Below are 55597 nucleotides of genomic sequence, written 5' to 3' on the forward strand. Positions count from 1 at the left end.
AAGAGAAAGCGCTGATCCTCAAGCTGAACACGTCGACACGAGCATCGGCGACGCCGGAATAGTACCTACTTGGATAAGGCGCATCCACCGGTAGAACGTCCCCGCGGGGACGTCTACAGGGCCGCCGCCGTGTACAACCGCGAACGACTGCCGTGCGCAACGCCGAACGATCAGTGTCGACGGTCGATGCCGCCTACCGGCTTTCGCGCATCGTCGTCGACCGGAAGTGGTCTTCGCACAGTCGCCCGGCCGCCTCGGCGTCACCGGCGGCGATCGCCTCGACGATCGCGGCATGGTCGACGACCGCGCGGTCGAAGAGCTCGTGCGAGAACGGGTCGTGCCGGAAGCCGGCATTGATGCGCGTGTCGATGTCGATGGCGATGCGCACGAGCTCCGGGTTGTGACCGGCGCGGGCGATCGCGAAATGGAACCGGGCGTCAGCGGTGCGAGCGGCGCTGGCCTCAGGCTGTTTGGAGTAGGCCGCCGCCAAGTCGTAGAGTTCGTCGAGTTCGTCGTCGGTGCGCCGCAGCGCCGCGGTGGCTGCGAGGCTGTTCTGGAAGACGGCACGGGCGTCGAGGAGGTTGCGCCTCTCAGCATGGAACTCCTCGATCCGACCGGCCATCGGGGCCAGTGTGGCCGGGGCTGCGCTCGCAACGAAGGTGCCGCCGCCGCGACCGCGTCGCCGTTCGACGACGCCGAGGCGCTCGAGGCGCTCGAGAGCGGCCCGGACACTGGAGCGGGAGACCTGCAGGTCAGCGGCCAGTGCCCGCTCCCCCGGAAGCAGCGTGCCCTCAGGCAGGGCGCCGACGGCGATGCCGGAGAGGATGTGGTCGGCGATCTGCTGCGGGGCGCTCGTGAGGCTGACGACCTCACTGAGTCCGGAGAACTCCTGGCCGGGCAGATCCGAATGCTCGCTCATCGCACCTCCAGTCGCGGTCCCATAGTCTCGTCATCGGTTATGTCCATTCCGAGTCTATGCTTTCCGGTCGCCGGGCTCGGACCCCGGCCGTGCGCGCCGGTGGAATATCGGTGCGCCGGGGCTCTAGAATCGTGACCATCATGACAGCCCATCCTCGTCTCATCACGCCCGGAACGCTCTCCCCCGAACGTCACGTCCCCGCCTCGATCACCCGTCCCGAGTACGTCGGGCGCGCCGACGCCGACGAAGGGCGCGGCGGCAACCACTACACGCCCGAGGAGATCGAACGGGTGCGCACCGCAGGAGGCATCGCGGCCAACGCGCTCGCCGCCGTCGGTGAGATCATCGCCCCCGGGGTCACGACCGATGAGATCGACCGGGTCGCGCACGAGTACATGGCCGATCACGGTGCCTACCCGTCGACGCTGGGTTACCGCGGATTCCCGAAGTCCGTGTGCACCTCGGTCAACGAGGTCATCTGCCACGGCATCCCCGATTCGACGGTGCTCGAGGACGGCGACATCGTCAACGTCGACATCACCGCCTACATCGGCGGCATGCACGGGGACACGAACTACACGTTCGCCGTCGGCGAGATCGATGAGGACTCGCGCCTGCTCATCGAACGCACATGGGAGGCGACGATGCGCGGCATCAAGGCGGTGCGTCCGGGGCGGGAGATCAACGTCATCGGCCGCGTCATCGAGAAGTACGCGAAGCGCTTCGGCTACGGAGTCGTCCGCGACTACAGCGGCCACGGCGTGGGGCGGGAGTTCCATTCCGGGCTCATCGTCCCTCACTACGATGCCGCGCCCGCCCACGCCGAGGTGATGGAGCCGGGCATGATCTTCACGATCGAACCGATGCTCAACCTCGGCACCGAGGCGTGGGATGTCTGGGACGATTCGTGGACGGTCGTGACGAAGGACCGGAAGCGCTCCGCCCAGTTCGAGCACACCCTCGTCGTCACCGACACCGGTGCCGACATCCTCACCCTGCCCGACCCCGCCTCGGCGATCGCCGGCGGCCCGCTGCCCAAGGATTCAGATGACTGACGACACGCCGGCCCGCTTCGCCATCGGCATCGACATCGGAGGCACCGGGATCAAGGCCGCCCTCGTCGACACCGAGACCGGTCAGCTCGCGTTCAAACGCGTCCGGGTCCTCACCCCGAAGCCGAGCACTCCGGATGCGGTTGCCGATGCCATCGCCGAGGTGGTCGAGCTCCTCGTCGCCCGTGCCCTCGAACTCGAGGTCGTCGCCGACCGCGCGGTCCTCGACGCTCTGCCCCTGGGCTGCGGTTTCCCTGGGGTCGTGCTCGATGACGAGGTCCACTTCGCGGCGAACCTCGACAAGTCATGGATCGGATCGAACATCCAGGCGATCCTCCGTGACCGCATGGGGCGGCAGTTCTTCATCATGAACGACGCCGACGCCGCGGGCTTGGCGGAGATGGTCTTCGGAGCAGGACGGAAGTATCGGAAGAAGACCGTGCTGCTGACGACTCTGGGCACGGGCATCGGGACGGCGCTGTTCACGCAGGGGCGTCTGGTGCCCTACACCGAGCTCGGCCACATCGAGATGAACGGCCGCGATGCGGAGACCCAGGCGGCGGAGTCGGTCAAGGTCCGTGAGGAGCTCGAGTTCGACGAGTGGGCTGGTCGCCTGCAGCAGTATTATTCGCAGGTCGAGCTGCTCGTCGCCCCGGACCTCATCATCGTCGGCGGCGGCATCTCGAAGCGCCACGACGAATTCCTGCCGCTCATCTCCACTCGGGCCGTGATGTGCCCGGCGAAGATGTTCAACAACGCCGGCATCGTCGGTGCCGCGATCCTCGCCGTCAACGACGGCAAGCCGCGCGTGCGGAAGGGAATCGGCTGAGGCCTGCGGCCCGAATGTGAGTGAGGACAGGCCACCGATACGCCGGGTTCTGTCATCGAGTCGGTTGCCCTTCTCGACTGACGGCCATCTATCTGGGACCGATGTCACCACCGGCCTCGAGCGATCCACCCGACGGCTCGGCGAGCAGCCTCGAACGCCGTCTGTCTGATCTTGCTCCGGATGGGGTTTACCCAGCAGCACCGGTCACCCGGCACTCTGGTGGTCTCTTACACCACCGTTTCACCCTTACCCCGCGACCGAGGTCGCGTGGCGGTCTGCTTTCTGTTGCACTTGCCCGCGGGTTGCCCCGGGTGGGCGTTACCCACCATCCTGCTCTGCGGAGCCCGGACGTTCCTCAGCCTTGCGGCCGCGACCGTCTGGTGACCTGTCCTCACAGGTCAGTCTACCCGTGCGCGTCGTCGCGCACTGAGCCTGCCCGGCGCTCGTGACGAATCCAACAGGCGACCGCCACGACGCGGGTCAGGCCCGCCGAATACGATGGAGTGGTGAAGATCCTCCTCCCGCCGTCCGAAGGCAAGACTCCCCCGGTGACCGGTGACCCGCTCGACCTCACGGCGCTCTCCTCCCCGGATCTCACGGCCAAACGCAAGCAGGTCCTTGGCGCCCTGAAGAAGGTCTCCAAACGCAAGGACGCGCTCACCGCCCTCGGCGTCGGGGCATCTCTCGCCGAGGATGTCGCTCGCAACGTCACGATCGACTCCCAACCGTGCGCTCCCGCCCTGCTCACCTACACCGGCGTCCTCTACGAGGCGATGGGTGCCGCCGACCTCGTGGCCGCGGCCGAGACCGATGCGGGAACCGCCGCTCGACTGCGCGATGTCCATGTCTTCTCCGCCGTCTTCGGTCAGGTCGGGGGCCTCGACCCCATTCCCGCCTACCGCCTGGCGATGAAGACCGACCTCGGTCAGCTCGGGCGCCTCTCGACGTGGTGGAAGCCGATCCTCGCGAAGTCCTTCGCCGTCGACCCGGCCGAGGTCATCCTCGACTGCCGGTCAAGTGACTACCGTGCGGCCTGGCCGGGCCCGAACACCCAGGTCGTCACCCTCGGCGCGGTCAAGGACACCGGCACCAAACGCAGCGTCGTCTCGCATTGGGCGAAGTTCTACCGCGGTGAGTTCGTCGGCAGACTCCTGCGCGATGACCGCGGACTCCCGGACACCATCGATGACCTCGTCTCCCGGGCCGGCGAGCACTACGAGGTCGAATTCGCAACCGGAACCGCCTCACGGCCGGCAGCGCTGACGATCGTCCTCCGCGACTGAGCCCTGCTCAGCCCGCTGAGCCCGCCGCTCCCACCGACCGCAGCCACAGCCGGCGACTATGACCGGCGCAGCAGCACCGCTTCGCACTCTTCGCACGCGTGGACTTCGTTGACGTCCTCGGCCAACCACGCGTGCCACGTCATCCCGCTGATCTCCTGACCGCAGGCCTGACAGTTCGGGCCCGTGAGGACCGCCGCGCCGGGACCGCCTTGGGCGACATTGCCTTCGAAACGGCGGACGAGGTCGGGCGGCAGATCGGCTTTGAGCTGCGACTCCTGGCTGCCGAGCTCATCGAGTTCGCCGGCGAGGGCGGCCTTCCGGTCCTTGATCCCGGTCTGGACGGTCTTGCCCTCGGCGGTCACCTCGGCGATGCTCGCCTCGACCCCGGCGAGCTCCGTCTGCGCGGTCTCGAGCCTCTCCATCGACTCGAGCTCGGTCTCTTCGAGTTCGGCGACCTTGCCCTCGTGGGCCGCGATCTCCTCCTGCAGGTGGACGAGGTCGCGGCTGGTCAGCCCCGTGCCGTCGTTGAGCTCGGCGGTCTTCTTCGCGATCTGCGCGTTCTGCTTCTCGATCGCGGCAGTCAGCTCAGCGTTCTCGGTCTCCAACCCGGCGATCACCTCGGCGACGGAGGACTTCTCCTCACCGAGGGCCTTATGGCGGCCGATGAGCTCCTGGAGCTTCGGGGCGTCTGCCGGGTGGTCGTGTTCGTGCCGCAGCGCCCGCGAGTGGGCGGTGAGGTCGATGAGCTCGAGAAGTGTGGAGCGCTGAGCGTCGGTGAGGATCATGGTCGGATCCCTTTCAGTAGCGTTCGACCCAGGGATCGGTGTTGACGGCGGAGGACTGGAGGGCGACTGAGAGTCCGCGGGCGGCGAACGCGGCGTCGAGCGCATCCCGGGCCGCTGCCAGCCACACGGATTCCGACGCCCAGTGCGAGACGTCGATGAGCTGCGGTCGGGCCTGTCCGCGGTTGGCGGTGTCGAGGGCCTCCGTGGCCGGATGGTGGCGCAGGTCGGCGGTGATGTAGACGTCGGCTCCGCTCGCGCGCACCGCGTCGAAGAGGGAATCGCCGGCTCCCCCGCACACGGCGACGCGCGTGACCTCGGCTGCCGGGTCACCGCCAATGCGCACACCCGTCGTCGTCGGCGGGAGCCGTTCGGCCAGCGTCCGGGCGATGTCGCGCACAGTTCTCGCCTCGCCGAGGTCGCCGACTCGACCGATGCCCCGCCCGGAGCCGTCGGGGTCGGGCACCAGCGGCTGGGACTCGGTGACACCGGTGAGGGCGATGAGGACGTCGGAGACCCCGCCGAGGGCGGCATCGGCGTTCGTGTGGGCGTTGAACTGGGCGATGCCGTTCGTGATGAGGGTGTGGACCGCCCCGCCTTTGAGGCTGCCGGCACTGACCGATGTCACGCCCCGTAGGAGCAGCGGGTGGTGGGTGAAGAGGAGGTCGGCACCGAGGACGACGGCTTCGGCGATGACGGCGTCGGTGGGGTCGAGGGCGAGGAGGATCGAGCGCACCTCGGCGTCGGGATCGCCGACGGCCAGTCCCACGGTGTCCCAGTCCTCGGCCAGGTCAGGCGGCCACAGGGAGTCGAAGACGTCCACGCATTCTCTCACCGTCGGATACCTCATAGGCCCACCCTAGTCGATGGGCGCCGACGCGTCGGCGGGGAATCTTCTCACCGAGGTCGTCGACCGCTAGATTGTCACCATGACCACTGATGCGTCACCGACGACGCCCATCCGCCCTGTCTCCTCGACCGTCGCCGACATCGTCCGCCGCAGTGCGGGACGCTTCGGGGACCGCACCGCCGTCGAGTTCGCCGACCGTGTCTGGTCGTATGCCGACCTCGATGCCGCAGTCACCGGAGTGGCCCGCCACCTGCGGGAACTCGGCGCGGTCAAGGGCGATCGGATCGCCGCGTACGGGAAGAACTCCGACCTCTTCGCCCTCCTCTACCTCGCCTGTGCCCGGGCCGGTCTCATCCATGTGCCGGTGAACTTCCAGCTCAAGGGCGATGAGCTCGACTACATCCTCGGCAACTCCGGGGCGGAGGTCGTCTTCGCCGACGACGATCTCATCGATGCAGTGACAGCCACGGACAACGGGGCGGCCGCCCAGGTCCGCGCGTTCACCGATCTCCTCACCCCCGCCTCGGCGCCGGACATCGCACCGGTCGGAGATGGCGAATTCGACGTGCACGACGACGATGTCGTCCAGCTGCTGTACACCTCGGGGACGACCTCGGCGCCGAAGGGCGCGGTGATGACGCATCGTGCGCTCGTCCACGAATACCTCTCGTGCCTGACCAGCCTCGACTTCGCCGCCACCGACCGGGTCGCGCATGCCCTTCCGCTCTACCATTCCGCGCAGATGCACGTCTTCCTCATCCCCAATCTCGCCGTCGGGGCGCACAACATCATCGTCCCCGCCCCGGTCCCCGATCAGCTGCTCGCCCTCTTCGAGGAGCGCCAGATCACCTCGTTCTTCGCCGCCCCCACGGTGTGGGTGGCGCTCGCGAACAGTCCGCAGCTGCACACCCGGAACCTGGACAGCCTGCGCAAGGCCTACTACGGCGCCTCGATCATGCCCGGGCCCGTGCTCACAGCATTGCGGGAGCGGCTTCCGGACCTCGGCTTCTACAACTGCTTCGGCCAGTCCGAACTCGGCCCGCTGTGCACGGTGCTGCGTCCCGAGGAGCACGACGACCATCCCGGTTCGGCCGGACGTCCCGTCCTCTTCGTCGAGGCCCGGGTCGTCGATGCCGCCGGTGACGATGTCGCCGACGGTGAGCTCGGTGAGATCCTCTACCGGTCCCCGCAGCTGTGCTCGGGGTACTGGGAGCGTCCGGAGGCGACCGCCGAGGCGTTCGACGGCGACTGGTTCCACTCCGGGGATCTCGTGCGCCGGGATGCCGAGGGCTTCGTCGAGGTCGTCGACCGGGTCAAGGACGTCATCAACACCGGCGGGGTGCTCGTGGCCAGCCGGCAGGTCGAGGATGCGATCTTCGCGATGGACGGCGTCGCCGAGGTCGCCGTCGTCGGCATGGCCGATGAGAAGTGGATCGAAGCGGTCTCCGCGTTCGTCGTGCTCAGGGACGATGCCGGTGACATCGCCGAGGCGGACGTCATCGCCCATGTCAAGGATCGGCTGGCGGGGTTCAAGGTGCCCAAACGGGTGTCCTTCGTGGCCGAGCTGCCGAAGAACTCGGCGGGCAAGATCCTCAAACGCAGCCTCCGTGAGGCGTGAGCGTCCTCGCATACACTGCACTAGGGCCAGAACGCTGGCCGAACGAGCGCAGGAAGGGTGCGGATGAGGACTGAGGACAGCACCAGGGGGTGGCCGTGGCGCATCCACGGTGACGGGAAGACGATCCGGCCCGGGGAGATCGTCCTCCCCGAGGAGCGGATGACGTGGCCGCGGACGATCGGCATCGGCGCCCAGCATGTCGTCGCGATGTTCGGCGCGACGTTCCTCGTCCCGCTGCTCACCGGCTTCCCACCGTCGACGACTCTGTTCTTCACCGCGATCGGCACTCTCCTCTTCCTCCTCATCACGAAGGGGATGATGCCGTCCTATCTCGGTTCGTCGTTCGGTCTGCTCGCGCCCATCGGGGCGGTCACCGGGTTCGCGGCGACCTCGGGCGAAAAGCTCGAGTCGAACGCGATGGCGCTGGCCCAGGGAGGGATCATCTCCGTGGGCGTCACCCTCGCCCTCGTCGGTCTCGTCGTCCACTTCGCGGGGGTGCGGTGGATCGAGGTGACGATGCCGCCGGTGGTCACCGGGTCGATCGTCGCTCTCATCGGACTCAACCTCGCCCCGGCCGCCTGGGGGTGGGTGCAGGAGGCGCCGCTGACGGCGGTGATCACGATCGCTGCGATCATCGTCTCCTCCGTGCTCTTCAGAGGCATGCTTGGGCGGCTGTCGATCCTCATCGGCGTGCTCGTCGGCTACGGGGCTGCGCTCATCCAAGGGGAGGTCGACTTCTCGACGGTGGCCACAGCGTCCTGGGTCGGTCTGCCGACCTTCCACGCCCCCGCCTTCGACCTCGGCTACCTGGGTCTGTTCCTGCCCGTCGTCCTCGTCCTCGTCGCCGAGAACATCGGTCACGTGAAGTCGGTGGCGGCGATGACGGGTCGCGACCTCGACGGTCTCACGGGGCGTGCGCTCTTCGCCGACGGACTCGCCACGACCATCGCGGGCGCCGGCGGCGGTTCGGGCACGACGACGTATGCCGAGAACATCGGCGTCATGGCGGCGACGAAGATCTACTCCACAGCGGCATACTTCTGCGCGGCGATCATCGCTCTCATCCTCAGCCTGCTGCCGAAGTTCGGGGAGATCATCGCGACGATCCCGCCGGGAGTCCTCGGTGGGGCTGCGACCGTGCTCTACGGGATGATCGGCCTCCTCGGCGTGCGCATCTGGGTGGAGAACCGGGTCGACTTCTCCAACCCGATCAACCTCAACACCGCCGCCGTCTCCCTCATCGTCGCGATCGCGAACTACACGTGGTCACCGGCGGGTCTCGAGTTCGCCGGCATCGCCCTGGGCACCGCCTCGGCGATCGTCATCTGCCAGGTGATGACGCTCATCGCCCGATGGCGGGGCACTGCCCCTGTCCCCCGCTCCGGCGCCGAGGCGGAGGAACCCGAGGTCACCGACCGGCGTTAGATCGCCTGCCGATTGGGCCCCGGCGTCGCGCTGATCGCGTCACCGGTCACGGTCACTTCGGCGCTGCAGCGGCCACCGCTTCGATCTCGAGTTTCCACCTGGGAGCGAAGATGCCGGTGACGATCACGGTCAGTGCCGGTCGGTGGGCGCCCAGGAATTCTCGCCTCACCTGCGTGTTCGCAGCCGCGACGTCTCTGCTGCTGAGGAACGTCGTCACCTTCACGAGATCGGTGACGGCCATATCCGCCGAGCGAAGGCAGGAGACGATGTGCTGCCAGATCAGCCGGCACTGGTCCTCGACGCCGTCGGGAACTTCGCCGTCCGGCGTCTCAGGGATCTGGCCGCTGATGAACAGGAGGCGATGGCCGGGGGGCACCTCGAGGGCGTTCGTGTAGCCGCCGACGGCCGCCGGAACTTCGGTCGGATCGTGTTGCCGGTCCATGGTCGGGGGGACTCCGTGTCACCGACCGGCGTTGAAGACGGTCTGGATCTCCGCGATCTTCCCGCCTTCGAATCGCAGCCAGGTGGCGGCAGGAGTCGACTGTGCGGCGGAGGTCGTGACCACCGACCAGGTGAGAGCGTTGTTATCGTCGGCGAGCTGCACGGCGATGTCGTCGGAGGTCGTCATCGCGCCCATCTCGGTCAGGCCCCTGACGACGTCGTCGGCCCCCGATGCCTGGGCGACGGGGCCGGAGAACGTGACATCTGGGGTCACGAGGGAAGCGAGCGTGACGGCGTCGCCCTTGGAGAGCGCCGTGTGGAACTGTGCTGCGAGATCTGAGGTGGCCATGAGCGTTGTCCTCCTGAGCGGGTGGTGCACGGAGGTGCGGGGAATCCCCTCGCACCTGGTGCGATCATGGCAACTTCTCCTGCCGATGACAACAGCTCGGCCGCACTCTCTGCGTTTTGCCAGAACGGTCGACGAGGCCGATGTGCGCAGGGTAGCCTCGGCCCATGGTCACTCTGTCTGCGCGACTGGCGGCGATCGTCGATGCACTGCCGTTGCGGGAGGGCATGCGCGTCCTCGAAATCGGGGGTACTCCTGGGGCGGCGGCCCGGGCGGTCTCCCAGCGGATCGGGAACGGTCATATCCTCGTCATCGATCGCTCGGCGAAGGGCACGGCTCTCGTCGAGGCTCATGCCGCCGAGGAGATCGCCGCCGGGCGTCTGCGGGTGCGGTGCGTTGCGGCCGAGGACTTCGCTCTCGTCCCCGGTGAGGAGCCCTTCGACCTGGCTTTCGCGGTTCGAGTCGGCGCTCTCGACGGGCGTCATCCGAAGGCCGGCGTCCGAGCCAGGCAGCGCATCGCTGCGGCACTGACACCGGAGGGCAGGCTCTTCGTCGATGGCGGGACCCCATTGCGGGAGGTCGACCTCACGGACGCCCGCCGAGCATGAGCGCAGTGGTCGGCTAGGACTGGCGATGCTCCTCGATGTCGTTCGGGGGCAGGTAGTGCAGAAGACGGTCCTGGTTGACTTCGAGGTTCTTCCGGTCCCAGTCGGCGAGGTCGGCGGCACGCGCGTACGTCTCGTCGAGAAAGGTGAGCAGAGTCCCTTCGGGATCGTCCGAGGTGCGCACCTCGGAGTACGGCAGGATGTACTCGCCGAAGGACTCGTCGAAACCGCCGGCGCTGAGTGTGCCCTCGTAGTAGCCGTCGGGTGCCGGATAGGCGTAGGCGTAGAAGGAGCCTTCATCGCTGCCGCCGGACCAGAAGCCCACAGCGACGTTCTCACGATCTTCGGCTTCGGCCATCACCCAGGGCGGGCAGTTCGGAGGCGCCGAGGTGCTCGCCGGCGCCGGCCGTCCCGAGTACCGGGTGCAGGAGAGGTCCATCGAACCCCAGAACAGTTGAACGGGACTGGCCTTTCCGGCGAAACCGGCCCGCCAGTAGGCGAACACCTTCTCGATCCGCTGCAGCTGGCGCCACCAGGCACGTACTGCATCCGGGTCGTATTCGCGTGGGGTGGTGTCCTCGGCGAAGGGGGTGGCCTGGGGCAGTTCGTTCGGCCATGCCCACACCGTGCATCCGACGCCGAGCTTGAGCAGGGCGCCCATGACGGCGTGGTAGAAGTCGGCGATCGACTGCGGTTTGAGGTCGACGGTTTCGATGTCGCCGGTGTCGGCGCGCAGGACGAAGCGGCTGTCGATGAAGTCGAATTCAGCGTCGAAGGTGCGATTGCTCTGATGCATGAGGATCTGCGTGCGCAGGCCACGGGCACTGATGTCGTAGGTGACGTTCCACCAGTGGTTGATCAGGGTCGTCGAGACGAGTTCGATCTTGCCGACGATCTGCAGCCATTGGTGCAGGCTCTCCCGCGTGCCGGTCCAATCGTCGACGCGCAGCTGCGGCCATCCGGTGTCTGTAGCCATCGCTCACCTGTTCTCTTCGTGTGCAGTACGAGTGACGGCACGGGGATTTTCGATCAACTTAGAAGCTGCGCGCTCACCCGTCAAGCATGGGGGCTTCGGCGACCGCCCGTGCCACCTCTTCAAATGCTGTGCCGGCGCTCAGCTGAAACGGGTGCCGCAGTGGCCCTGGCCCGGCGGCACCCTTTCAGCTGGGATCTCACGCGTCCTGGGCGACGTTCTCGCGGTTGCTCTCGGCGAGATCGGCGTCCGCTGAGACGCCCCGGAGCATGATGCCGGCGAAGATCGCCACCGCCACGAGGATGGCCGACGCAATGCCGCCGGTCAACGACAGTGCCGTCGTGAAGGACTCCATCGCGGCTGACGCCAAGGCGGCCCCCACGTTGCCTGAGAGCTGCTCTGCATAGAGCAGCGCGGCGGCAAGCGTCTCCTGGGCGGCCTCGAGCACGTCACCGGGAAGCCCCGCGGGCACACTGTCCTCGAGGTTCGTGCGGTAGAAGCCGAGCAGCACGGATCCGAGGACGGCGATGCCGAAGGAGGTGCCGACCTCATAGCCGCTGTTGCTGATCGCCGCGGCCCGACCGGATTCCTCCGGACGCACCGAGCTCATGATGATGTCATTGGTCAGTGTCAGTCCCACACCGGCACCGAGGCCGACCAGGCAGAGTGCCACAGCGATCACCCAGGGCTCGGTTTCGGGGGTGAGGGTGAGGAGGATCGCGAATCCACCAGCGGTGACGAGCAGTCCAGCCATCACGATGATCGACGTCGGAATGCGCTTGGCCAGCGCCGCAGCGACGAAGCCGGCTCCCGCGGACACGAGGGCCTGCGGCAGCATCCACAGAGCGGATTCGATGATGGAGAGTCCGGCGACGAGCTGGAGGAACTGGGTGAGGGCGAACATGGCCCCGACGAGGGCGAACATCGACAGGAAGTTCGTGACCACGGCGCCCGTGAAGACGCGCCCTGTGAAGAGGCGGACATCGATCATCGGCACCGGCATCCGCAGCTGTCGGACGACGAAGAGCACGAGGAGGAGCAGGCCGGCGAGGAACGTGACGATCGCAATACTAGGGTCATCCCCCTCGGCGAAGGTCTTCACCCCGTAGATGACGGCGATCATGCCAGCCAGAGAGAGCACGATGCTGGAGTAGTCGATGCGGCCGGGGTGAGGGTTCCTGCTCTCGGGGACGAGGAAGGGCGCGAGAATGAGCAGCAGCACCATGACGGGAATGTTCATGAGGAACGCGGCATGCCAGCTGAACGCCTCGATGAGCGCTCCGCCGACGATCGGACCGGCAGCGGCACCGAGGGCGCCGACCGCCGCCCACATGGCCATTGCGGTGCGACGCTCATTGCGGTCGAGGAACATGTTGCGGATGAGCGAGAGGGTGCCGGGCATGATCGCGGCACCGGACATTCCGAGAAGTGCACGGGCGGCGATGAGCATCCATGCCTCGGTCGACAAGGCACCGATGACCGAGGCGATAGCGAAGAAGACTGCGCCGATGAGGAGCACCTTCCGTCGCCCGAAGCGGTCTCCAAGGGACGCCATGGTGACGAGCAGGCCGGCGAGCATGAGCGAGTAGATGTCGAGGATCCACAGCTGCTGTGCGCCGGAGGGTTCGAGTTCGGCTGTGATCTCGCCGAGGGCGAATACGAGCACCATGCTGTCGATCGCGACGAGCAGCATCGGCAGCACCAGCACGGCCAGGCCGACCCAGGTGCGGCCTGTGGCGCGTGGGGGTGTGTTGGTCATGAGTTCCGTCTCCCTTCTAATTACTTCACCAAATAGTGTACTACACCAAATGGTATACTTAAGCAAGCGGAAGGAGAAGCATGGCACGACCGAGCGCACGGAACACACTCATCGATGCGGCCCTGCCAGTAGTGGAGGAACGGGGGATCACCGCGCTCACGCTCGACGCTGTTGCCGAGGAGGCAGGGGTGACCAAGCGCGGACTCCTCTATCACTTCCCGAGCAAGCACGCGCTGCTGGCCGGGATCCACGAGCACCTGGCCGCGCGCGTCGAGCAGAATCTCCTAAAGTACGCGGGCAAAGATCCCGAGGAGGCGAGCCTCGTGGAGCGCACGCGAGCCTATGTCCGGGCAGCCACCAGCACGCCGAGCACCGTGGAGATGCGCCTCATCATGGAGGCAGCGAATGAACCCGAATGGATGGCGCCGTGGGAGCGCGTCTACCGGCGCTGGTTCCCCGAAGCCGACGCGCCCGTCGACGAGCTCGACGAACTCTCGATGCGCTGCCTCGTCGCGCGAATGGCCGCCGACGGCTCGTGGGGCTATGAGAGCATCGCGGCCGCACCGATGAATGATCGAGCTCGCAGACGTCTGGCCGACAGCATCCTCAGCGCCCTCGACGGCGAGTGACCGACGGCGATCACAGAACCCTCGTCACCGAGGTGGGCGGACGTCGTCGATTGCTCACGGACGAGACTCGATGGCCGATCGCGGAGGTCTATCTGTCGGAGGTGTTCCGCGCCGACCCCGGCGCGAGCGAGAGTGCCAGGTGCCCAGCTTCTGCTGCTTTGGCTTTCTCCGCCTCCGCGGCGCTGATGAGCTCCCGCCGGGCGAGGATCTCGATCCCTGCGTGGATCTCGGCGAGCACGCGGGCGCGCACTCTCGGCGGGGTCTCCGCCACAGCCCAGTCGAGACGCTGGATCGGGGTCTGCTGTGCTCTCCGGCCTGCGCGCACGGATGCGAACCAGCAGGCGAGACCCATGGCCAGTCCGCAGGCGACGCCGACACCACCGATCCAGCCGTAGATCGGCATCCCCGTCGCCGCTGCTGCCGCAATCGCGATGAGGGCAAGTAGCGCTGGGACGAGGTAGAGGACGGCGACGATGCGCGACCCGCCGCCATCGTCCGAATGACCGGAGTCGAGCAGAAGATCGATCGCGATGAGAACCGCGGCTGCACCGAAGCAGAGTCCGCCCCAGCCGAGTTCCACGACGTCGCCGTCACCGCGCAGCAGGGGTCCGGCGATGAGCGCCAGACCGAACAAGTGCAGCACTATTCCGCCGACGAAGGTGATGAGGATCCAGACAGCGGTGAGTATCCGCAGAAACGGCGGGGTCCCCGGTGGTCTCATCGCATGCAGCGTGCTCGGGGGCGCGATCTGCGCGTACGCGAGCGCAACGCCTTTGGTTCCGGCCCAGGCATTGCCTTCGAGCCTCCACCAATCGAGCGGATCCCAGGTGCTCGCCGACTCGGCGATGACGACCGTCGCAGACTTCCTCGTCATTCGCTGCTTGGCCATGGATGACATTCAATCACGCGGACACTCGAGAGTGGTCCGGTTGGTGGGCCCAGAGGGACTCGAACCCCCGACCCTCTCGGTGTAAACGAGATGCTCTAGCCAACTGAGCTATAGGCCCCAACGTGCGAGTTCAGTATGCCATAGGCGCAGGTGCCCACCGAAACCGCCTCAGCCGTCCGGCCGGCATCACCTCAGCGCGCCGCTCGGGAACCATCGGCATCGTCCGAGTCCGGTGAACCCGGTTCTGTCTCCTCTGAGTCGGAGCCGCCGGACGTCCCTTCACCTCGGGAGACGAGCAGGTTGACGAGGAACGCGACACCCACGCCGATGAGCAGCGGGAACGCCATGGGAACGTCGACGAGGAGGATGAGGATGAGCAGCACAGCGAGCGGTCGCTTCCATCCGACGGCCGTGGTCGCGGCCATGCCGGTGGCCATGGCCGCACCGATCTCGAGACCGGGCACAAGGACGGCGACGGCACCCCCGATGGCAGCGCCGATGAAGACGAGCGGGAAGAACTCACCGCCGCGCCAACCGCTGACCAGACACAGGGTGAGGGCGGCGATCTTCGCGACGGCGACGACGAGCAGGGCCGACCAGTCCCCCGCCTCGGTGAGCACCTGGAGATCGTGGAGCTCGTGGTGGCCGGAGAACCGCACGAGCGGAACGAGTGCCGCGAGGGCGGCGAAGAGGACCGTGCCGAGGCCGATGACGATCCACGGGCGACGGATCCGTGAAACGGCACCGTCGATGACGTGGTGGAGTCCGCGGAAGAGAAGGCCGGCCAGCGCCGCCGCGACAGCGATCCCGATCAGCCACGGATCGAAATACGGCAGGTCGACCGCGGGCAGCGTGATGGTCGCTCCCCCGGTGTCGGGAGTGAGCCTCATGAACGCGAGGAAGGCGAAGAAACCGGCGAAACCGGCACCGAGCTGGAGAATCTTGCGCGGGCCGAGCTCATCGCCGTCGATGGCGGCAGCCCCCGGGGGTGAGCCGTAGAAGCCGCCGAGCGCACCGGCGCTGCCGGCCTCGCCGATGGTGCGACGCATCGCCACATCCTCACCGATGAGGTGGGCGACGATCGTGGAGAGCTGGGCGACGACGGCGACGATGCCGGCCTCGGGACCGACGGCACCGCCGAACGCGACGGCAACGATTGCGGCGAGAGCAGTGGTGAGAACGGCGCGACGTGGGAGGCCGGCAGGGTCACCGGACTGCCTGAGCAGCGTCTGGAGGTCTTCGCTCGGTGCCGCCCGGTCGAGGACGATGAGCAGGGCCCCGCCGAGGAGGATCGTCGTGACGATCTGCAGCGTCGTATTCGTCCCGAACAGCTGTGCACCGGTGTCCCAGACGACCGACTGCAGCGCAGTCATTCCCGTGAAGGTCAGTGCCGCGACGAGTCCGGCGATGCCGCCGTAGACGATCGCGAGCACTGCGAGGCGTGGAGTCACTCCCGGCAGCACACTCACTCACCGTCCGCAGTCGACGCCTCATGCCGGTGCCGGCCGACGAGGCGGGAGAGTTCGGTGGCGAAGAGCCCGAGGAAGACGAGGTCGAAGACGAACACTGCCGAGACCAGCAGTCGACCGACCTGTCCGATGGCGACGATGTCGCCGTAGCCGGTCGTCGTCATCGTCGTCAGCGTGAAGTAGAGGGCGTCGATGCGGGTCACGATGCCGTCGAACTCGTTTGGATTGTTCGCCGAGACGACGAAGAAGATCGCGGAGAACGTGGCCGCCACGAGCACGAACGTCAAGACGAGCAGGGGCAGGTTGGTATCGGTGCGACGCACGCGCAGAAGAGCGAAGGCCAGCGCTAGCAATGCGATGACGGTGGCGATCAGCCGTCCGATCGCGCCCATCTCAGCTTCGGCCAGCGGCACGGTGAAGTAGAGCGCGAGAACGGCGACCGGGCCGAGGACGATGCTAAGCCTGCGGACGGCGCCCGACCTCAACAGTCTCGTCCATGGGCTGCGGTTGTCCGACCGCTCACCGGGGGATGCGGGGCTCACAGCATGATTGTACGGCTCCGGCTGTCTCGGTCCCCGGCTCGAAACCCGAGGTGACGGGAACTGTCAGGTCGGTTCGCGCAGGATCCCGGCGGCCACCTCGGCGAAGCGCTCACCGGCGTTGTCATCGTCGATCGCGAAGAGCACACGGTTCTGCTCGATCGCGACCGCCCCCAAGGCGTATGCCATCGCCCCCGCCGAGGTGGTCGCTCCGAGCCGTTCCGGGCGCAGTGCCGCCGGGGTGACGTCGGAGGGGGCGATCGAATAGCCGAGCATGACGATCTCGGCCCCGTCGCGGAACCGCAGGAGGACGTCACGCAACGCGAGCACCGTGACGAGCGGGTCGGCGGTGACGGGGCAACGGGCATCGACCTCGGCGCAGATCCGGGTCGCGATGAGGACCAGGAGATCCTGTTTGTTCTTCACGTGCCAGTAGAGCGCGGAGGGCTGGACATCGAGCTCACGGGCGAGTCTGCGCATCGAGAGATCGCCCAATCCGTAGCGCGAGAGCACGTCGAGTGCGGTCGTCGTGATGCTCTCAGCACTGAGCGGCAATGAGACGTTCCTTTCATTTTTCGTTCTGGGGCGCACTCGATTTCTCAGAATGCGTTCCCCTCGCTATAGTAGTTGCTGGTCACGGGATATGGCGCAGGTTGGTAGCGCGCCTCGTTCGGGACGAGGAGGTCGTGGGTTCAAATCCCGCTATCCCGACCAAGTGAGATCTCGGGTCATCGCAGTGCGATGGCCCGAGATTTTTTCATCTCCGCCCCGCCGGGTTGACGCAGCAGCCCTCAGCTCAATGGATTCGCCGCCCACGCAGAGTACTCGGCCGCATGTGTCGCTGAGTTGAGACTTCTCACCCAGTCGTTGACTTCCATATCCGAGATACTCGCATCGATAGGCTGAAAGACGACGACCGCCTGAGGCCAGCGCGTGAAGAATCCCTGCGCTTTGAGCGCGAGCATTGCCGTCATCGTCGCGTCCCACACGGCTCTCGACAACCGCCCAGTCTCTGCATTCTGGTTTCGAACCGCCGTCCATTCCGCAGCCAATCGGGCGTTGGCCTCCTCCAGTGGATCGGGCGCGAGATCGCTGGAGAAAAGCGCCCAATCGCCGATGTAGAACCGATAGTACGCATCGTAGCCGGGATCCTCGGCAATGAGATTCTCGTAGAACCGTCGCTCGTTGGCGCCGGCAACGAGCGACGAGCCCATGTCATCGGTGTACACACCCACCCCGGTCACTTCACTGGTGGCAGACGACGTCAATGCGCGAAGGGACTCGACGATAGCGGGCTGGAGCAATCGAGCGAAATTCCGGACCCACTCGTCCACCTCGCCTGCAGCGGCCCCGTGCGCCCAGTCCCCCGGGTCGGCTCCCCTGTGCGTCACGGTTCGGGATCGTCCTCTCGTGCGAAGGCGATGGCGATGAGCCTGCGCAGAACGCCCTCGTCGATGTCCTCGAGCTTCCTCACGTACACGCATCCCGCGCCCTCGGTGTACGTCCCCAACTGGGGCAACAGCGCGGCACCCTCAGGCACGTCCTTGAGCCCGTAAAGGGAGAGCTGCGCCTTCCGCGGTGAGAACGCCGTCTTCGGCCACACTCCGTGATTACGTGGATTGACCGGAGATCGGTAATGATATTCGCCGTAGCCGACCATCGACGGCCCCCACATCACCGGCTCGACCCCGGTCACCTCGGTGAAGATCTCCGCAAGCCGGAGACCATCGATCCGTCGCTTCTCCGGGATCGCCGATGCGATGAACTCACGGACGTCCGCCTCGGTCGGTTTCGTCTTCTGCTCAGCCATGAACCGATTATCGCCGAGGCGCCCGCCCCTGTCAGCAGGTCCGCGCGGTCACTTCGTCGGCCGGCACGGCGCATCGGCCCTGAGCACGAGAACGCTCACGCGCCCGGGAGCCAGTCCGTGCCGTCCTCGACCCGGTAGATGAGGTTCGTGCGGGTGTGCGCGACTGCGGGATAGCGGGTGAGGTAGTCGAGGACGAACGCTTGGACCGCCTCGGTGTCGGGGGCGACGATGTGGAGGAGATAGTCGTCGGCGCCGGCCATGTGGTACATCCGCACCACCCCGGGGAACTGCGGGGCCGCCTTCGTGAACGCGTCGATCTGCGCCCGGTCATGCTGAGCGAGACGGATCGAGATGAGGGCCTGGAGGGGAATGCCGAGCGCCGAGGTGTCGATGTCGACGCTGTAGCCGCGGATGACTCCGTTCGAACGCAGCCGTTTGAGCCGCAGCGACACCGTCGACTCCGAGATCCCGACGGCTGCGGCCAGAGCGGCTCCCGAAGCCCGGGCGTTCTCACTCAGCGCCGCGAGCAGCCTGCGGTCGACATCGTCGAGTTCGATCTTCTGCGACATCGTCTCAGTCGTCTCCTCATCATGGTAGGGCGGGCAGAAGTGCTGACGGATCGTAGGTCCTGGCCGAAGTCTACGTCGACCATGCTCGGCCGCCGCATCCAGCGTTTCGCCATTTCAAGGGGTCACAACGGCCGACTTCCCGGTCCCCGCCGCAGGCGTTGCGTCGACGTCGAGTCCGATCCGGTCGGCCAGGCGCTCGAGCAGTGCACCGAGCTCTGCGGAACTGTGTGCGGTGCCGAAGACGTAGAAGTCGGGTCGGACGATGACGATCGGCGCCCCGAGGCGACGGAACCACCGCACATACTCGGCATCGATGTCATTGGCGCTCACCTCGGTGTCGAGGACCGCTTGGCTCAGATGCACACGCTGCATGCCGAGGGCACGCGCGATCGACTGCTGTCGCTCGTCGAGATCGTCCAGGAAGTCCTTGCGCCCGGACAGCACAGTCCATCCCGTGCCGAGCAGATCGTCGGCGAGACCGTCGACACCGCCGCGCACGACGCGGGCCTGCAGACCGAGCCGACCGAGGACCTCGGTGCTCACCCCGCCGTCGAGGATCCCCTCCTCGAGCCACGGGAAGACCACCGGCGGCACTTCGCCGGCGAGCAACGCCGCATCCCGGGCAGCGGCTTCGTCCGGGTCGGCTGTGCAGATGACGCGCCCGAGATGCATGGATGCCTCGATCAGCTTGCGGGCGTGGGGGCGTCGTTCGACGGTGTAGGAGTCGAGCAGCGCATCGGGCGCGCGCCCGGAGAGCACGAGATCGAGCTTCCAGGCGAGGTTCGCGGCGTCGCGCATCCCCGAGCACAGTCCCTGACCCATGAACGGCGGCATGAGGTGAGCGGCATCGCCGAGCAGGAGCATCCGGCCCTTGCGGAAGGTCGAGGCGATGAGCGACCGGAAGGTGTACACCGTCTTGCGCATGAGCGTGGAGTTCTCCGGGGTGACCTTCCACTTCGAGAGCAGCGACCAGACGTTCTCGTCCTCACGCATCTGTTCGGGGTCCTCGCCCTTGTGGAGCATGAACTCCCACCGCGCGGTGTGCCGACCCAACCAGCGGAACGCCGAGGTGGGACGCTTCGGATCGCAGATCTGCGCGGTGTCCTGCATGTCGATCTCCATGTCGGGATCGTGCGGCTCGATGTCGGTGACCAACCACTGCTCCTGGAACCCGAGATCCTCCCATGCGATGCCGGCCTGGGTCCGCACCAGGGAGTTCGCGCCATCGGCACCGACGACATAGCGCGCTGTGATCGTCTTCTCCTCACCCGTGGGCACGAGCTTGCCGTCGATCCGCTCCAGTCTGCGCACGTGCACTTCGACATGCTCGCCGCGATCGACCACGGTCGAGACCTCCCAGCCCAGGTCGATGTTCACGCTGGGATGACGGCGCACCGCCTCGTCGACGGCCTCCTCGAGTTCGGGTTGGAACATGAAGTAGTCCGACTTCCACCCCGAGGGGTTCGGCGAGTCCCAATCGAAGTGGATGAGCACCTCGCCGTCGGCGTTGACCAGGTTGTAGTCAGGCAGGGGAATCGCCTGCAGCCGGAACGTCTCCATGGCCCCGATGGACTGCAGGATCCGCATAGCCTCGTGGTCGAGGTGACCGGCACGGGGCAGACGGTAGGTCTCAGGCCAGCGTTCGAGCACCGCCACGGAATGCCCTCGCTGCCCGAGATACGCCGCGAGCACCTGTCCGGCCGGTCCGTACCCGACCTGGATCACATCGACATCGACGTCAGTCATGGATCAGCTGTCCTGTGAGTTCATTCGCCTGGTCGGTCCCGGTCAGTTCCGCCGCGGCGGCCAGACGTTCGAGCAGCCCGCCGAGGTCGGCCGAATCCTTCGCGAGGCCGAAGACATAGTAGTCGGGGCGGATGATGACGATCGGCGCACCGACCTGGGCGAACCATCGCGAGTAGTCGGCGTCGACGTCGACGATGCTGTTCTCCGTCTCGAGCTCGGCCTGACTGACATGGGCATGGCGCATGCCGAGTGCGTCGATGATCGCCCGCTGCTCCGCGCTGAGCTCATCGAGGTAGTCCGCCCGAGAGGACAGCAGCGTCCACCCGGTGCCGAGGAGATCATCGGCCAATCCGTCCCTGCCGTCGATCGCCACCCTGGCCTGCAGGCCGAGCCGGCCGACGACCTCGGTGCTCTCACCGCCGTCGAGCACCCCCTCATAGAGCCACGGGAACACCGCAGGCGGGACCTCCCCGGCGAGGAACGCGGCATCGCGAGCGGCCACCTCGTCGGGATCGGACATGCACACGACCTTGCCGAGGTCCATCGATGTCTGGATGAGGGCTCGGGCGTGGGGACGACGTTCGGTGGTGTACGCATCGAGCAGCGCATCCTCGGCGCGCCCTGTCAGGACGAGGTCGAGCTTCCATGCGAGGTTGACCGCGTCCCGGATTCCCGAGGACAGACCCTGCCCCATGAACGGGGGCATGAGATGGGCGGAGTCGCCGATGAGCAGGGTGCGCTCGCGGCGGAAGGTCGAGGCGATGAGGGACCGGAAGCCGTAGACCTTCTTCCGCACGATCGTCGCATTCGACGAGTCGACTCCCCACCGTGAGAGCAGGGACCAGATCGTCTCATCGTGGGCCATCACCTCGGGGTCCTCCCCGTCGAGCAGCATGAACTCCCAGCGCGCGGTGTGCCGGCCGAGCCAGCGGAAGAGGGAGACGGGCCGGGCCGGATCGCAGATCTGACCGGCGTCGGGCATGTCGATGACCATGTCCCGGTCGTGCGGTTCGATGTCCGTGACGAGCCAGTCCTCCTCGAAGCCGAGGTCCTCCCATTCGATGCCCACCTGCCGGCGGACGAACGAGTTCGCCCCGTCGGCGCCGATGAGATACCGGGCGGTCACGGTCTTCTCCGCCCCTGTCGGCGTCAGCCCCTCCGCGGTCTTCTCGAGTTCCCGCAGGCGCACCTCGACGTGGTCGGGATGATTCGTCACGTCGATCGCCTCCCAGCCGAGCTCGACGCTGACGCTGGGATGCCTGCTCACCGCCTCGAGCACCGCCTCCTCGAGTTCCGGTTGATAAAAGAGGTAGTCCGACTTCCACCCCGAGGGCGTCGGGGCGTTCCAGTCGATGTGGAGCAGCAGCTCGCCGGCGGCATTGACCCAGTCGTAGTCGGGGATGGGAATCGCCTGCAGGCGGAAGGTGTCCGTCGCCCCGATCCCCTGGAGGATCCGCATGATCTCATGGTCGAGGTGGCCGGCCCGCGGCAGCGGATAGGTTCCCGGCCATTTGTCGAACGCGGCGACCGAGTGCCCCTGCGCCCCGAGCAGTGCGGCGTGCACCTGTCCGACGGGACCGAATCCGACCTGAATGACATCGACATCGACCATGGGTCAACTCCTCCTCGAGCTGGATCATCATGCCCATTCTATTAAGCATAATGATTATGCTTGTTGACGATAGCAGACCCGATTGCACCGTCAAGTGATTCGCCGATGGGAATTCCCCGAGACCGGATCGGCAGATCCTGCGACGCAGATCACTTCCCTCGGAGTCCGATTCACGATTCTTTCGCCGACCATGACAATTCAGAAGAACCTTGATCCAACCTTGCCCCTCATGGGAGGAACCGGATTGAATTCGGGCATGACCTCACTCCACCCCGAAACCCTCATGGTCCACGGCGGCATGGACGGCCTCACCGAGGCGGGCGTCCACGTCCCCGCGATCGACCTTTCGACGACGAACCCGGTCGGCGACATCGACACCGGCGGCGAATCCTACGAATGGCTCGCCACGGGCCATCCCCTGCGCGAGGGCGACTCCGCCGTCTACCAGCGACTGTGGCAGCCCGGCGTGGCCCGGTTCGAGACGGCCCTGGCTCAACTCGAACACGCCGAGGAGGCCGTGGCCTTCGCCACCGGCATGGCCGCCCTCACCGCAGCGCTGCTCGCCGCCGTCAACGCGGGCACCCCGCACATCGTCGCCGTCCGCCCCCTCTACGGCGGCAGCGACCACCTCCTCGACTCCGGTCTGCTCGGAACCACCGTGACGTGGACGACGCCGGAGGCCATCGCCGAGGCGATCCAGGACGACACCGGACTCGTCATCGTCGAGACCCCGGCCAACCCCAGCCTCGACCTCGTCGACCTCGACGCCGTCGTCGCGCAGGCCGGAGACGTCCCCGTCCTCGTCGACAACACGTTCTCCACCCCCGTCCTCCAGCGTCCGCTGCGCCACGGCGCCGTCCTCGTCCTCCACAGCGCGACGAAGTACATCGGCGGCCACGGCGATGCCATGGGCGGCATCATCGCCACGAACTCCGAGTGGGCGATGCGGCTGCGCCAGGTCCGCGCGATCACCGGCGCACTCCTCCACCCGATGGGCGCCTACCTCCTCCACCGCGGACTGCGGACCCTCGGCGTGCGCATGCGCGCCGCCCAGTCGACCGCCGCGCAGCTGGCCGAGCGGCTCAGCGCCCATCCGGCGATCGCGAAGGTCCACTACCCCGGGCTCGAAGGCCAGGACCCCCAGGGGCTGCTCGGACGTCAGATGTCGGGTCCCGGCGCGATGATCGCCCTCGAGGTCGCCGGCGGCTACGAAGCCGCCCGCGACTTCGTCGAGCACTGCCGCCTCGTCGTCCATGCCGTCTCCCTCGGCGGCGCCGACACCCTCATCCAACACCCGGCTTCGCTCACGCACCGTCCGGTGACCGCCGAGGCGAAACCGGGTGACGGACTCGTCCGCCTCTCCGTCGGCCTCGAACACGTCGACGACCTGGCCGAAGACCTCTTCTCCGCCCTCGACTCCGTCCGCGCCGCCGCCTGAGCACAGATCCCGCGCGGCCGCCGGTCGCACTCCCGCGTCGCCGCTGTGCCGTTCTCGGCTCGGCGGCGACGCTGTTTCATCAGCGGCTGTTGACATTGACGCAACGTCAACTTCTAGGCTGGTGGTCATGGACTGGTCCATACAGGAAACAGCGCGGCTGACGGGGACGACGAGTCGAACCCTGCGTCACTACGACGCGATCGGCCTTCTGCCTCCGTCCTCACGGACGGCGAACGGCAACCGGCACTACGACGAGGCGAGCCTCGTGCGTCTGCAGAGGATCCTGCTGCTGCGGGATCTCGGACTGCCGCTCACCCGGATCGCCGAGGTGCTCGAGAGCACCACGGATCCGGTCGCCGCCCTGACGGACCATGTGCGTGCGCTCGGACGCGAGCGAGCGCGCCTGACGAGGCAGATCCGAGCCGTCACCGCGACGATCGAGAGAGTGAAAGCAGGTGAGCCTCTCATGGCAGAGGAGATGTTCGATGGCTTCGACCATCGGGAGTACGAAGACGAGGTCCGGCAGACGTGGGGAGACCGCGCCTATGAGACCTCCCAGACATGGTGGACGGGATTGAGCGCGCCCGAACGCAGCGACTGGCAGTCCCGTGCGGCAGCTCTGGCCGATGGCTGGTCCCAGGCCGCCGAGGCGGGGGTGACCCCGGACTCGCCCGAGGCGCGGGATCTGTCCCGCCGGCACATCGAGTGGCTGTCCTCGGTGCCCGGGACTCCGGCCTCGGATCCCGCCGGCGACACGGACGGCTATGTTCGGGGGCTCGCGGAGATGTACGTCGCCGACCCCCGGTTCGCCGCCACCTACGGAGGCGACCAGGGAGCGCAGTTCGTCCGCGACGCGCTCGTGTCCTACCTCGACGCGAACTGAGTTCGGAGGCGGTGAGTCCGGCCCCGCTGAGTCAGTTCAGGACTGCTGGGTCAGGACTGCTGCGCCAGGGCCTGCCGGATCTTCTCGGCGGGCCCTGCCAGCGTCGCCGCGTTCTGCATGGGGACCCGATCGGAGATGTCGAAGTCGGCCATCGAGGTCGTCGGCCACACATGGATGTGGACGTGGGGCACTTCGTAGCCGACGATCATCAACCCGATCCGCTCGCAGTCGAACGCCTCCTTCTGCGCCCGACCGATCCGGTGGGCGACGTTCATGAGGTGGTCGAGGAGCTCCTCGTCGAGGTCGGTCCATTCCGAGATCTCCGCCCGGGGCACGACCATCGTGTGGCCGGCGGTGAGCGGGGAGACGTCGAGGAACGCCACGCACTGCTCGTCCTCGTAGACGAAGGTGCCCGGGATCTCCCCGTCGATGATCTTGGTGAAGATGGTGGCCATAGTGCGGTCCTCCTCAGTCGGTGGCGGCGGCGATGCGGGCCTCGATCGCGAAGTCACGGGTCTGCGTGCGTGCGACCTGACGGCCACTGACGATCGTACCGCCGGAGGTGATGACGAACACACCGCGTTCGGCCACGCCGTGCACCTCGTCGAAGACACCGTAGGCGCGCGCGACCTTGCCGTGGGGCCAGAAGTCCGAGCCGAGCGCCAGGGTGACCCCGCGTTCGGCACCCCAGGCCGCGAGCGTGTACTTCGAATCCGCGCTCACCGCGATGACGGTGAGCTCGTCGCCTGCGGCATCGGCGTCGTCCTGGACCTCCTGCAGGGCACGGATCTCATCCCCGCACACCGGCGAGAACGCATACGGCAGGAACGCGAGGATGACCGGCCCCCGCTCGGCCGCCTCGGCGAGGTGGAGGAACCGTCCGAACTGATCGGACAGGGAGAAGTCAGGAGCCCGATCACCGGGCCCGAGGATCATGAATAGTTCTTCTTGCCGACGAGGCGGAAGCCCGCCCAGTCCTCGGCCGCACTCACGGTCGAGGTCACATGCATGCCGGCGGTCGGGGCGGCCTCGGAGATCTCGGCCGGGGTGATGTGGCCGGGGCGGTTGGCCTTCGGGGTGAGCAGCCACACGACGCCGCCGTCCTTGAGGGTCACCTGCGCATCGACGAGACCGTCGATGAGGTCGTCGTCATCGGCCCTCCACCACATGAGGATGACGTCGAACACGTCGTCGACGTCCCCGTCCGCGATCTTCTCTCCGATGATGGTCTCGATCGCCTGGCACAGCTGGAGGTCGACATCGTCGTCGTAGCCGATCTCCTGCACGTAGTCCCCTGACTCGAGACCGAGGTTCTGTCCCAGTTCGGCCGCCAGGGTGGGGGTGGACGATGTCCTTTCAGAAGCGGAGTTGCTCATGCTCTCATTGTTCCGCCCCAGGCCCCGGGGCGCAAATGTCGGCGCGCCCCGATCCCACCAGCACGGATGGGAATGCAGTGCCCGAGCATCGCCTGCCGACCTCAGTCAGAGAGATCACAAGCAGACGGGTGAGCGAAGAAGGCGCGCGCGTACTACGCTGATGAGTGAATCCGGTGGACTCCGGGACCGATCTGATCCGATCCGATCCCCCTACCCCCGGGCAGAACGCGGCCTGACCACCAGTGCAGGTCGTGGAGCGAAGAGAGGACCACACCGTGGACAATCGGAATCAGGGCGGACCGATACTCAACGGGCTGCCGAGCCAGGTGCCCGACATCGATCCGGAGGAGACAGAGGAGTGGTTGGCCTCTCTCGACTCCCTCATCGACGAAGGCGGCCGCACCCGCGCCCGCTACGTCATGCTGCGGATGCTGGAGCGCTCCCGGCAGAAGCAGATCGGTGTGCCCAGCCTCACGGCCACCGACTACGTCAACACGATCGGCCCGGAGAACGAGCCGTGGTTCCCCGGTGACGAAGAGGTCGAACGCCGCTACCGCCGCTGGAACCGCTGGAACGCCGCGATGGTCGTCCACCGCGCCCAGCGGCCGGGCATCGAGGTCGGCGGCCACATCTCCACCTACGCGTCCTCGGCGACGCTCTACGAAGTCGGCCTCAACCACTTCTTCCGCGGCAAGGACCATCCCGGCGGCGGCGACCACATCTTCTACCAGGGCCACGCCTCCCCCGGCATGTACGCCCGCGCCTTCCTCGAAGGGCGGATGAGCGCCGAGGAGCTCGACGGCTTCCGCCAGCAGCAGTCCCACCTCATCGACGGCAAGCCCGCCGGACTGCCCTCCTACCCGCACCCGCGTCAGCTCGAGCACTTCTGGGAGCACCCGACGGTGTCGATGGGTCTGGGCCCGATGAACGCGATCGCGCAGGCGCAGTTCGACAAGTACCTCCACAACCGGGGCATCAAGGACACCTCCCAGCAGCAGACCTGGGCCTTCCTCGGCGATGGTGAGCTCGACGAACCGGAGAGCCGCGGCATGCTCCACGTCGCCGCCTACGAGGAGCTCGACAACCTCAACTTCGTCATCAACTGCAACCTGCAGCGCCTCGACGGACCGGTGCGCGGCAACGGCAAGATCATCCAGGAGCTCGAAGCGTACTTCCGCGGAGCCGGCTGGAACGTCATCAAGGTCGTGTGGGGACGCGAATGGGACGCCCTGCTGGCCAAGGACCGCGACGGTGCGCTCGTCAACCTCATGAACGCCACCCCCGACGGCGACTACCAGACGTACAAGGGCGAGTCGGGCGGCTTCGTCCGCGACAACTTCTTCGGCCGCGACCCGCGGACGAAGGCGATGGTGGAGAACTACACCGACGAGCAGATCTGGCAGCTCAAGCGCGGCGGCCACGACTACCGGAAGGTCTACGCCGCCTACAAGGCCGCGTTCGAGCACACCGGTCAGCCGACCGTCATCCTCGTCAAGACCGTCAAGGGCTACTCGCTGGGACCGCACTTCGAGGCGCGCAATGCGACGCACCAGATGAAGAAGATGACGATCGACGACCTCAAGCTCGCCCGCGATCACTTCCAGATCCCGATCTCGGACAAGGAGCTCGAGGAGAACCCGAAGCTGCCGCCGTACTACCACCCGGGCCCCGACGCCCCGGAGATCAAGTACCTCCAGCAGCGGCGCGCGGAGCTCGGCGGCTACTCGCCGGAGCGCCGCAGCACCTACGTCGACCTCGCCCTGCCCGGCGACAAGGCCTACGAGGCCGGCCGCCGCGGATCGGGCAAGCAGACGATCGCGACGACCATGGGCTTCGTCCGCGTCCTCAAGGACCTCATGCGCGACAAGGAGTTCGGCAAGCGCATCGTGCCGATCATCCCCGACGAGGCCCGCACCTTCGGCATGGACTCGTTCTTCCCGACGGCGAAGATCTACAACCCGCACGGACAGAACTACATCTCCGTCGACCGCGACCTGTTCCTCGCCTACAAGGAGGCGATGGACGGTCAGCTCCTCCACGTCGGCATCAACGAAGCCGGCGCGACGGCGGCGCTGACGGCGGTCGGCACCTCGTACGCCACGCACGGGCAGCCGATGATCCCGTTCTACATCTTCTACTCCATGTTCGGCTTCCAGCGCACCGGCGACTTCTTCTGGGCCGCCGGCGACCAGATGGCGCGCGGCTTCGTCCTCGGCGCCACCGCCGGGCGCACGACGCTCGTGGCCGAGGGACTCCAGCACGGCGACGGACATTCGCACCTGCTCTCCTCGACGTACCCGTCGGTGATCTCCTACGATCCGGCCTACGTCTATGAGATCTCCCACATCGTCAAGGACGGTCTGCACCGCATGTACGGTCCCGACGACGGCCGGGATCCCAACGTGCTGTACTACCTGACGATGTACAACGAGCCGATGGTCCAGCCGGCCGAACCCGAGGACCTCGACGTCGACGGGCTGCTCCGCGGCATGTACCTGCTGAAGAAGGGTCCCGACAACGGCGGACCGAAGGTCCAGCTGCTGGCCTCGGGCGTCGGCGTGCCGTGGGCGCTCGAAGCCCAGGAGCTCCTCGACAGCGACTGGGGCGTCTCGGCCGATGTGTGGTCGGTGACCTCGTGGACCGAGCTGCGCCGCGACGGCCTCGCCGCCGACGATGCGCGCCTGCTCAACCCCAAAGCCGAACCGCGCATCCCGTACGTCACGGAGAAGCTGCTCGAGGGCGAAGGCCCCGTGGTCGCGACCTCGGACTTCATGCGCGCCGTGCCCGACCAGATCCGCCAGTACGTGCCCAACCACTTCACGTCGCTGGGCACCGACGGCTACGCGATCTCGGACACCCGGCCCGCGGCCCGTCGCTACTACCTTGTCGACGGTCCCTCGATGGCCACGCAGGCGCTCATCTCGCTGGCCGACACCGGGGTGATCTCGATCGACAAGGCCGCCGAGGCGGCGAAGAAGTACCAGCTCGACGATCCGCGGGCGGGCGCCTCCGGGTCGACGGAGGGCGCCGGCGCCTGAGCCGGATGCGCTGCCTGCAGCGCGCTGAGTGAAGCGGATGCGGCCGGAGTCGTTGTGACTCCGGCCGCATTTGTTCTCTCTGCCCGAAACTTGTGCGTTTCTGACAACGGAATTGTCGCCGAGGCCTTAAGCTGGAGTCCATGAGTTCCGACACCGAGACGCTGCGCCGCCGCGCCGAGACGGGACGACGCCTGCGCGCAGGGGTCGGAGTCCTCTCCACCGTCACACTCCAACGCCTCGACGCCCGCCTGCCCTGGTATCGCTCGATGGCGCCGTCGGACCGGTCCTGGGTCGGCCACCTCGCCCAGTCGGGCATCAGCTCGTTCATCGACTGGTATCGGCAGCCCGACACGGATCTGCGGGTGGTCAGCGAGATCTTCAAGTCCGCGCCCCGCGACCTCATCCGCGCCATCAGCCTCCAGCAGACCCTGCAGCTGCTCAAGGTCGTCGTCGAGGTCGTCGAGGAGCGGGTGCCCGACATCGCCCGCACCGCCGAGCAGTCGGCCCTCCGCGAAGCCGTCCTCATCTATTCCCGCGAGATCGCCTTCGCCGCCGCCGACGTCTACGCCCGGGCCGCCGAGGCCCGCGGCAGCTGGGACGCCCGGCTCGAAGCGATGGTCGTCGACGCCCTCGTCCGCGGGGACTCCGTCGACGAGCTCGCCAGCCGCACCGCCGCCTTCGGCTGGCAGTCTGAGGAGCCGGTCACCGTCCTCGTCGGACGCGCCCCGCAGCGCTCGGCGAAGAAGGGCGTCGACGTCATCCGCCGCAAGGCCCGCAAATGGGCCGAGGACGCCCTCGTCGGCGTCCACGACAACCGTCTCCTCATCGTCCTCGGCGGGGTCAGCGACCTCGACACCGCCGTCGAGGACCTCTCCGACTGCTTCGGTCCCTCCGAGGTCATCGTCGGACCCAGCGTACCGAGCCTCGCCGAGGCGGCCACCTCGGCGAAGGCGGCGATCAGGGCGCTCAAGGCGGCCACCGCCCGCCCCGACTCCCCCCGCCCGGTCAAGGCCGACGAACTCCTGCCCGAACGCGCACTCGCCGGCGACGCCGTGGCCCTGAGCGAACTCATCTCCCGCTACTACGAACCGCTGACAACGGGCACCGGGCAGCTGCTCAAGACCGTGAGCGCCTACGTCGAATTCGGGTCCTCGCTCGAGGCCACGGCCAAGGCGCTGTCCGTCCACCCCAACACCGTGCGGTACCGGCTGCGGAAGATCACCGAGGCGATCGGCCTCGACCCGACCGTGTCCCGCGACGCCTTCGTCATCCACATCGCCTTGGTGTACGGGCGACTGTCAGATGCCGGGCTATTGTCGCCTCGCGACAAAACGCCGTGACCGACTTGGTCCATCCGTTAGATTGAACAGCGACATCGAACGAAAAGAGAACTGAGTGCTAGTCATCACCTGCCCGGGCCAGGGCGCCCAGAAGTCAGGCTTCCTCTCCTCCTTCCTCCAGCTGCCCACGTTCGCAGCACAGATCGATGAACTCGCCGATGCCTCCGGCATCGACCTGCGTGTGCACGGCACCGAATCGGACGACGAGACGATCAAGGACACCGCACTCGCACAGCCGCTGCTCGTCGCCGCGGCCATCGCCTGCGCGGCCGAACTCGGGGTGACCCCCGACATCGTCGCCGGGCACTCCGTCGGGGAGATCGCGGCCGCGCAGGTCGCCGGCATCCTCTCCCCCGCCGATGCGATGCGCTTCGTCGCCGTCCGCGCCACCGGTATGGCCGAAGCCGCGGCGGCCACGCCCACCGGCATGTCCGCCGTCGTCGGCGGTGAGCCCGCAGACGTCCTCGCGGCGATCGCGGAGGCCGGCCTCACCCCAGCCAACGTCAACGGCGGCGGCCAGACCGTGGCCGCAGGCTCCCTGCCCGACCTCGAGAAGCTCGCAGAGAATCCGCCCGAGCGCGCTCGCGTCATCCCACTGCCCGTCGCCGGAGCCTTCCACACCGAGTACATGGCTCCGGCTGTTCCCGCGCTCACCGAGACCGCCGCGGCACTGAGCGTGAGCGACCCGACGACCCCGATCCTCACGAACGCCGACGGTTCGTACGTCACCGGCGGCAGCGCCTACGTCGATCTCCTCGTCTCCCAGGTCACGAACCCGGTGCGCTGGGACCTGTGCCAGGAGACCCTGCTCGCCCAGGGTGTGACCGGGCTCATCGAACTCGTCCCCGGCGGCACGCTCACCGGCATCGCCCGCCGCGCGATGAAGGGCGTCGAGACGTTCCCCATCAAGTCCGCCGCCGATCTCGACGGTGCGCGTGAGTTCGCAGCCGCTCACGCCGGAGCAGAAGGATGACCACCATGCCCACACTCAAGACGGCCGAGCTCGGCCGGTTCTCGAAGATCGCCGGCATCGGCGCCTACCGCGCCGAGAACCTCGTCACCAACGACGACATCGCCGGTCCCATCAACTCCTCCGACGAGTGGATCCGCCAGCGCACCGGCATCGTCACCCGCCGCCGCGCGAGCAAGGACGTCGGCGTCCTCGAGATGTGCGAAGAGGCAGCCCTCGAGGCGATCGCCTCGGCGGGGCTCAAGCCCGAGGATATCGGCGGCGTCATCATCTCCACCGTGACCTTCCCCTACTTCACCCCCTCGGCCGCCGCGGCCCTGACCGACCGCATCGGCACCGGCCCGGTTCCCGCTTGGGACATCAGCGCCGCCTGCGCCGGGTACTGCTACGGCATCGCCCAGGCCGACGCCCTCGTGCGGGCCGGCACGATGGACAATGTGCTCGTCATCGGTGCGGAGAAGCTCTCCGACGTCATCGACCCCACGGACCGGTCGATCTCCTTCATCCTCGGCGACGGCGCCGGAGCTGTCGTCGTCACCTCGGCCGATGAGCCGGGGATCTCGAAGACCGTGTGGGGATCGAAGGGCGAGAACTGGTCGACGATCCGCATGACCGATTCGCTCATGGACGTCCGCGACGACCGCGACCTGCCCTTTCCGACCCTGCGCCAGGACGGTCCCACCGTCTTCCGCTGGGCCGTGTGGGACGGCGCCGAGGTGGCGAAGAAGGCACTCGAGGAATCGGGTGTCGAGGCCGCCGACCTCGCCGCGTTCATCCCCCACCAGGCGAACATGCGCATCATCGACGAACTCGCCAAGCAGCTCGGTCTGCCCGAGTCCGTCGTCATCGCCCGTGACATCGCCGACAACGGCAACACCTCGGCGGCATCGATCCCGTTGGCCACCGAACGCCTCCTGCGCGAGCAGCCCGAACTCTCCGGCGGGCTCGCCCTGCAGATGGGATTCGGCGCCGGCCTCGTCTACGGCGCACAGGTCGTCCGGCTCCCCTGAGACCGCGCATGCGCGGAAAACCCTCCGCGGATGTCCTAAGATATTCGGCGGGACACTCGTCGATATGGTTCCGATCCGACCGGGGAACTCCCGGTTGTCTTAAGAAAGTAGGAAAGAAATGGCATTCACCGAAGCTGAAGTCCTCGCCGGACTCGCAGAGATCGTCAACGAAGAGACCGGCCTGGCCGTCGAGGCCGTCGAGCCGAGCAAGTCGTTCACCGACGACCTCGACATCGACTCCATCTCGATGATGACCATCGTCGTCAACGCCGAGAAGAAGTTCGGCGTGAAGATCCCGGACGACGACGTCAAGGACCTCGTCACCGTTCAGGATGCCGTCGACTACATCAACAAGGCCCAAGAAGCCTGAACCGCTTGGACGCACACGGCCCGTCCACCGACGGGCCGTGTCCCACACTATCGACGAGGTTTTGACCATGACACCAAAAGTTGTCGTCACCGGTATCGGTGCGGTGACACCCTTGGGCGCCACGGCCGAGGAGACCTGGCAGGCGCTGCTGGCCGGTCAGTCCGGTGTGCGCACCCTGGACAACGACTGGGCCGAGAAGTACGGCCTGACAGTCGACTTCGCCGCCACAGTCGACCCTGAGGTCGTTCCCGAGAAGCTCAAGCGCGTCCAGGCCAAGCGCCTCGACCCCTCGAGCCAGTTCGCCCTCATCTCCGCCCGTGAGGCGATGGAGGACGCCGGGCTGACCGAGACCGACCCCGACCGCACCGCCGTGTCCTGGGCGACCGGCATCGGCGGCGTGTGGACGCTGCTCGATGCGTGGGACACGCTCAAGGAGGAGGGTCCGCGCCGCGTCATGCCGCTGACCGTCCCCATGCTCATGCCCAACGGCCCTGCCGCCGCGATCGGCATGGAGTTCAAGGCCCGCGCCGGTGTGCAGACGATGGTCTCGGCCTGCGCGTCGTCGACGGAGAGCCTCGGCCACGCCTACGACCTCATCGCAGGCGGCGACGCCGACATCGTCATCGCCGGCGGTTCGGAAGCTGCGATCCACCCGATCACGCTGGCCGCGTTCAACTCGATGCAGGCGCTCTCGCGCCGCACCGACTCCCCGGAGACCGCGTCGCGTCCCTACGACGTCGACCGTGACGGCTTCGTCATGGGCGAAGGCGCCGGAGCGCTCATCCTCGAGACCGAGGAGCACGCCAAGGCCCGTGGTGCGAAGATCTACGCCGAGGTGGCCAGCTGGGGCATCTCGAACGACGCCTACCACATCACCGGCAACGAGCCCGAGGGCAAGTACGCGCTGCGGGCGATGGAGGAGGCACTCGAAGCCGGCGGACTCACCCCCGCCGACATCAAGCACGTCAACGCCCACGCCACGTCGACCCCGGTCGGCGACATCCCCGAGTCCGTGGCGATCGCCGAACTCCTCGGCGATCATGTCGAGGACACGCTGGTCAGCGGCACGAAGTCGATGACCGGTCACCTCCTCGGCGGTGCCGGTGCGGTGGAGGCGATCTCCACCGTCAAGGCGCTGCAGACGCGCACGGCTCCCCCGACGATGAACATCACCGAGGTCGATCCCAAGGTGGCCATCAACATCGTCCGCGACACTCCCGCGGAGCTGCCTGAGGGCGACATCGCGGCCCTGTCGAACTCCTTCGGGTTCGGCGGTCACAACGCGGTCGTCGCGTTCAAGTCGGTCTGATCCGGCAGCCGATCACCGAGGGCCCCAGCGCATGCGCTGGGGCCCTCGCTGTGTCTGCGGTCAGCGCTGCGTGGGCGACTGCGTGTCGAGCGTCGTCCGGTACTCCACCCACGCCTTCGCGGCGTCGCTGAGTCCCTCGGTCGAGAGTTCGCCCGACCGGAGGAACGCCGTGGTCCGATGGCTGCTCATCTCCGCACGCACCGCCTCTGGATCGCCTGTGTGCACGAGTTCGGCGAGCCGGCGGTGCCTGGCCGCCCGATCGGCCAGGCTCTCTGCGGAGGCCCTGGCACGACGGTTGAGCTGCATGAGCAGACCCAGCGGGTAGAGGATCGTCTCGAAGGCCGCGGTGAGGCGCGCATTGCCGGCGAGGCCGATGAACGCCCGGTGGAAGGCGAGGCTGTCGGGCACGCAGGCCGCTTCGTCGCCGTTCGCTGCCCCGCGTTCGAGGTCGGCGACGGCGGTCATGAGTCGCTCGATCCGGGCCGGCGGGGCGGGCACGCCGAGGTCGACGGCGAGGTCCTCGAGGTGTTCGCGCAGGGTGATGATCTCGTAGGCGTCTTCGAGGCTGAGGGTGACGACCCGGGTGCCGACGCCGGGCACATGCGTGACGAGTCCGTCGTGTTCGAGGTCGCGCAGCGCCTCCCGCAGGGTGGCACGGCCGACGCCGAGCTCATCGGCCAGGGTCTGTTCGGAGATGTGGTCGCCGAGGGCGAGCTCGCCGCAGAGGATGCGGGTGCGCAGGGCCTCGAGCGCCAGGGCCACGGCGCTGGCCGGTCCGCCGATCGTCGTGCCGACGCGTCGTCCGCGTCCTGTTGTCGTCCTCATGGGGCCTCCGTCGTCTCCATCGCCCGGTGCGGGACGATGACGGGGCGACCCGTGACCGGGTCGGTCAGTATCGTGCTGTCGATCCCGAAGACGTCCCTGATCACTTCGGGCGTCAGGGTCGAGTCCGCAGGTCCTTGCGCGGCGATCCGGCCGTCCTGCACGGCGATGATGTGGTCAGCGTAGCGCACCGCCATCCCGAGATCGTGGAGGACCATGATCACCGTCATGCCGCGTGAGCGCTGGAGGTCGGTGACGGTTTCGAGGACGTCGATCTGGTGGGCGACGTCGAGGTAGGTCGTCGGTTCGTCGAGGAGGAGGACGGATGGGGCCTGCGCGAGGGTGAGGGCGATCCAGGCTCGCTGCCGTTGGCCGCCGGAGAGCGTCCCGAGCCCCCGCTGTCCCAGCTCGGCCAGGCCCGCCGCTGCCAGCGCTTCCCCGACGATGCGTTCGTCCGCAGCCGACCACTGGTCGTACCAGCGCCGGTGCGGGTCCCGTCCCCGGGAGACGAGGTCGGAGACGGTGAGGTTCGCCGGGGCCTCGGGGGTCTGAGGCAGCAGTGCGACGTCCTGGGCGAAGGCGCGCGGTCGGGTGCCGGCGATGTCGGTGCCGTGGCGCCGGATCGTGCCGGTGCGCTCCTGCAGGCGGGCGAGCGTGCGCAGCAGCGTCGATTTCCCCGAACCGTTGGGCCCGATGATCGCGGTGGTCCGATCCGCGGGAATGGACAGTGAGAGGTCGTGGAGGATGTCCCGACCGCCGAGGCGGACCCCGACGTGGTGCAGTTCGAACGCCGGATTCATCGCAGCGTGTCCTTTCCCTGGCGGACGAGGAGCCAGATGAGGAAGGGCGCGCCGACGACCGCGGTGATCGCGCCGGTGGGCAGGAGGATGGGTGAGGCCAGGGTGCGGGCGAGCAGGTCGCTGCCGAGGACGATGGCGGCCCCGATGAGCGCCGAGGCGGCCAGCGGCGGGCGCGGTGCGCGGGCTGCCCGGTGGGCGATGTGCGGGGCGACGAGGGCGACGAACCCGATCGGTCCGGCCACCGCTGAGGCCACGGAGGCGAGGACGACGGCGATGAGGAGGAGTCCCCCACGGCTGCGCCGAACATCCTGGCCGAGGGCCGAGGCGAGGTCCGCACCGAGGTGGAGGCCGGGGATCCTCGTCGAGAGCGGCACGAGGACTGCGGCGACGATGAGGAGGGTGAGAGCCGCGAGCACGACCTCGACGGGGCCGCGCCCGTTGAGGGAGCCCGCAAGCCACATGTTCGCCCGGGCCGCCTCGTCGATGCTCGCGGTGATGAGCATCCAGCTCGTGAGCCCGGAGAACAGCGCCGAGGTGCCCACCCCGATGAGCAGCATCTGCAGCCCGCCTCCGGTGGCGATGCGGAGGATCGCTGTGACCGTGAGTGCGGCGAGGAGCCCGCCGACCACGGCGGCGACCGATGTTCCGAGGCCGGTCAGCAGTGTCGGCATCGCCGAGGCTGCGGCCCCGGTACCGCCGAGGACGATGACGGCGACCGCTCCGGTGCCGGCGCCGGCGGTGACGCCGAGGAGGTCGGGACTGGCGAGGCCGTTGCGGGTCGTCGTCTGCACGATCGCGCCGGAGAGGGCGAGCATCGCCCCGACGAGCAGGCCGAGGAGTGTGCGGTTGAGCCGGAGGGTGAGGACGACGAGGTCCTCCTCGGCGGTGCCGGTGCCGAGCAGGGTCGCCAGCACCCGGCCCGGGCTGACCGTGATCTCCCCGATGCCGAGCGAGAGGATCGCAGCGCCGAGAGCGGCGAGCCCGGCGATGAGCGTGACCACCGCGGTCCGGGGTGACCAACGCAGCGATACGGGTCCGGCGCGCAGCGTCTGCGGGGCCGTCAGCCTCGGCGGGGCGCTCATGACCGGCTCCGGAAGAGGCGGACGACGAGGAGGAGGAAGACAGGGCCGCCGATGACACCCAAGACGATGCCCACGGGCAGTTCGGCGGGGGCGACGAGGACCCGACCGAGGATGTCTGCGCTGAGGACGAGGGCGGCGCCGAGCACGGCGGAGATCGGCAGGAGTCGGGCGTGGGCCGGACCGACGAGGCCGCGGGCGATGTGCGGGGCGACGAGACCGACGAAGCCGAGCGAACCGACGAGTGCTGTGGCGCCCCCGACGAGGAGGGTGACGCTGAGCAGGCCAGCGAACTGCCCGGGCAGCAGTCGCCGGCCGAGGGAGCGGGCGGTGTCGGCACCGAGGGCGAAGGCGTCGAGGGATCTGGCTTGGGCGGCCGCGAGCACCGCCCCGGCGAGCATGAGCGGGGCGACGACGGCGAGGGAGTCGAGGCCGCGGCCTCCCGCGAGCGAACCGACGGTCCAGAAGCGGTAGACGTCGAGAGTGGCCGCGTCGAGGAGCAGGACGATTCCGGTGACGGCGGAGAGGAGGGCCGAGACCGCGGCTCCGGCGAGGACGAGGGAGGCCGGTGAGGCGTCCCGGCGCCGCCCGGCGAGCACTCCGATGATCAGGACAGCTGCTGCACCGAGAGCTGCACCCAGGTACGACAGCCACAGGTACTCCGCGGGTGTGGCGAAGCCGAGGACGCTGATGCCCACGACGACGGCCAGTGAGGCTCCGGCGGTGACGCCGAGGAGTCCGGGGTCGGCGAGCGGATTGCGCGTGTGCCCCTGGATGACGACGCCGGCGACGGCCAGGGCCGCTCCCCCGAGGAGGCCGTTGAGGGTGCGGGGAATGCGCTGTTCCCAGACGATCGCCGCGGCCTCCGCGGTGCCCTGCCCGGTCAGGGCGGCAGCGACCGTCGGCAGGTCGAGGGACCGGGCGCCGATGAGCACGCTGAGGCCGAGGATGGCGGCGAGGCCGAGCGTGCAGAGCACCAATGAGCGGTCGGGCGGGCCCGGGCGCAGCGCCGCCGAGGTGGGCGCGAGGACGCCTGTGGTCACAGTGTCTTGAGCAGCTGTTCGATGATAGTGAGGTTGTGCTGGGCGGTCAGGGCCGCGCCTTCGTGTGTCTGCTTGTCTCCGCGGGTGACGTTTCCGTCCTGGAAGGCAGGCAGCTGCTTGACGAGGCTGTTGTCCTGGAAGTCGTCCCACACCTGCTTGTCGTTGATGAGGGCGACGACGGCGCTCGCATCGGCGAACCCTTCGACGGTCTGCTCGGGGCTGAAGGCGACCTCCCTGCCGTCGATCGCGTCCTGGAACGCCTTCGATGGGGTGGCGCCGAGGTCGCGCAGATTGAGCGAGAGCAGACGGTTGGGCCGGACTTCGAGGCTTTCGCCGTTGTAGCTGAGAGGGACGAAGGTGTTCTCACGTAGGACCGGCCCGTACTGGTCCTTGAGCGCCGAGACTCGCGTGGAGTACTCCTCGATGAGCGTCTGTGCCCGGTCTTCGGTGCCGGTGGCTGCCGCGACGAGTTCGAGGTCGTCCTGCCAGGTGCTCGTGCTCTGGTCGCCGATCGCGATGACCGGGGCGATGGCCTCGAGCTCGGCCCGGATCGGTTCGACATCCTCGGCGCGGGAGACGATGAGGTCGGGGTCGGCTCCGATGATCGCCTCGAGGTTGATCTCGTCGGCAAGGAAGAGTTCCTTCGCACCCTTCTGCTGGGCAGTCTCCAGGGCGTCGGCCGTCGGGGAGGTGAGGTCGAGGGATCCCTTCTCCTCGTAGGGGTAGCCGGTGAGCGGAAGTCCGAGGGAGAGGACGATGTCGAGGTCGCGTCGTCCTTCGAGGACGACGACGGAATCGATGTCGGTGGGCACCGACACCTTGCCGAGAGAGGTCTCCACGGTCCTCACCGATCCTGTGGTCGACTCGGCCGCGGCAGTACCGCAGCCGGTGAGAAGGGCAGGAACAAGGGCGAGGGCGGCGATCATCCGCGGCGTCATAGTCATGGAAGTTATCCTAACCTTACCCAGTCGACTGTAAAGATGACGCTCGTCACACGACGACAGCGGACACGTCGGAGGCGATGACGTGCCCGCTGTCGGTACGGCGGATAAGGGTGCCCGGACGGGCGGAGGTTCAGCCGACCTTCGTCAGCCAGCGCACGGGTGCGCCTTCACCGGCGTGGCGGAAGGCGTCGAGTTCTTCGTCCCATGCTTCGCCGAGGGCCAGGGCCATCTCGTGGGCGAGCTTCGCGGGGTCGCCGCCGGCGCGTTCCATGACGGACCGGATCCGGTCCTCGGGGACGAGGATGTTGCCGACGGAGTCGGTGACGGCATGGTAGATGCCGAGTTCAGGGGTGTGGCTCCAGCGTCCGCCGTCGACGCCGGCGGAAGGTTCCTCGGTGACTTCGTAGCGCAACGAGTCCCATCCGCGCAGGGCCGACGCGATGCGGGAGCCCGAGCCTGCGGGCGCGCGCCAGCAGACTTCGGCGCGCACCAGGCCGGGCGCTGCCGGCTGGGGTGTCCAGTCGAAGCGTGCCTGTGCGCCGATTGCCCCGCCCGCTGCCCATTCGATGTGCGGGCAGAGCGCGCGAGGTGCTGAGTGGACGAAGAGTACGCCCTGTGTCATATCCATTGTGTGCCTCCTACCTCGGATACGTCTTCCCCAACGACCCGAAAGGAGGTACACCGCTCATGATAGTGCACGATGAGGTGTGAGCCAAGTAGCGAAATGCCTGTTCACGTGGGGTTGCGGGCAACCCAGCGTATCGACACCGTTTCGGTCGGGCTGCTTGCTCTCACCGTCCCGACGAATGGCTCCTGACCGCCAGCACGATCCCGGTTCCGGCCGCGACGAGTGCGGCGATTCCCGCGATGGGGAAGATCACCTCGGCGGGACCGCCGTACACGTTCGCGTCGCGCTCCATGCCTGCGATGGTGCCGGTCGCAACGGCAATGCCGAACAGCGGGACGAAGACTGCCAGAGCAATATAGGATCCCAGTCGTGTTCTGGTCAATGGAGATCTGCTTTCAATCAGGAATGAGGGCAACTACAGGGGTCTATTCGAGACGGACAGTTGGACCCAAAGCGTCGACTGTCCTCACTCATCGCTTCGAGTTGCCTCGCTGGCCGGTATCGTTTGACAATCTTCACATCTGAAGAGCTGAGCCCAAGGTGGGGTGCAGAGCATCTAGCTTCACGCACCCCACGGCCTGGGTGTATCGCTCGGCGGGTCAGTGGATGAGGATCTGCGTCGCCGTCGTCGACTGCCACTTCATCGTCGTCACGAGCTGGGATTCGTACATCGAGACGCACCCGGCAGTCTTCATCGAGGCGGTATTGGCGTGGAGGAAGATCGCTGAGCCCTTCCCCGGCGTGCGTGCCTCGTTGTAGCCGATGACCTGTGCATACTTGTAGGGCTTCGGCTGGTAGAGCGCCTCGCCCCGGTAGCCCTTCGACTTCCGCTGCATCGTGTTGTAGCCGCCCTTCTTCGTCGCCTTGCCGTCGACCCACACATGATCGCGGGTGACCTTCGTCCACGACTTCCGCAACCCCGGGTTCGACGCGGTTCCGAAGCCGTTGCGCATCCAGAAGACGCCTTTCGGCGTCTTGCCGTCGCCTTCGCGCTTGTTCGCCGTGGTCCCGGCGTAGCCGAGTCTCGCGCCGTAAGGTCCCTTGTCCCGGATGTAGCGCTTGCCGGACTTGCGGCACAGGTAGACGTCGGCTTTGAGCGTCGAGCGCTGCTTGACCTCGATGACCTTGGCAGCGGTGACCGCACGGTTCTTCTCGACACCGGTGCAGTAGGCGGTCTTCGCCGAGGCGGGAGCCTCACCGGGCAACGGTGCGAGGCCCAGTCCCGCTCCGAGGGCGAGGGCCGAGGCGGTGCCGGCGAGGCGTTTCAGGGCAGTGGGGATCGGCACAGAGGTCTCCTGGGAGCGGGGATGGGGATGGCGCACGAGCAGCTGCAGGCAACGGCGGGGACCGCGACCAGAGCAGACAGTGCCCCCGGTCGGACTTGAACCGACGACCAAAGAATTATGAGTTCCCTGCTCTGACCAGCTGAGCTACGGGGGCGAGCCGAAACCAGAGTAGCACCGGAGGTCGTCTGCCTCCGATTCCGGTCGGATCGCGTCCCGGTGGCGGGGGCTCAGCCCGCCGAGGTGGTCGGGGAGATCCGGGTGAGCACGCTCCGGGCCGCATCGACGCACGTGTAGCGCTCGGTGGTGATGTAGACGTCGTACTCTGTCTGGCCGTCGCTGCCCGGATCGTTGCGCTTCGAGGCCGCGACGAGTCCCGACCAGTCGGGTCCGACGACAACTACGCCGTGTTCCTTGCGCATCGGGTCGGAGGCGTCGACGACTCCCCCGCGCACTCCGGGCACGGGCGGGACCGTGAAGCCACCGGAGATCATCGCGGTGAGTCCGACGGTGTCGCGGATGCGCTCGTAGCGGTCGTAGGTGGCCTGGGAGAACGTCGTCTCCTCACCGAAGACGCCGAGCGTGATCGTCGCAGCCCCCGAGGCCAGTGCCCGCTCTTCCAGGGCGGCGATCTGGGCGATGAGCAGTTCGCGGTTCATCACCAGGGGTTCGCGGCGCAGGCCCTGCGCGATCGAGTACGGGGTGCCGAGCGCCGGCAGATTCCGCGAATGATGATCGGCGAGCCCGTCCTCGACGGGCGGCGCCACAGGTGCGGGTTCCCGGGTGGCCCGCCCGAAGTACGGACCCGACATGAACCGGGCGCCGAGCGCCTGCACCCGGTCGAGGTCGTCCTCGGTCGTCACCCCCTCGGCGAGGATGACGGCACCCGTGCGTTCGAGGTGAGCGTGGAGGAGACGGTTGAGTTCGGCGAGCTGAGCGTTGCACTCGACGGTGAGGACATCGGGATGGAGGCCGACGACGGAGGGGTTGACGAGCGGCACGAAGGACGTGCTGCGCAGGTCGGGACCGACCGAGGACATGCCGACCCCCCAGCCCATCGACCTCGCCTGCCGGACAGAGCGGAGCACCGAGGCCGGCGACGAGGACACCCGGGAGGCGTCGAGTTGGAGGATGACAGATCGGTCGGGTTCAGCCGTGCGGTCCTCGAGGGTCGCGAACGACTCCTCCTCCGCGTGGAGGAAGAGGCGGTTGGCGTTGGGCAGTCCGGCCGCCTCGGCGGTGCGCAGTGCGGTGGCCCGCAGTGAGGCGTCGATGTCGCCGATCATGTCCGAGGCGTGCATGGCCTCGCGCAGATTCTCCGATTCCGCATGCCCGAGAGCGGGGTCGCCGACAGGGGCCTGGAGCACCTGGTAGCCGATGGTGTCGAAGGTGAACGAGTCGACCACGGGTGCGAAGTAGGTTTCGATCCCTCCGGACCGCACCAGCTCCTCGAGATCAAGGTCCTGGTCGTTCGCCGTCTGGGCCACCGTCTGTCCTTCCCTGTGGGTTCGTGCGTTCACAGTCTTCCACAACGGCACACCGACGTTTGTCTGAATTCGGTAACATTATTCCGCTCAGAGCTGAGGCCCGCGACCTCTCCTGACCTCGGCGATCCCGACGATCCCCGCTACGGAGACGACAACGGCGATTGCTCCGAAAGCGGTGACGAGACCGAGGTCCCACCCGCTGACGGCGACGACGGCGAAGGCGAGGGCGGTGATGATCGCCAGGCCCATCGAGGTGCCGATGCGCTGCCCCGTCTGCAGCACTCCGCCGGCGGATCCCGCGTACTTCAGCGGGACCTCCTGGAGGGTGAGCGTCTGGTTGGGGCTGATGACCATGCCCTGGGCGAGGCCGACGAAGCTGAGGGTGAGCAGCAGCCACCATTCGCTGCCGATGCCCCGGGAGAGCAGTCCGACCACGAGGGCGGAGGAGACCAGGCCGAACAGGCAGGTGACGATGCCCCAGACGACGAGTTTGCGCCCGAACTGGAAGACGAAGCGTCCCGAGACGTCGGCGGAGACGGCTGAGAGCAGGGCGGCGGGCAGACCGATGAGGCCGGCAGCCAGGGCGGTGTGTCCGAGCCCGCGCTGCATGTACATGGCCACGAGCACCCACACGCTCGTCACACCCATGAAGTAGAGGGCGATGATGATCGAACCGCTGCTGAAGCTCCGGATCGAGAAGAGATCGAGATCGACCATGGGGAACCGGCCGCGTGCGGCGTACGCGCGCTCCCACCGGGTCCACCACCAGATGACGCCGAGGCCGATCGGCAGCGCCGCCCAGACGAACCAGCCAACGGACGATTCGACGAAGGGCAGGAGGACGAGGAGGACGCCGAGTCCGAGGAGGATCACTCCGACCGGGTCGAGGTCGTGACGGTGGCGTCTGGCCGGGTCAGCGTCTCCCGCCGAGGCGGCGGCCGCCTCGGCGTCGGGACCGGGATCCGTCCCCCGCTCCCCCGCGGCCGCTGCCGCATCCTCGTCGGCGGGATCGGGGTCGGCTCCGGCGACGGGATGCCAGGCGGTCTGCGGCAGCCAGGTCTTGGCGAAGATCGCGGCGAGGATCGCGAAGGGGACGTTGACGAGGAACGAGGCGCGCCAGCCGAGGTCGTCGCCGAAGACGGCGATGAAGACGCCGCCGAGCACGGGTCCGATGGCCACGGACAGCCCGACGATCGTGCCCATGAGTCCGAAGGCGCGGCCGCGCTGGGGACCTTGGAAGTACTGCTGGAGGAGGCCGACGACCTGCGGGTTGAGCAGGCCGGAGCCGAAGCCCATGAACACGCGGGCGATGTTGAGGGTGAGCGGTTCGGGGGCGAGTCCGGCGACGAGGGAGGAGACACCGAAGAGGCTGACGCCGAGGATGAAGAGCTGCGCGCGGCCGAAGACGTCGCCGGCGCGACCGGCGGCGACGAGGACGACGCCGAAGGACAGGGCATAGCCGGTGAGCACCCACTGCAGCGCCGAGGTCGACGCGCCGAGGTCGGCGGCGATCGCGGAGAGGACGACGTTGATGATCGACACCGACAGCAGGGACATGAAGAGCGGGACGAGGGCGACGAGGAGGATCCGCTTCTGCACCTGAGTCATTCCGCCGCCTGCCGCCATTCCCTCACCTCTCGTCGTCATCGCAGGCGCGACATCGTCGTCGGCCCTGCTCTGGCGATGATAGTCCCTGATAGGAAGTACGGCGGGACGTGACCGATGGTTGACCGTCAACCCGCCCTGTGGCATCGTGATGCCACCCACTGCCGGGACCAGCCCCGAGGAGGCCATCATGAGCACGGCAGTTCAACCGGTGTCATTTCCCGAGCGGATGCGGGCTGCGCGCAGACCGACCGGCCCGATCCTCGGCATCGTCGTCGTCAGCGTCGTCTTCCTGCTCGCGCAGCTGCCGACCCTGCCGTTCGTCTCCCTCGGTGAGGGCACGGCGATGTCATTGACCCAACAGGCGATCCTCACCGGCAGCTTCGCGATCGGCGCGCTCCTCATCTTCGCCTGGGTACGGTGGAAGGAGGGGCGGCGGATCGGCACCCTCGGGTTCTCACGCCACGGGGCGCTGCTGCGGATCGGCCGCGGCGCGCTCATCGGGATCGTCATGATCTCCGTCGTTGCCCTCGTCAACGCCGTCTCAGGCAGCGCGAGCATCGGCGCCCTCGACGGGTCGGCCGTGGGGCCCGCGCTCATCCTCCTCCTCGGCTTCGCCGTCCAGGGCAGCACCGAGGAGCTCTACGCACGCGGGTACCTGGTCCAGGCGGTGGCCTGGAAATGGGGACTCGTCGCCGCGTTCGTCATCCAGACGATCTGGTTCACCCTGCTTCACGGCGCGAACGGAGGCATCACCATCATTCCGGTGCTCAACCTCGCCCTCGTCGCCGTGTTCCTCGGGTGCTGGTCGTTGGCCGAGGGCGGCCTGTGGGGCGTGTGTGCGTTCCACGCCCTGTGGAACTGGGGTCAGGGCAACCTGTGGGGCGCGAACGTCTCGAACATGGAGGTCTCGACCTCCATGTTCTCCTTCGACCCCGCACCTCGGGCGAGCGAACTGCTCACGGGAGGCGGCTTCGGGTTCGAAGGCAGCATCATCTCAAGCATCGTGCTCGCGATCGGCACTGTCGTCGCGTTCTTCGCCTGGAGGCGCAACCGCCGACGGGATGCCGAGCGCCGGACAGCGACGGGCACTCAGGACCAAGCCTGAGTGCCCGCGGCGACTCACACCGGGTAGCCGGTGACCGGGCCCTCCCAGTTCGGCTTCCACCCGAGGGCGGGAGCGACGTGCTCGGCGAAGGACTGGAGCACGTGGAGGTTGTAGTCGACGCCGATCTGGCTGGGGATCGTGAGCATCACGGTGTCCGCGGCCTCGATCGCCGGATCGGCCTTGAGCTGCTCGATGAGCACATCCGGTGCCGCGGCATAGGTCTTGCCGAAGGTCGAGCGGGTGTCGTCGATGATGCCGATCTGGTCGCTGTCCTCCCGGGAGCGGCGGCCGAAGTAGAGGTCGTCGAGGTCCGTGGTGATCGGGAAGATGCTGCGGCTCACCGACACCCGCGGGGTCCAGTCGTGTCCGGCTTCCTTCCAGGCGTCGCGGAACTTGTCGATCTGCGCCCGCTGGAGGTCGCCGAAGGAGTCGCCGGTGGCCTCGGTGAGCAGGGTCGAGCTCATGAGGTTGACGCCCTGCTCGGCCGCCCACTCCCCTGTCGCCGCCGTGCCGGCTCCCCACCAGATGCGCTTGTCGAGGCCCGGAGCGTAAGGTTCGATCGCCAGCCGCGCGCCGGGACCGAACTGCGCCGGATCGGCCGGGGCGACCTTGTCGCCGCGCACCGCGTCCATGAACTTCCCGAACTTCGCGCGGGCGATCGTCGCACCCTTGGCGTCGTCGGCGTCGAGGTAGCCGAACGACTCCCAGCCCCGTTCGGCCGGCTCCGGTGATCCCCGGCTGATGCCGATCGCCACCCGGCCGTCGGAGAGGAGATCGAGGGCCGCCGATTCCTCGGCGAGGTAGAGGGGGTTCTCATATCGCATGTCGATGACGCCGGTGCCGACCTCGATGTTCTTCGTGCGGGCGGCGATCGCGCTGAGCAGCGGCATGGGCGAAGCGGCCTGCTTCGCGAAGTGGTGGACACGGAAGTATGCGCCGTTGACGCCGATCTCGTCGGCGCCGACACCGATCTCCACGGCTTGTTGGAGTGCTTCCTTCGCGCCGTACTCTCCGGGGGCGGTGCCGGGGCCGTAGTGGCCGAAACTGAGGAATCCGAATGCCTTCATACTCACGACAACCGGGTCGGGCCATCAGTTATTCCGTCAAGTGAGAGTGGGGTGCCGATCACCAGGAACGATGAGCTGGGACGACGACGGTGCCACGACTGAATGCGTGTCTGCCTCGGGAACGACGAAGGCCCCGTCGCGGACGACGGGGCCTTCTCCTGCTCCCCCGGCTGGGCTCGAACCAGCGACCCTTCGATTAACAGCGGCAAAAGGTATGTTCCCTGGTGAGAGAGGTGCGAATTGGGTCCGACTTCGAACAATACGTGATTGGTCATCATCTCGAATCATCAAGAATCACGTATCCTCACGGGGAAACTTCACAAGAACGACACGTCTCGCCCTCAACCTGCTTTTGTGAATATCCGCTGGACTGCCGACTTCGACACCCCCGAGTTCGTGAGCAATCTGCCGCTGTGTCATCGACCGAGCCGCCGATGCCAGCACTTGGGTCGAATCAGGGCGGCCCCGTTGGCGTCGCGGTGCATCGAGACGATCGTTCGAGCCTGGACTCGGCGGGGAGCCGACGGCGCTCCTGACGCGTTCGCGCTCGGCACGGCGCCTGGCCGCCACCGAACCGTGGGGCGGAGCCACAACGACAGAGACGGCCGTGTGAGTGACGATGAAGCACGCGACCGGCATGAGACCCGCAATCCCAGCGCCGGCGACCACCGATGCCGTTGTCATCGCCGTCGATGCACCGTCGGAGAGCGCATGGGTGGCATTGGTAACCGTCGACACCGCAGTGAATAGTCCGACCGCTGCCCACGAAAGGCGCGAATTCGCACCGCGAGCACGAGTGACCACCGCGGCCACGGTGAACACGAGGATGGACAGGCCGACGACGAGCGGAACGGCCGACCTCAGCACAGGCGGTGCTCCGGCCCATCCTGCCGCCGAGATGAGCCCGTTGAAGGACACTGCGAACGACGCGAGAGCAACGAGCACTGCAAGGATCAGTGCCCAGAGTGCCATCTCCGGCAATTCAGGACCCAGGCACCACATGGTCTATCACTTCAGCGAGTTCTCGCCCTGACTGAGGTTGCGCCGTCCAACGACCACGATCTGCCCTCCGGATCTCAGAACAACTGCCTACCCTGGGCCTGGGATGAGGGTGTGTCACCGAGATGGAGTCGGTGACGAGTACCTCGAACGGTGAGGTGCGAGGCCGATCGGTCTCGAGACGCCGGCAGGCGCACCAATCGATGATCCGGTCGATGTCACGGATACGCTGAGGCAGCGGCGACGACTGCGCGCGGACGATCTCCCGGCGTGCCGACCGGCGGAGTCGGTTCGTCCCTGACCGCGATCGTCACGGCCGCCGTATTCGAGCGCCCGACCTCACCCCGGAGCAGCAGAGGGCACGTGGGCTCGAGGTCGAACGCCCAAGCGGCATCCGCGAGGCCTGCGTGGTCGACGAATCCGTTTCGCCGGCCCGGAGGATGGAGTCGTTCACTGACGAGGTGTTTGCCGCATTCGAACCTGCGCCGCTGCAGGTACTCATCGGTGCGCCCACACCCCGTCTCCGGGACCTCGATCTCAAACGGATTCCGCACAGGCGCCGAGCGAAGGTGCACGCCGATCTCGACCGGCCACTGGGCTGGCTGTCGCCGAAGGCCGATGGCTCCCCTGGCACGATCCGCACCGAGATCGAATCTGGCCGCATTGTCGGCAAAAGGGCCGACCACGCCACCGACTTCTTCTCTCGTAAGTCGCCGTCAGAAGGGACGTCGCAGGCGACCGAAGACTCGTCGCACGTGTCGGTCGGCGTGTCCAAGTTACTCTTCGACTGTATTCACGAGAAGTGATCGGACGCGCGCAACGCCCGCTACTGCCCATCGCCTGGACACTGCCGTCGACGAACGGCGACGGGTTAGCACGACGCCCGTTCGGCACACGACGATTGCCACGAGCGACCTCATCGAGCTGCTGGCAGCCGAGGGTGCGACGTGGGATGAGGTCGCTGACGCAATCAACTTCGATCCCGATGCCGTCGCCGTCTGTCGCGGGTTCGGCGATGCTGGTTTCGGCGACCGGAAGGCGCGGGCGCACCTCCGTTGGATACTTCGGCACTAGACACGTGTCCACGGCGACCACACTGAGTTCTCGTCATCTCGAACCATGGGAATACGTGAACCAAGCCGGACGGGTTCTTCTGTCGGTGACTCCCGCTGATGAAGCAGACTTACATGCGGAGTCTGCGAGCCATCCACTACCCGCGACACGCAGCGAATGGAGTTGGGCGCGTCCGCCGAGGTTGATCTAAGTCGGGGAGCCACCCACCTCGCACGAGGTGGGTGGCTCCCTATCCATACTTTTCCAGCGAGTCATCGTCTGCGCTTACGAGAACTTCGGGTAATCAGCAGCGCGCCAAGAACCAGGGGTACGAACGCCGCCCCGCTAATGTACATAGCGGCTGGTTGGCTCTCGTTGACAAAAACGACCATCGTCAGGCTCACCCAGAAGAGCGCAAACGAACTGAGCACGATCCAGGTTGACATTCGAGTGCGAGACCTATCAGAGGGGGCGAACATACGGCTCCTTCCGTTGTACACAGGACGAGTCTACAGCTCTTGCGTAAAGTTGATTCAAACACACTTAGTGCTCGTCAACGCACCGTTCCAGTCCGCTTCAACGCGCAGCTTCTTGTTCCCCGAGCAAATACCCTTATCCGCAATATAGGGAGCAACAAAAGCTGCGATGACGCCGGCAACCGCGCCGGCAACAGGATTGATCTTACCGATAATCGCAAGAGCAGCCGCTGCTCCACCGCCCTTAATCGCCTTTTGGTCAGTCTGGTTGAATTCAAGCCATATGCCCCGGCCGTTCTTCAGCACGCCGCCCGTGACGTAAGGCTGAATCCCCGACACTTCATTAGAAATGATGAACTTTGACCCAGACGGAAGAGTGTATTCCGTTGCCTTGTCCCCGTTCGGGGCTGTCACCTGCTTTGACGGAAGATCGGATTTCTTCAGCCCATCCCGCAGATCTCCCACCGTAACGTCATTGGCCACAGCCTCAGACTGCGACGGCGGCACCATCAGCCGCATCCCCCGGTCAGAGATATGTCCGCCCTACTGGCGGCGAGAGGCCCGGATCGGCGTGTCCGCAAGAACGCCTCGACCCGGGAGCTGAATGACCAGCTCACCGACGGACATGTGGACCACCTTCTCGATGTCGCCTCCGCACCGAACATGTGCGTCAATCCAACTCATTCAGAGAGCGCGGCATCGCCGACATACTCTATATCGCCGCGACGAACGGTCCTCGAATCCGCGAAAGTGCCCCGGTGCGCTGGACCGACATCGACTTCGCAGCCAACACCATCAGCTGCGTCGGGGAGCTGGTTCGCCACAAGGGCGAAAGACTGATCTGGGAATACTTCGAAAAGAGCGACCTCTCAGCCCGCACCATCCCGCTGCCGGACGGTCTTGTGACCATCTTCCGGGCGAGGAAGGATGCACTCGAGCGACTCATCCCCGGAGGCGAGGCCACCGAAGCACAGCAGCCATTTGTCTTCACCTCGGCACGTGTAACGGACCTCGATCCGGAGTACGCCATCAAGGCTGTCAGGAACGTCATGGACTTCCAGGCCTGATCTGGGCAACGAACCACACGTTGCGAAGAACGGTGGAGAACGGGCTTTCTCGCGCAAGGGGCTAACCCGATCGATATCGAACGCGTCACGGGCCATACCAAGGCCGTCGGGCACGCAGCCTATTGGGATCGGAAGTCCGTCCCCGTCGGTGCACTCAAGGGGTTCAAAACGCACGCGAGGCCAGAGGTGCAGAAATGGGAAAGCTACACGTAAGCGACACTTTCGCGATCACAGAACGACGAAGGCCCCGTCGCGGACGACGGGGCCTTCTCCTGCTCCCCCGGCTGGGCTCGAACCAGCGACCCTTCGATTAACAGTCGAATGCTCTGCCAACTGAGCTACGGAGGAAGGTGGCAGTGACCTGCGCACGAGAAAACAGCATAGCAAAGGTCCGACCACCCCGGCAAAACGAGGGCGTGTGCGTTGGCTCACACGCACGCAACCGACCTCCGGGTTGCCCCACCTCGGCGGGATGGGAATCCGCACAATCGCCCGAATCTGAGGGTCTTCTCGGCTACCGCGCGGTACGATCGGTGGAGACCCCGAACCCATCCCCGACGGAAGCAGCACACGTGACGATAGTGGCCATCGCCCTCGCCGTTCTGGCAGCCGTGGCCCTCGCGTTCGGGGCCCTCTACCAGCATGACGCGGTGGCCGATCAGGACAACTCCCACAACGGCCTGAGCTGGGACCACTTCAAAGAACTGCTGGGCAACCGGAAATGGCTGCTCGGACTCTTCATCTTAGGGCTCGGCACCCTGGGCAACTTCCTCGCCCTCGCGCTCGCCCCCGTCATGGTCGTCCAGCCGATCGGCGCGTTCTCCCTCATCGTCTCCGTCCTCCTCGGCGTCCGCTACCGAGGACTCAAGGTCAACCGCCGCCTCGTCCAGTCCGTCGTCTGGTGCACCCTAGGCGTGACCGTCTTCGTCGCGCTCTCCGCGACGACGGCGCGGACGCAGGTCCACCTCGGCGCCGATGCCATGCCCCTGGTGTGGATCACCGGGATCATCGTCGTCATCGGCCTGGTCATCATGATCTTCTTCAAGCATGCGCCCCAGCTCGTGCTCATCACCGCCGCCGGCCTGCTCTTCGCATGCGTGGCGACCAACGCCCACCTCGTCAGCGTCCAATTCCTGCGGGCCGGCATCGAGAACGTCACGTGGCAGAACGTCGTCGCCCTCATCGCCGCCGCCGCCTTGGGCTCGTGGTACGTCCAGAACGCGTATGCGGCCGGCCCGCCGGAGATGGTCATCGCCGGGCTCACCGTCGTCGACCCGATCGCCGCGGTCATCCTCGGCTCCGTCGTCCTCGGCGAAGCGAAGGAAGCCCCCTTGTGGCTCATCATCGTCATCACGATCACAGGATTGGTCGCGTGTCTCGGGGTCGTTGTATTGTCTCGGTATCATCCCGATGTCCGAGACCGCGAGAACGCCCGCCGCGACGCCCGCAGAACAGACCAGCTGACCGACACCGAGGAGTGTTGAACCCTGTCCGCACAATCTCCCACCCCCGCACGCCGCATCCTCATCCCCACCGAGACCTACGCCCCTGAGGTCAACGGAGCGGCGAAGTTCGCCGAACGACTGGCAGCGGGACTCGCCGCTCGCGGCAACGACGTCCACGTCGCGTGCCCCTCGGCCACCGGCACCCCCTCGGTCTCCGTCGAGAACGGCGTCACCGTCCACCGGCTGACCTCCCACCGCTGGATGCTCCATCCGACGTGGACGATCTGCATGCCGTGGGAGACGAAGCCGGAGATCGCCCGCCTCCTCGACACCCTGCGCCCCGACATCGTCCACACCCAGGCGCACTTCGTCATCGGCCGCTACGCGTTCTCCGAATCGATCCGCCGCGGCATCCCCGTCATCGCCACCAACCACTTCATGCCCGAGAACGTCCGGCCCTACCTGCGCGCGCCCAAGCCCCTCATCGACGGCGGCACGGCCCTGGCCTGGTGGGACCTGCGGAAGAAGTTCCAGTCCGCGGACTTCATCACGGTGCCCACGCAGCTCGCCGCCGACCTGCTCACGCAGAACGGCTTCACCTCCCCCATCCGGGCGGTCTCGTGCGGCATCGACCTCGAACGCTTCTCCCACCTCCAGGACGAGGAGCACGCGCCGGGCCTCGGTGACGGCGACGCCCCACGGGTGCTCTTCGTCGGTCGCCTCTCGGCGGAGAAGCACGCCGACGACATCGTCCGCGCCGTCGCGAAGACCGACCCGGCGCTCGGCCTCGAGGCCGACATCGTCGGCGGCGGCGATCAGGAGGAGCTGCTCAAGGCGCTCGCCGCCGAACTCGGCATCGCCGACCGCATCCACGTCCTCGGGAAGGTCAGCGACACCGAGCTCATGGACGCCTACGCCCGGTGCACGTTCTTCTGCATGCCCTCGACCGCCGAACTCCAGTCGATCGCCACGCTCGAGGCGCTGGCCTCCCGCAAACCCGTCGTCCTCGCCGATGCGGTGGCCCTGCCGCACCTCGTGCGCGACGGCGTCAACGGCTACCTCTTCCCGCCGCGCGACATCGACGCCCTCGCCGACCGGTTCACCCGGATCTGCACGCAGACGGATGCCGAACGCGCGGCCATGTCCAAGGCGTCCCTCGACGTCGTCGCCGTCCACGACATCGAGTACACCCTCGACACGTTCGAATCGATCTACGCCGAGGTCATCGCCGGCGCCGTCGACTCCGCCGCCTGAGCGGTCTGACTCAGGGCCGCCGCCCGAAAGGCAGAGCTCAGGGCCGCCGCCCGAGAGGCAGGGCTCAGGGCCGCCGCCCGAGGGGCAGGGCTCAGGGCCGCCGCTCAAGAGGCACGGCTCAGGCGCTCGGTGCAATGCCGTCGGCGAACGTCGAGGCGTCCGCGGCTGTCGGTGGGAGGAACACGCTCGGCTCCCGTCGCAGCAATGCGAAGTCGACACCGTCGACGAGGTCGTCGATCGTCGCCCACGGACGGTCCCCGAGTCCCACTCCCCCGTCGCTGCCGAGCGACCGCCACACCCACGCGTAGATATCCGCCGTGTTCCAGCCGAGCGCGGCGAGCTCGTCGACGGTGACAGCGCCGTCGCGTTTGGCCAGCCTCGCCCCGGATTCGCCGAGGACGAGCGGGACATGCAGCCACGACTGCTCCGCGGCGCCCAGCAGTTCGCCGAGGTGGGCCTGCCGGGGTGCCGACGACGCGAGGTCGTCGCCCCGGACCACCTCGTCGATGCCGCTGGCCGCGTCGTCGACGACGACGGTGAGGTTGTAGGCGTAGACGCCGTCCCCGCGGCGCAGCACGAAGTCATCGACCGGGGCCGTGATCGTCCCGAGCAGACCGTCGGCGACGGTGATCTCCGTGTTCTCCGTGCGCAGGCGCAGCGCCGGCTGCCTGCCTGCGGCGACGAGCTCGGCACGCCTGCGGACACGCTCTGCCTCGCCGAGGCTGCGGCAGGTTCCCGGGTACGCCCCGGGCGGCGCATGGGGTGCAGAGGGGGCCTGTTGGATGTCCCGGCGCGAGCAGTAGCACTCGTAGACGAGTCCCGCCGCGGACAACGACTCGATGGCCGCGGCGTAGCGGTCGAGGCGCTGCGATTGGACGAGGGGCTCCTCGTCGGGGACGACGCCGAGGTCGGCGAAGACCCTCAGCTGCGACGCGGCCGCACCGGCCCGCACCCGGTCGAGGTCCTCGATGCGCCAGAGGAAACGCCTGCCGGTCTGCCTGGCCCGCGCGTACGCGAGCAGACCGGTGCGGATGTTGCCGATGTGGAGGTCACCGCTGGGGCTGGGAGCGAATCGGCCGGCCGGTCCGCTCACTTCGCCGACACGAGGTCGGCGTACTGCGGGAAGCGTTCGAGATAGTCCTGAACGTACGTGCACTGCGGCACGATCGTCCCGCCCTCGGCCCGGATCTCGTTGAGCGCGAGGGTGACGAGGGTGCGGGCGAAGCCGCGCCGGGAGTACTCCTCGGAGATGATCGTGTGCTGGAGTTCGAGCGCACCGGACTCGGTCTGCCGGTAGGCGAGGAATCCGATGAACGCCTCATCCTCGGCGCTGAAGAGCTCGAAGCGGTCCCGGTCGCGGTTGCGTCGCATCGTCACCGGAGTGGCACTGAGTTCGGGTTCCATCCTCACGTCCTCATCATCGCACGGGTGCCGTCGTCAGTCCTTCGCCCTCGACGTCGGCTGTGGTCTTGCGCTGCAGCCGGCGTTCGAGCCACCGTGCGAAGCCGGCGACGATCATGTTGATGACGATGAACAGCGCGGCCCCGACGATGAACGTCGGCAGGAGGTTATTGTACTCACGGCCGATGAGGTTGACCTGGTAGAGCAGGTCCTGATAGGTGACGATGAAGCCGAGCGCCGAGTCCTTGAGGAGGACGACGATCTGGGCGATGATCGTCGGCATCATGGCCCGCAGCGCCTGCGGCATGAGGACGAGGCTCATCACCTGCCCCGGGCGCAGGCCGATCGCCATCGCAGCCTCCCGCTGGCCCTTGGGTACGGCGAGGATGCCGGCGCGGATGATCTCGGCGAGCACCATCCCGTTGTAGAGGGTCAGGCCGATGACGACGGACCAGAAGGGACCGATCGTGTTGCCGAAGAGGAGGAACGTCGCGAAGATGAGCAGGAGCACGGGCACGCCGCGGAAGAACTCGAGGACGATCGTCGCGGGCACCGAGATGATGCGCTTCGAGGAAAGGCGCAGAAGGGCGAAGACGACACCGACGGCCAGAGCGAGCACCGAGGCGACCGCGGCGACCTTGAGGGTCGCGAGCATGCCCTCGAGGAGGACGAGCTGGATCTGCGTGAACGTGAACGGATACCACTTCTCGGGTTCGAGCTGACCCGCCTCGGCGAACTTCCAGATGATGAACGCGATGAGGGCGGCGAGCACGATCGTCGAGACGATCGAGAGGATGACGTTGTTGCGGCGGGCCTTGGGGCCGGGCGCGTCGAAGAGGACCTCTGTCGGTGCGCTCATCGCAGGATCACCAGCTTCCGCTCGAGGTAGTCGAAGATTCTTCCGAGGATGAGGGCGAGGACGAGGTACGCGCAGGCGGTGCCGAAGAGGATCGGGATGACGAGGTCGCCGCGCAGCTCGATCGCGTTGCGCATCGCGGAGATGAGTTCGCGGTTGTTGAACGCCGAGGCGATCGACGTGTTCTTGAGCATCGCGATGACGACGCTGCCCAGCGGCGGGATGACGGTGCGGAACGCCTGCGGAAGGATGACCTCTGTCAGCGTCTGGTTGAACGTCAGCCCGATCGCCCGGGCGGCCTCGGCCTGCCCGACGGGGATGGTCTGGATGCCGGCTTTGAGCGTCTCGGCGACGAAGCACGCGGTGTACGCGGTGAGCGCGAGGGTCGCGTAGACGAAGGAGTTGAACGAACTCGAATCGCCGAAGCGGACGTCGAGGAAGGGCAGCCCGAACGCGCAGAAGAACATCACCAGGGTCAGCGGGGTGTTGCGGACGATGTTGATGTACGTCGAGGCGGCGATCCGCAGCACCGGGGTCGGTGAGACCCGCATCGCGGCGAGGATCGTGCCGAGCACGAGGGAGCCGACGAGGGCGACGGTGAAGAGCTTGACCGTGCCCCAGACGCCGGAGCCGAAGAGCTCGAGAAGCTGGACGAAATCCATCCCGGGTTCCTTAATCGATGCGAGGGCACCGCGTGGTGCCCTCGCATCGCATCAGTGTGCGGACTCGGTCAGTAACGGTCGACCTCGGGCATCTTCACGCCTTCGGACGAACCGAGGGTGTATTCGAAGCCCTTCTTCCAGTCGCCGTCCGACATGCTCTTCTCCACCGCATCGTTGACGGCGTTGCGCAGGGCGGTGTCGCCCTTGGGCAGGCCGATGCCGTACGGCTCCTCGGAGAACGGCTTGCCGACGACCTTGAGTTCGCCCTCGTTCTGCGCAGCGTAGCCGCGGAGGATCGCATCATCGGTCGTCACCGCGTCGACAGCACCCGACTGGAGGTCGGTCACGCACTTCGAGTAGGTGTCGTAGGTGACGAGTTCGGCGTCCTTGTACTCGTCCTGGATGCGCTGGGCCGGGGTCGATCCGTCGACGGAGCAGACCTTCTTGCCCGCGAGGTCCTCGGGACCGGCGATGTCGGAGTCGGCCTTGACGAGCAGGTCCTGACCGGCGACGTAGTACGGTCCGGCGAAGTCGACGACCTTCTTGCGCTCATCGTTGATCGTGTAGGTCGCGATGACCATGTCGACGGTGCCCTGCTGGAGGAAGGGCTCACGGTTGGCCGAGACGGTCTCGACGAAG

Annotated in this window: 58 protein-coding genes, 4 tRNA genes and 1 other RNA gene (2 of these 63 running past the window's edge); 22 read left to right on the forward strand and 41 right to left on the reverse strand. The window is 67.2% G+C overall.

Annotated features, from left to right (window positions below):
* Window positions 1-62, forward strand: the 3' portion of a protein-coding gene (locus AACX88_RS03380) for a GrpB family protein (RefSeq protein WP_339391697.1). The gene continues 502 nt to the left of window position 1, outside the view; 62 of the gene's 564 nt are visible here — the last part of the coding sequence; its start codon lies beyond the left edge, outside the window; it ends in the stop codon at window positions 60-62.
* A 131-nt stretch (window positions 63-193) separates the two neighbouring features.
* Here the strand turns inward: AACX88_RS03380 and AACX88_RS03385 are convergent, their stop codons facing one another.
* The gene (locus tag AACX88_RS03385; RefSeq protein ID WP_339391698.1) at window positions 194-919 is read right to left on the reverse strand and encodes a FadR/GntR family transcriptional regulator; all 726 of its coding nucleotides are present in this window, start codon (window positions 917-919) and stop codon (window positions 194-196) included.
* A 140-nt stretch (window positions 920-1059) separates the two neighbouring features.
* Between AACX88_RS03385 and map the strand changes: the two genes are divergently transcribed.
* Together map and ppgK are read left to right on the forward strand one after the other, a co-directional pair.
* On the forward strand, window positions 1060-1974 hold the full coding sequence (map, locus tag AACX88_RS03390) for a type I methionyl aminopeptidase (RefSeq protein ID WP_339391699.1): 915 nt from the start codon (window positions 1060-1062) through the stop codon (window positions 1972-1974).
* The gene (ppgK, locus tag AACX88_RS03395; protein WP_339391700.1) at window positions 1967-2800 is read left to right on the forward strand and encodes a polyphosphate--glucose phosphotransferase; all 834 of its coding nucleotides are present in this window, start codon (window positions 1967-1969) and stop codon (window positions 2798-2800) included. The genes map and ppgK overlap by 8 nt, the downstream gene beginning before the upstream one ends.
* 22 nt (window positions 2801-2822) lie before the next feature.
* Here ppgK and rnpB read toward each other — a convergent pair.
* Window positions 2823-3189: RNase P RNA component class A (rnpB, locus tag AACX88_RS03400), an RNA gene on the reverse strand.
* A gap of 117 nt (window positions 3190-3306) precedes the next feature.
* Between rnpB and AACX88_RS03405 the strand changes: the two genes are divergently transcribed.
* On the forward strand, window positions 3307-4083 hold the full coding sequence (locus AACX88_RS03405) for a YaaA family protein (protein WP_339391701.1): 777 nt from the start codon (window positions 3307-3309) through the stop codon (window positions 4081-4083).
* Between the two features lie 56 nt (window positions 4084-4139).
* Here AACX88_RS03405 and AACX88_RS03410 read toward each other — a convergent pair whose 3' ends face one another.
* Together AACX88_RS03410 and AACX88_RS03415 are read right to left on the reverse strand one after the other, a co-directional pair.
* Window positions 4140-4868 carry a zinc ribbon domain-containing protein gene (locus AACX88_RS03410; RefSeq protein WP_339391702.1) on the reverse strand — a complete coding sequence of 243 codons (729 nt, stop codon included), beginning with the start codon at window positions 4866-4868 and terminating at the stop codon, window positions 4140-4142.
* Between the two features lie 13 nt (window positions 4869-4881).
* The gene (locus AACX88_RS03415) at window positions 4882-5715 is read right to left on the reverse strand and encodes a Nif3-like dinuclear metal center hexameric protein (RefSeq protein WP_339391703.1); all 834 of its coding nucleotides are present in this window, start codon (window positions 5713-5715) and stop codon (window positions 4882-4884) included.
* A gap of 79 nt (window positions 5716-5794) precedes the next feature.
* On the opposite strand from AACX88_RS03415, the gene AACX88_RS03420 reads away from it, so the two are divergent.
* Together AACX88_RS03420 and AACX88_RS03425 are read left to right on the forward strand one after the other, a co-directional pair.
* Complete coding sequence (locus AACX88_RS03420) at window positions 5795-7333, forward strand: fatty acyl-CoA synthetase (RefSeq protein WP_339391704.1); 1539 nt, start codon at window positions 5795-5797, stop codon at window positions 7331-7333.
* A 63-nt stretch (window positions 7334-7396) separates the two neighbouring features.
* Window positions 7397-8758 (forward strand): uracil-xanthine permease family protein, encoded by a 1362-nt coding sequence (locus AACX88_RS03425; RefSeq protein ID WP_339391705.1) that lies wholly within the window; start codon window positions 7397-7399, stop codon window positions 8756-8758.
* 52 nt (window positions 8759-8810) lie between these two features.
* On the opposite strand, the gene AACX88_RS03430 is transcribed toward AACX88_RS03425, so the two are convergent.
* Both AACX88_RS03430 and AACX88_RS03435 read right to left on the reverse strand, forming a co-directional pair.
* Complete coding sequence (locus AACX88_RS03430; RefSeq protein WP_339391706.1) at window positions 8811-9200, reverse strand: RidA family protein; 390 nt, start codon at window positions 9198-9200, stop codon at window positions 8811-8813.
* Between the two features lie 18 nt (window positions 9201-9218).
* The gene (locus AACX88_RS03435; RefSeq protein ID WP_339391707.1) at window positions 9219-9548 is read right to left on the reverse strand and encodes a nuclear transport factor 2 family protein; all 330 of its coding nucleotides are present in this window, start codon (window positions 9546-9548) and stop codon (window positions 9219-9221) included.
* Between the two features lie 164 nt (window positions 9549-9712).
* Between AACX88_RS03435 and AACX88_RS03440 the strand changes: the two genes are divergently transcribed.
* Window positions 9713-10153, forward strand: coding sequence for an SAM-dependent methyltransferase (locus tag AACX88_RS03440; RefSeq protein ID WP_339391708.1), 441 nt, complete (start codon window positions 9713-9715; stop codon window positions 10151-10153).
* 13 nt (window positions 10154-10166) lie between these two features.
* On the opposite strand, the gene AACX88_RS03445 is transcribed toward AACX88_RS03440, so the two are convergent.
* Together AACX88_RS03445 and AACX88_RS03450 are read right to left on the reverse strand one after the other, a co-directional pair.
* The gene (locus AACX88_RS03445) at window positions 10167-11126 is read right to left on the reverse strand and encodes a DUF5996 family protein (RefSeq protein WP_339391709.1); all 960 of its coding nucleotides are present in this window, start codon (window positions 11124-11126) and stop codon (window positions 10167-10169) included.
* A 196-nt stretch (window positions 11127-11322) separates the two neighbouring features.
* Window positions 11323-12882, reverse strand: coding sequence for an MFS transporter (locus AACX88_RS03450; RefSeq protein ID WP_339391710.1), 1560 nt, complete (start codon window positions 12880-12882; stop codon window positions 11323-11325).
* 80 nt (window positions 12883-12962) lie between these two features.
* On the opposite strand from AACX88_RS03450, the gene AACX88_RS03455 reads away from it, so the two are divergent.
* The gene (locus AACX88_RS03455) at window positions 12963-13511 is read left to right on the forward strand and encodes a TetR/AcrR family transcriptional regulator (RefSeq protein WP_339391711.1); all 549 of its coding nucleotides are present in this window, start codon (window positions 12963-12965) and stop codon (window positions 13509-13511) included.
* Window positions 13512-13599: 88 nt separating this feature from the next.
* Here the strand turns inward: AACX88_RS03455 and AACX88_RS03460 are convergent, their stop codons facing one another.
* The 5 genes from AACX88_RS03460 to AACX88_RS03480 all read right to left on the reverse strand — a co-directional run bounded on the left by AACX88_RS03460 (window position 13600) and on the right by AACX88_RS03480 (window position 16963).
* Window positions 13600-14400, reverse strand: coding sequence for a hypothetical protein (locus tag AACX88_RS03460; RefSeq protein ID WP_339391712.1), 801 nt, complete (start codon window positions 14398-14400; stop codon window positions 13600-13602).
* A gap of 41 nt (window positions 14401-14441) precedes the next feature.
* Window positions 14442-14518, reverse strand: a tRNA-Val gene (locus AACX88_RS03465).
* Window positions 14519-14591: 73 nt separating this feature from the next.
* Entirely contained in the window at window positions 14592-15851 is a 1260-nt protein-coding gene (locus AACX88_RS03470; protein WP_339391713.1) for a chloride channel protein, read from the reverse strand.
* Between the two features lie 14 nt (window positions 15852-15865).
* A complete protein-coding gene (locus tag AACX88_RS03475) occupies window positions 15866-16411 on the reverse strand; it encodes an ion channel (RefSeq protein WP_339391714.1) in 546 nt (181 codons plus the stop codon).
* A 63-nt stretch (window positions 16412-16474) separates the two neighbouring features.
* Window positions 16475-16963, reverse strand: a complete 489-nt coding sequence (locus AACX88_RS03480) for a TetR family transcriptional regulator (protein WP_339391715.1) — start codon at window positions 16961-16963, stop codon at window positions 16475-16477.
* An 82-nt stretch (window positions 16964-17045) separates the two neighbouring features.
* Between AACX88_RS03480 and AACX88_RS03485 the strand changes: the two genes are divergently transcribed.
* Window positions 17046-17122: transfer RNA gene (locus AACX88_RS03485), tRNA-Pro, on the forward strand.
* Between the two features lie 77 nt (window positions 17123-17199).
* Here the strand turns inward: AACX88_RS03485 and AACX88_RS03490 are convergent.
* The 5 genes from AACX88_RS03490 to mhpA (AACX88_RS03510) form a co-directional block, all read right to left on the reverse strand.
* Complete coding sequence (locus tag AACX88_RS03490) at window positions 17200-17742, reverse strand: DUF4303 domain-containing protein (protein WP_339391716.1); 543 nt, start codon at window positions 17740-17742, stop codon at window positions 17200-17202.
* A gap of 53 nt (window positions 17743-17795) precedes the next feature.
* On the reverse strand, window positions 17796-18218 hold the full coding sequence (locus AACX88_RS03495; protein WP_339391717.1) for a DUF1801 domain-containing protein: 423 nt from the start codon (window positions 18216-18218) through the stop codon (window positions 17796-17798).
* 95 nt (window positions 18219-18313) lie between these two features.
* Window positions 18314-18787: an Lrp/AsnC family transcriptional regulator gene (locus AACX88_RS03500; protein WP_339391718.1), complete on the reverse strand. Its 474-nt coding sequence runs from the start codon at window positions 18785-18787 to the stop codon at window positions 18314-18316.
* Window positions 18788-18901: 114 nt separating this feature from the next.
* A complete protein-coding gene (gene mhpA / locus AACX88_RS03505; RefSeq protein ID WP_339391719.1) occupies window positions 18902-20533 on the reverse strand; it encodes a bifunctional 3-(3-hydroxy-phenyl)propionate/3-hydroxycinnamic acid hydroxylase MhpA in 1632 nt (543 codons plus the stop codon).
* Window positions 20526-22145 (reverse strand): bifunctional 3-(3-hydroxy-phenyl)propionate/3-hydroxycinnamic acid hydroxylase MhpA, encoded by a 1620-nt coding sequence (gene mhpA / locus AACX88_RS03510; protein WP_339391720.1) that lies wholly within the window; start codon window positions 22143-22145, stop codon window positions 20526-20528. Before mhpA (AACX88_RS03510) ends, mhpA (AACX88_RS03505) begins: the two co-directional genes overlap by 8 nt.
* 256 nt (window positions 22146-22401) lie before the next feature.
* Here mhpA (AACX88_RS03510) and AACX88_RS03515 point away from each other — a divergent pair, with 256 nt between their 5' ends.
* Entirely contained in the window at window positions 22402-23583 is a 1182-nt protein-coding gene (locus AACX88_RS03515) for a trans-sulfuration enzyme family protein (RefSeq protein ID WP_339391721.1), read from the forward strand.
* A 127-nt stretch (window positions 23584-23710) separates the two neighbouring features.
* A complete protein-coding gene (locus AACX88_RS03520; RefSeq protein WP_339391722.1) occupies window positions 23711-24466 on the forward strand; it encodes a MerR family transcriptional regulator in 756 nt (251 codons plus the stop codon).
* Window positions 24467-24516: 50 nt separating this feature from the next.
* On the opposite strand, the gene AACX88_RS03525 is transcribed toward AACX88_RS03520, so the two are convergent.
* From AACX88_RS03525 to AACX88_RS03535, 3 genes are read right to left on the reverse strand one after another with little or no spacing between them, the layout of a single operon-like run.
* Window positions 24517-24921 (reverse strand): HIT family protein, encoded by a 405-nt coding sequence (locus AACX88_RS03525; protein WP_339391723.1) that lies wholly within the window; start codon window positions 24919-24921, stop codon window positions 24517-24519.
* 13 nt (window positions 24922-24934) lie between these two features.
* Window positions 24935-25402 (reverse strand): redoxin domain-containing protein, encoded by a 468-nt coding sequence (locus AACX88_RS03530; RefSeq protein WP_339391724.1) that lies wholly within the window; start codon window positions 25400-25402, stop codon window positions 24935-24937.
* Entirely contained in the window at window positions 25399-25842 is a 444-nt protein-coding gene (locus AACX88_RS03535; RefSeq protein WP_339391725.1) for a DUF3052 domain-containing protein, read from the reverse strand. The genes AACX88_RS03530 and AACX88_RS03535 overlap by 4 nt, the downstream gene beginning before the upstream one ends.
* A gap of 275 nt (window positions 25843-26117) precedes the next feature.
* Between AACX88_RS03535 and aceE the strand changes: the two genes are divergently transcribed.
* The 6 genes from aceE to fabF all read left to right on the forward strand — a co-directional run bounded on the left by aceE (window position 26118) and on the right by fabF (window position 33879).
* Window positions 26118-28880 carry a pyruvate dehydrogenase (acetyl-transferring), homodimeric type gene (gene aceE / locus AACX88_RS03540; protein ID WP_339391726.1) on the forward strand — a complete coding sequence of 921 codons (2763 nt, stop codon included), beginning with the start codon at window positions 26118-26120 and terminating at the stop codon, window positions 28878-28880.
* Between the two features lie 140 nt (window positions 28881-29020).
* On the forward strand, window positions 29021-30220 hold the full coding sequence (locus AACX88_RS03545) for a PucR family transcriptional regulator (protein WP_339391727.1): 1200 nt from the start codon (window positions 29021-29023) through the stop codon (window positions 30218-30220).
* Window positions 30221-30275: 55 nt separating this feature from the next.
* On the forward strand, window positions 30276-31193 hold the full coding sequence (locus AACX88_RS03550) for an ACP S-malonyltransferase (protein ID WP_339391728.1): 918 nt from the start codon (window positions 30276-30278) through the stop codon (window positions 31191-31193).
* Between the two features lie 5 nt (window positions 31194-31198).
* Window positions 31199-32200, forward strand: coding sequence for a beta-ketoacyl-ACP synthase III (locus tag AACX88_RS03555; protein WP_339391729.1), 1002 nt, complete (start codon window positions 31199-31201; stop codon window positions 32198-32200).
* A 118-nt stretch (window positions 32201-32318) separates the two neighbouring features.
* Complete coding sequence (locus AACX88_RS03560) at window positions 32319-32570, forward strand: acyl carrier protein (protein WP_009375612.1); 252 nt, start codon at window positions 32319-32321, stop codon at window positions 32568-32570.
* 67 nt (window positions 32571-32637) lie between these two features.
* Window positions 32638-33879, forward strand: coding sequence for a beta-ketoacyl-ACP synthase II (gene fabF / locus AACX88_RS03565; protein ID WP_339391730.1), 1242 nt, complete (start codon window positions 32638-32640; stop codon window positions 33877-33879).
* A gap of 60 nt (window positions 33880-33939) precedes the next feature.
* Here the strand turns inward: fabF and AACX88_RS03570 are convergent, their stop codons facing one another.
* The 11 genes from AACX88_RS03570 to AACX88_RS03620 form a co-directional block, all read right to left on the reverse strand.
* Entirely contained in the window at window positions 33940-34704 is a 765-nt protein-coding gene (locus tag AACX88_RS03570) for a GntR family transcriptional regulator (RefSeq protein WP_339391731.1), read from the reverse strand.
* A complete protein-coding gene (locus AACX88_RS03575; protein ID WP_339391732.1) occupies window positions 34701-35501 on the reverse strand; it encodes an ABC transporter ATP-binding protein in 801 nt (266 codons plus the stop codon). Before AACX88_RS03575 ends, AACX88_RS03570 begins: the two co-directional genes overlap by 4 nt.
* Window positions 35498-36583: a FecCD family ABC transporter permease gene (locus AACX88_RS03580; RefSeq protein WP_339391733.1), complete on the reverse strand. Its 1086-nt coding sequence runs from the start codon at window positions 36581-36583 to the stop codon at window positions 35498-35500. Before AACX88_RS03580 ends, AACX88_RS03575 begins: the two co-directional genes overlap by 4 nt.
* Window positions 36580-37623, reverse strand: coding sequence for a FecCD family ABC transporter permease (locus tag AACX88_RS03585; RefSeq protein WP_339391734.1), 1044 nt, complete (start codon window positions 37621-37623; stop codon window positions 36580-36582). Before AACX88_RS03585 ends, AACX88_RS03580 begins: the two co-directional genes overlap by 4 nt.
* A complete protein-coding gene (locus tag AACX88_RS03590) occupies window positions 37620-38567 on the reverse strand; it encodes an ABC transporter substrate-binding protein (RefSeq protein WP_339391735.1) in 948 nt (315 codons plus the stop codon). The genes AACX88_RS03585 and AACX88_RS03590 overlap by 4 nt, the downstream gene beginning before the upstream one ends.
* 130 nt (window positions 38568-38697) lie before the next feature.
* Window positions 38698-39189: a DUF3145 domain-containing protein gene (locus AACX88_RS03595; protein ID WP_339391975.1), complete on the reverse strand. Its 492-nt coding sequence runs from the start codon at window positions 39187-39189 to the stop codon at window positions 38698-38700.
* 169 nt (window positions 39190-39358) lie between these two features.
* Entirely contained in the window at window positions 39359-39610 is a 252-nt protein-coding gene (locus AACX88_RS03600) for a hypothetical protein (RefSeq protein ID WP_339391736.1), read from the reverse strand.
* A 184-nt stretch (window positions 39611-39794) separates the two neighbouring features.
* Complete coding sequence (locus AACX88_RS03605) at window positions 39795-40481, reverse strand: hypothetical protein (protein WP_339391737.1); 687 nt, start codon at window positions 40479-40481, stop codon at window positions 39795-39797.
* An 80-nt stretch (window positions 40482-40561) separates the two neighbouring features.
* A tRNA-Ile gene (locus AACX88_RS03610) sits at window positions 40562-40635 on the reverse strand.
* A 73-nt stretch (window positions 40636-40708) separates the two neighbouring features.
* On the reverse strand, window positions 40709-41965 hold the full coding sequence (locus AACX88_RS03615; protein WP_339391738.1) for an EAL domain-containing protein: 1257 nt from the start codon (window positions 41963-41965) through the stop codon (window positions 40709-40711).
* An 87-nt stretch (window positions 41966-42052) separates the two neighbouring features.
* Window positions 42053-43573 (reverse strand): MFS transporter, encoded by a 1521-nt coding sequence (locus AACX88_RS03620; RefSeq protein WP_339391739.1) that lies wholly within the window; start codon window positions 43571-43573, stop codon window positions 42053-42055.
* A gap of 187 nt (window positions 43574-43760) precedes the next feature.
* On the opposite strand from AACX88_RS03620, the gene AACX88_RS03625 reads away from it, so the two are divergent.
* Window positions 43761-44678 (forward strand): CPBP family intramembrane glutamic endopeptidase, encoded by a 918-nt coding sequence (locus AACX88_RS03625; RefSeq protein WP_339391740.1) that lies wholly within the window; start codon window positions 43761-43763, stop codon window positions 44676-44678.
* 14 nt (window positions 44679-44692) lie between these two features.
* Here the strand turns inward: AACX88_RS03625 and AACX88_RS03630 are convergent, their stop codons facing one another.
* Window positions 44693-45745 carry an LLM class flavin-dependent oxidoreductase gene (locus AACX88_RS03630; RefSeq protein ID WP_339391976.1) on the reverse strand — a complete coding sequence of 351 codons (1053 nt, stop codon included), beginning with the start codon at window positions 45743-45745 and terminating at the stop codon, window positions 44693-44695.
* Window positions 45746-46039: 294 nt separating this feature from the next.
* Entirely contained in the window at window positions 46040-46717 is a 678-nt protein-coding gene (locus tag AACX88_RS03635) for a DUF2637 domain-containing protein (RefSeq protein WP_339391741.1), read from the reverse strand.
* Between the two features lie 434 nt (window positions 46718-47151).
* On the opposite strand from AACX88_RS03635, the gene AACX88_RS03640 reads away from it, so the two are divergent.
* Window positions 47152-47550 carry a hypothetical protein gene (locus tag AACX88_RS03640; protein WP_339391742.1) on the forward strand — a complete coding sequence of 133 codons (399 nt, stop codon included), beginning with the start codon at window positions 47152-47154 and terminating at the stop codon, window positions 47548-47550.
* A 780-nt stretch (window positions 47551-48330) separates the two neighbouring features.
* On the opposite strand, the gene AACX88_RS03645 is transcribed toward AACX88_RS03640, so the two are convergent.
* Window positions 48331-48756, reverse strand: a complete 426-nt coding sequence (locus AACX88_RS03645; protein ID WP_339391743.1) for a hypothetical protein — start codon at window positions 48754-48756, stop codon at window positions 48331-48333.
* A 275-nt stretch (window positions 48757-49031) separates the two neighbouring features.
* Between AACX88_RS03645 and AACX88_RS03650 the strand changes: the two genes are divergently transcribed.
* Entirely contained in the window at window positions 49032-49340 is a 309-nt protein-coding gene (locus AACX88_RS03650; protein WP_339391744.1) for a site-specific integrase, read from the forward strand.
* Between the two features lie 275 nt (window positions 49341-49615).
* Here AACX88_RS03650 and AACX88_RS03655 read toward each other — a convergent pair.
* Window positions 49616-49688 (reverse strand) — tRNA-Asn (locus AACX88_RS03655).
* Window positions 49689-49912: 224 nt separating this feature from the next.
* Here AACX88_RS03655 and AACX88_RS03660 point away from each other — a divergent pair.
* Complete coding sequence (locus tag AACX88_RS03660) at window positions 49913-50824, forward strand: DMT family transporter (RefSeq protein WP_339391745.1); 912 nt, start codon at window positions 49913-49915, stop codon at window positions 50822-50824.
* 42 nt (window positions 50825-50866) lie between these two features.
* Window positions 50867-52039 carry a glycosyltransferase gene (locus AACX88_RS03665; RefSeq protein WP_339391977.1) on the forward strand — a complete coding sequence of 391 codons (1173 nt, stop codon included), beginning with the start codon at window positions 50867-50869 and terminating at the stop codon, window positions 52037-52039.
* Window positions 52040-52157: 118 nt separating this feature from the next.
* Here the strand turns inward: AACX88_RS03665 and gluQRS are convergent, their stop codons facing one another.
* The 5 genes from gluQRS to AACX88_RS03690 form a co-directional block, all read right to left on the reverse strand.
* Window positions 52158-53132 carry a tRNA glutamyl-Q(34) synthetase GluQRS gene (gluQRS, locus tag AACX88_RS03670; RefSeq protein WP_339391746.1) on the reverse strand — a complete coding sequence of 325 codons (975 nt, stop codon included), beginning with the start codon at window positions 53130-53132 and terminating at the stop codon, window positions 52158-52160.
* A complete protein-coding gene (locus tag AACX88_RS03675) occupies window positions 53129-53443 on the reverse strand; it encodes a GNAT family N-acetyltransferase (RefSeq protein ID WP_339391747.1) in 315 nt (104 codons plus the stop codon). The genes gluQRS and AACX88_RS03675 overlap by 4 nt, the downstream gene beginning before the upstream one ends.
* A gap of 13 nt (window positions 53444-53456) precedes the next feature.
* Entirely contained in the window at window positions 53457-54299 is an 843-nt protein-coding gene (locus tag AACX88_RS03680) for an amino acid ABC transporter permease (protein ID WP_339391748.1), read from the reverse strand.
* Window positions 54296-54958: an amino acid ABC transporter permease gene (locus tag AACX88_RS03685; RefSeq protein WP_339391749.1), complete on the reverse strand. Its 663-nt coding sequence runs from the start codon at window positions 54956-54958 to the stop codon at window positions 54296-54298. Before AACX88_RS03685 ends, AACX88_RS03680 begins: the two co-directional genes overlap by 4 nt.
* A gap of 68 nt (window positions 54959-55026) precedes the next feature.
* A protein-coding gene (locus AACX88_RS03690; RefSeq protein ID WP_339391750.1) for a transporter substrate-binding domain-containing protein crosses the window boundary here: on the reverse strand, window positions 55027-55597 show its 3' portion. Its footprint extends 329 nt past the window's final position; the window shows 571 of its 900 coding nt (coding positions 330-900); its start codon lies off the right edge, out of view; its stop codon occupies window positions 55027-55029.

Origin of the sequence: Brevibacterium metallidurans (assembly GCF_037101285.1) — a bacterium.
GTDB lineage: Bacteria > Actinomycetota > Actinomycetes > Actinomycetales > Brevibacteriaceae > Brevibacterium > Brevibacterium metallidurans.

Bases quoted from the DNA above. Each gene is read 5' to 3' on its own strand.
- AACX88_RS03385 (WP_339391698.1), bottom strand. From the start codon at position 919: ATGAGCGAGCATTCGGATCTGCCCGGCCAGGAGTTCTCCGGACTCAGT.
- map (WP_339391699.1), top strand. From the start codon at position 1,060: ATGACAGCCCATCCTCGTCTCATCACGCCCGGAACGCTCTCCCCCGAA.
- ppgK (WP_339391700.1), top strand. From the start codon at position 1,967: ATGACTGACGACACGCCGGCCCGCTTCGCCATCGGCATCGACATCGGA.
- AACX88_RS03410 (WP_339391702.1), bottom strand. From the start codon at position 4,868: ATGATCCTCACCGACGCTCAGCGCTCCACACTTCTCGAGCTCATCGAC.
- AACX88_RS03415 (WP_339391703.1), bottom strand. From the start codon at position 5,715: ATGAGGTATCCGACGGTGAGAGAATGCGTGGACGTCTTCGACTCCCTG.
- AACX88_RS03420 (WP_339391704.1), top strand. From the start codon at position 5,795: ATGACCACTGATGCGTCACCGACGACGCCCATCCGCCCTGTCTCCTCG.
- AACX88_RS03425 (WP_339391705.1), top strand. From the start codon at position 7,397: ATGAGGACTGAGGACAGCACCAGGGGGTGGCCGTGGCGCATCCACGGT.
- AACX88_RS03430 (WP_339391706.1), bottom strand. From the start codon at position 9,200: ATGGACCGGCAACACGATCCGACCGAAGTTCCGGCGGCCGTCGGCGGC.
- AACX88_RS03435 (WP_339391707.1), bottom strand. From the start codon at position 9,548: ATGGCCACCTCAGATCTCGCAGCACAGTTCCACACGGCGCTCTCCAAG.
- AACX88_RS03440 (WP_339391708.1), top strand. From the start codon at position 9,713: ATGGTCACTCTGTCTGCGCGACTGGCGGCGATCGTCGATGCACTGCCG.
- AACX88_RS03445 (WP_339391709.1), bottom strand. From the start codon at position 11,126: ATGGCTACAGACACCGGATGGCCGCAGCTGCGCGTCGACGATTGGACC.
- AACX88_RS03450 (WP_339391710.1), bottom strand. From the start codon at position 12,882: ATGACCAACACACCCCCACGCGCCACAGGCCGCACCTGGGTCGGCCTG.
- AACX88_RS03455 (WP_339391711.1), top strand. From the start codon at position 12,963: ATGGCACGACCGAGCGCACGGAACACACTCATCGATGCGGCCCTGCCA.
- AACX88_RS03460 (WP_339391712.1), bottom strand. From the start codon at position 14,400: ATGGCCAAGCAGCGAATGACGAGGAAGTCTGCGACGGTCGTCATCGCC.
- AACX88_RS03495 (WP_339391717.1), bottom strand. From the start codon at position 18,218: ATGGCTGAGCAGAAGACGAAACCGACCGAGGCGGACGTCCGTGAGTTC.
- AACX88_RS03500 (WP_339391718.1), bottom strand. From the start codon at position 18,787: ATGTCGCAGAAGATCGAACTCGACGATGTCGACCGCAGGCTGCTCGCG.
- mhpA (WP_339391719.1), bottom strand. From the start codon at position 20,533: ATGACTGACGTCGATGTCGATGTGATCCAGGTCGGGTACGGACCGGCC.
- mhpA (WP_339391720.1), bottom strand. From the start codon at position 22,145: ATGGTCGATGTCGATGTCATTCAGGTCGGATTCGGTCCCGTCGGACAG.
- AACX88_RS03515 (WP_339391721.1), top strand. From the start codon at position 22,402: ATGACCTCACTCCACCCCGAAACCCTCATGGTCCACGGCGGCATGGAC.
- AACX88_RS03520 (WP_339391722.1), top strand. From the start codon at position 23,711: ATGGACTGGTCCATACAGGAAACAGCGCGGCTGACGGGGACGACGAGT.
- AACX88_RS03525 (WP_339391723.1), bottom strand. From the start codon at position 24,921: ATGGCCACCATCTTCACCAAGATCATCGACGGGGAGATCCCGGGCACC.
- AACX88_RS03530 (WP_339391724.1), bottom strand. From the start codon at position 25,402: ATGATCCTCGGGCCCGGTGATCGGGCTCCTGACTTCTCCCTGTCCGAT.
- AACX88_RS03535 (WP_339391725.1), bottom strand. From the start codon at position 25,842: ATGAGCAACTCCGCTTCTGAAAGGACATCGTCCACCCCCACCCTGGCG.
- AACX88_RS03545 (WP_339391727.1), top strand. From the start codon at position 29,021: ATGAGTTCCGACACCGAGACGCTGCGCCGCCGCGCCGAGACGGGACGA.
- AACX88_RS03555 (WP_339391729.1), top strand. From the start codon at position 31,199: ATGCCCACACTCAAGACGGCCGAGCTCGGCCGGTTCTCGAAGATCGCC.
- AACX88_RS03560 (WP_009375612.1), top strand. From the start codon at position 32,319: ATGGCATTCACCGAAGCTGAAGTCCTCGCCGGACTCGCAGAGATCGTC.
- fabF (WP_339391730.1), top strand. From the start codon at position 32,638: ATGACACCAAAAGTTGTCGTCACCGGTATCGGTGCGGTGACACCCTTG.
- AACX88_RS03570 (WP_339391731.1), bottom strand. From the start codon at position 34,704: ATGAGGACGACAACAGGACGCGGACGACGCGTCGGCACGACGATCGGC.
- AACX88_RS03575 (WP_339391732.1), bottom strand. From the start codon at position 35,501: ATGAATCCGGCGTTCGAACTGCACCACGTCGGGGTCCGCCTCGGCGGT.
- AACX88_RS03580 (WP_339391733.1), bottom strand. From the start codon at position 36,583: ATGAGCGCCCCGCCGAGGCTGACGGCCCCGCAGACGCTGCGCGCCGGA.
- AACX88_RS03590 (WP_339391735.1), bottom strand. From the start codon at position 38,567: ATGACTATGACGCCGCGGATGATCGCCGCCCTCGCCCTTGTTCCTGCC.
- AACX88_RS03595 (WP_339391975.1), bottom strand. From the start codon at position 39,189: ATGACACAGGGCGTACTCTTCGTCCACTCAGCACCTCGCGCGCTCTGC.
- AACX88_RS03620 (WP_339391739.1), bottom strand. From the start codon at position 43,573: ATGACTCAGGTGCAGAAGCGGATCCTCCTCGTCGCCCTCGTCCCGCTC.
- AACX88_RS03625 (WP_339391740.1), top strand. From the start codon at position 43,761: ATGAGCACGGCAGTTCAACCGGTGTCATTTCCCGAGCGGATGCGGGCT.
- AACX88_RS03630 (WP_339391976.1), bottom strand. From the start codon at position 45,745: ATGAAGGCATTCGGATTCCTCAGTTTCGGCCACTACGGCCCCGGCACC.
- AACX88_RS03635 (WP_339391741.1), bottom strand. From the start codon at position 46,717: ATGGCACTCTGGGCACTGATCCTTGCAGTGCTCGTTGCTCTCGCGTCG.
- AACX88_RS03675 (WP_339391747.1), bottom strand. From the start codon at position 53,443: ATGGAACCCGAACTCAGTGCCACTCCGGTGACGATGCGACGCAACCGC.
- AACX88_RS03680 (WP_339391748.1), bottom strand. From the start codon at position 54,299: ATGAGCGCACCGACAGAGGTCCTCTTCGACGCGCCCGGCCCCAAGGCC.
- AACX88_RS03685 (WP_339391749.1), bottom strand. From the start codon at position 54,958: ATGGATTTCGTCCAGCTTCTCGAGCTCTTCGGCTCCGGCGTCTGGGGC.